65 protein-coding genes, 3 tRNA genes and 1 riboswitch (2 of these 69 only partly in view) are annotated in these 56,038 nt (G+C 29.3%); of the genes, 35 read left to right on the top strand and 33 right to left on the bottom strand.

Annotation, left to right across the window (positions count from 1 at the left end):
• A protein-coding gene (gene argJ, locus AC5YGC_RS00585) for a bifunctional glutamate N-acetyltransferase/amino-acid acetyltransferase ArgJ (protein ID WP_496139729.1) crosses the window boundary here: on the bottom strand, positions 1-868 show its 5' portion. It extends 434 nt beyond the left edge of the window; the window shows 868 of its 1,302 coding nt (coding positions 1-868); its start codon is at positions 866-868; the stop codon falls past the left edge of the window.
• Positions 869-933: 65 nt separating this feature from the next.
• On the opposite strand from argJ, the gene secA reads away from it, so the two are divergent.
• On the top strand, positions 934-3,480 hold the full coding sequence (secA, locus tag AC5YGC_RS00580) for a preprotein translocase subunit SecA (RefSeq protein ID WP_496139728.1): 2,547 nt from the start codon (positions 934-936) through the stop codon (positions 3,478-3,480).
• On the opposite strand, the gene AC5YGC_RS00575 is transcribed toward secA, so the two are convergent.
• Complete coding sequence (locus AC5YGC_RS00575) at positions 3,475-4,581, bottom strand: acetyl-CoA carboxylase carboxyltransferase subunit alpha (RefSeq protein ID WP_496139727.1); 1,107 nt, start codon at positions 4,579-4,581, stop codon at positions 3,475-3,477. The two genes, secA and AC5YGC_RS00575, sit on opposite strands and share 6 nt — an antisense overlap.
• Before the next feature lie 91 nt (positions 4,582-4,672).
• Positions 4,673-4,761, top strand: a riboswitch (glycine riboswitch).
• A gap of 70 nt (positions 4,762-4,831) precedes the next feature.
• Here AC5YGC_RS00575 and AC5YGC_RS00570 point away from each other — a divergent pair.
• The gene (locus AC5YGC_RS00570) at positions 4,832-7,027 is read left to right on the top strand and encodes a malate synthase G (protein WP_496139725.1); all 2,196 of its coding nucleotides are present in this window, start codon (positions 4,832-4,834) and stop codon (positions 7,025-7,027) included.
• On the opposite strand, the gene recR is transcribed toward AC5YGC_RS00570, so the two are convergent.
• The 5 genes from recR to kdsB all read right to left on the bottom strand — a co-directional run bounded on the left by recR (position 7,014) and on the right by kdsB (position 11,343).
• Positions 7,014-7,625, bottom strand: a complete 612-nt coding sequence (gene recR / locus AC5YGC_RS00565; protein WP_496139724.1) for a recombination mediator RecR — start codon at positions 7,623-7,625, stop codon at positions 7,014-7,016. The genes AC5YGC_RS00570 and recR overlap by 14 nt on opposite strands.
• Before the next feature lie 4 nt (positions 7,626-7,629).
• The gene (locus AC5YGC_RS00560) at positions 7,630-7,947 is read right to left on the bottom strand and encodes a YbaB/EbfC family nucleoid-associated protein (RefSeq protein WP_271519748.1); all 318 of its coding nucleotides are present in this window, start codon (positions 7,945-7,947) and stop codon (positions 7,630-7,632) included.
• 3 nt (positions 7,948-7,950) lie between these two features.
• Positions 7,951-9,624, bottom strand: a complete 1,674-nt coding sequence (gene dnaX / locus AC5YGC_RS00555; RefSeq protein WP_496139723.1) for a DNA polymerase III subunit gamma/tau — start codon at positions 9,622-9,624, stop codon at positions 7,951-7,953.
• A 145-nt stretch (positions 9,625-9,769) separates the two neighbouring features.
• Positions 9,770-10,600 (bottom strand): prephenate dehydratase domain-containing protein, encoded by an 831-nt coding sequence (locus tag AC5YGC_RS00550; RefSeq protein ID WP_496139722.1) that lies wholly within the window; start codon positions 10,598-10,600, stop codon positions 9,770-9,772.
• A 2-nt stretch (positions 10,601-10,602) separates the two neighbouring features.
• Complete coding sequence (gene kdsB / locus AC5YGC_RS00545; protein WP_496139721.1) at positions 10,603-11,343, bottom strand: 3-deoxy-manno-octulosonate cytidylyltransferase; 741 nt, start codon at positions 11,341-11,343, stop codon at positions 10,603-10,605.
• A gap of 103 nt (positions 11,344-11,446) precedes the next feature.
• Between kdsB and AC5YGC_RS00540 the strand changes: the two genes are divergently transcribed.
• Positions 11,447-11,986: a c-type cytochrome gene (locus AC5YGC_RS00540; RefSeq protein WP_496139720.1), complete on the top strand. Its 540-nt coding sequence runs from the start codon at positions 11,447-11,449 to the stop codon at positions 11,984-11,986.
• Here AC5YGC_RS00540 and argF read toward each other — a convergent pair.
• Genes argF through AC5YGC_RS00525 form a run of 3 tightly spaced genes read right to left on the bottom strand, consistent with a single transcriptional unit; the run spans position 11,978 to position 14,892 of the window.
• Positions 11,978-12,907 carry an ornithine carbamoyltransferase gene (gene argF / locus AC5YGC_RS00535; RefSeq protein WP_496139719.1) on the bottom strand — a complete coding sequence of 310 codons (930 nt, stop codon included), beginning with the start codon at positions 12,905-12,907 and terminating at the stop codon, positions 11,978-11,980. The genes AC5YGC_RS00540 and argF overlap by 9 nt on opposite strands.
• A gap of 2 nt (positions 12,908-12,909) precedes the next feature.
• Complete coding sequence (locus tag AC5YGC_RS00530; RefSeq protein WP_496139718.1) at positions 12,910-14,076, bottom strand: acetylornithine transaminase; 1,167 nt, start codon at positions 14,074-14,076, stop codon at positions 12,910-12,912.
• Between the two features lie 3 nt (positions 14,077-14,079).
• Positions 14,080-14,892 (bottom strand): ABC transporter permease, encoded by an 813-nt coding sequence (locus AC5YGC_RS00525; RefSeq protein ID WP_496139717.1) that lies wholly within the window; start codon positions 14,890-14,892, stop codon positions 14,080-14,082.
• Positions 14,893-15,015: 123 nt separating this feature from the next.
• Between AC5YGC_RS00525 and AC5YGC_RS00520 the strand changes: the two genes are divergently transcribed.
• Positions 15,016-15,516 carry a GcrA family cell cycle regulator gene (locus tag AC5YGC_RS00520; protein ID WP_496139716.1) on the top strand — a complete coding sequence of 167 codons (501 nt, stop codon included), beginning with the start codon at positions 15,016-15,018 and terminating at the stop codon, positions 15,514-15,516.
• Between the two features lie 171 nt (positions 15,517-15,687).
• On the opposite strand, the gene AC5YGC_RS00515 is transcribed toward AC5YGC_RS00520, so the two are convergent.
• Positions 15,688-16,656 carry an NAD-dependent epimerase/dehydratase family protein gene (locus tag AC5YGC_RS00515; protein ID WP_496139715.1) on the bottom strand — a complete coding sequence of 323 codons (969 nt, stop codon included), beginning with the start codon at positions 16,654-16,656 and terminating at the stop codon, positions 15,688-15,690.
• Between the two features lie 16 nt (positions 16,657-16,672).
• Here AC5YGC_RS00515 and AC5YGC_RS00510 point away from each other — a divergent pair, with 16 nt between their 5' ends.
• The 14 genes from AC5YGC_RS00510 to AC5YGC_RS00445 are packed head-to-tail and all read left to right on the top strand — an operon-like array spanning position 16,673 to position 29,102.
• On the top strand, positions 16,673-17,284 hold the full coding sequence (locus AC5YGC_RS00510; RefSeq protein WP_496139714.1) for a ribonuclease D: 612 nt from the start codon (positions 16,673-16,675) through the stop codon (positions 17,282-17,284).
• Entirely contained in the window at positions 17,285-18,256 is a 972-nt protein-coding gene (locus AC5YGC_RS00505; protein WP_496139712.1) for a KpsF/GutQ family sugar-phosphate isomerase, read from the top strand.
• Positions 18,257-18,841, top strand: coding sequence for an LPS export ABC transporter periplasmic protein LptC (lptC, locus tag AC5YGC_RS00500; RefSeq protein WP_496139711.1), 585 nt, complete (start codon positions 18,257-18,259; stop codon positions 18,839-18,841). It abuts the gene before it with no gap.
• The gene (locus AC5YGC_RS00495) at positions 18,828-19,619 is read left to right on the top strand and encodes an ATP-binding cassette domain-containing protein (RefSeq protein WP_496139710.1); all 792 of its coding nucleotides are present in this window, start codon (positions 18,828-18,830) and stop codon (positions 19,617-19,619) included. Before lptC ends, AC5YGC_RS00495 begins: the two co-directional genes overlap by 14 nt.
• Positions 19,620-19,622: 3 nt before the next feature.
• On the top strand, positions 19,623-20,951 hold the full coding sequence (gene aroA, locus AC5YGC_RS00490) for a 3-phosphoshikimate 1-carboxyvinyltransferase (protein WP_496139709.1): 1,329 nt from the start codon (positions 19,623-19,625) through the stop codon (positions 20,949-20,951).
• Positions 20,948-21,601 carry a (d)CMP kinase gene (locus tag AC5YGC_RS00485; protein WP_496139708.1) on the top strand — a complete coding sequence of 218 codons (654 nt, stop codon included), beginning with the start codon at positions 20,948-20,950 and terminating at the stop codon, positions 21,599-21,601. Before aroA ends, AC5YGC_RS00485 begins: the two co-directional genes overlap by 4 nt.
• A complete protein-coding gene (locus tag AC5YGC_RS00480) occupies positions 21,601-23,331 on the top strand; it encodes a S1 RNA-binding domain-containing protein (RefSeq protein WP_496139707.1) in 1,731 nt (576 codons plus the stop codon). The genes AC5YGC_RS00485 and AC5YGC_RS00480 overlap by 1 nt, the downstream gene beginning before the upstream one ends.
• Before the next feature lie 3 nt (positions 23,332-23,334).
• Positions 23,335-23,625 (top strand): HU family DNA-binding protein, encoded by a 291-nt coding sequence (locus tag AC5YGC_RS00475; RefSeq protein WP_271521505.1) that lies wholly within the window; start codon positions 23,335-23,337, stop codon positions 23,623-23,625.
• The gene (gene pyrF / locus AC5YGC_RS00470) at positions 23,615-24,307 is read left to right on the top strand and encodes an orotidine-5'-phosphate decarboxylase (protein WP_496139704.1); all 693 of its coding nucleotides are present in this window, start codon (positions 23,615-23,617) and stop codon (positions 24,305-24,307) included. The genes AC5YGC_RS00475 and pyrF overlap by 11 nt, the downstream gene beginning before the upstream one ends.
• Complete coding sequence (locus AC5YGC_RS00465; RefSeq protein WP_496139703.1) at positions 24,304-24,933, top strand: phosphoribosylanthranilate isomerase; 630 nt, start codon at positions 24,304-24,306, stop codon at positions 24,931-24,933. Before pyrF ends, AC5YGC_RS00465 begins: the two co-directional genes overlap by 4 nt.
• On the top strand, positions 24,923-26,155 hold the full coding sequence (gene trpB / locus AC5YGC_RS00460) for a tryptophan synthase subunit beta (RefSeq protein ID WP_496139702.1): 1,233 nt from the start codon (positions 24,923-24,925) through the stop codon (positions 26,153-26,155). Before AC5YGC_RS00465 ends, trpB begins: the two co-directional genes overlap by 11 nt.
• 1 nt (position 26,156) lies before the next feature.
• Positions 26,157-26,954 (top strand): tryptophan synthase subunit alpha, encoded by a 798-nt coding sequence (gene trpA, locus AC5YGC_RS00455; protein WP_496139701.1) that lies wholly within the window; start codon positions 26,157-26,159, stop codon positions 26,952-26,954.
• Positions 26,951-27,880 (top strand): carboxyl transferase domain-containing protein, encoded by a 930-nt coding sequence (locus AC5YGC_RS00450; RefSeq protein ID WP_496139700.1) that lies wholly within the window; start codon positions 26,951-26,953, stop codon positions 27,878-27,880. The genes trpA and AC5YGC_RS00450 overlap by 4 nt, the downstream gene beginning before the upstream one ends.
• Positions 27,834-29,102, top strand: a complete 1,269-nt coding sequence (locus tag AC5YGC_RS00445) for a glutamate ligase domain-containing protein (protein ID WP_496139699.1) — start codon at positions 27,834-27,836, stop codon at positions 29,100-29,102. Before AC5YGC_RS00450 ends, AC5YGC_RS00445 begins: the two co-directional genes overlap by 47 nt.
• On the opposite strand, the gene AC5YGC_RS00440 is transcribed toward AC5YGC_RS00445, so the two are convergent.
• The 4 genes from AC5YGC_RS00440 to AC5YGC_RS00425 all read right to left on the bottom strand — a co-directional run bounded on the left by AC5YGC_RS00440 (position 29,099) and on the right by AC5YGC_RS00425 (position 32,744).
• Entirely contained in the window at positions 29,099-29,416 is a 318-nt protein-coding gene (locus tag AC5YGC_RS00440; RefSeq protein WP_271482804.1) for a thioredoxin family protein, read from the bottom strand. The genes AC5YGC_RS00445 and AC5YGC_RS00440 overlap by 4 nt on opposite strands.
• A gap of 75 nt (positions 29,417-29,491) precedes the next feature.
• Positions 29,492-30,919, bottom strand: coding sequence for an exonuclease domain-containing protein (locus AC5YGC_RS00435; protein ID WP_496139698.1), 1,428 nt, complete (start codon positions 30,917-30,919; stop codon positions 29,492-29,494).
• Between the two features lies 1 nt (position 30,920).
• On the bottom strand, positions 30,921-31,607 hold the full coding sequence (locus AC5YGC_RS00430) for a hypothetical protein (protein WP_496139697.1): 687 nt from the start codon (positions 31,605-31,607) through the stop codon (positions 30,921-30,923).
• A gap of 36 nt (positions 31,608-31,643) precedes the next feature.
• The gene (locus tag AC5YGC_RS00425) at positions 31,644-32,744 is read right to left on the bottom strand and encodes a DNA recombination protein RmuC (RefSeq protein WP_496139696.1); all 1,101 of its coding nucleotides are present in this window, start codon (positions 32,742-32,744) and stop codon (positions 31,644-31,646) included.
• Positions 32,745-32,808: 64 nt separating this feature from the next.
• On the opposite strand from AC5YGC_RS00425, the gene AC5YGC_RS00420 reads away from it, so the two are divergent.
• Positions 32,809-32,940, top strand: a complete 132-nt coding sequence (locus AC5YGC_RS00420) for a hypothetical protein (protein ID WP_496139695.1) — start codon at positions 32,809-32,811, stop codon at positions 32,938-32,940.
• Here AC5YGC_RS00420 and hisG read toward each other — a convergent pair.
• The 11 genes from hisG to AC5YGC_RS00365 all read right to left on the bottom strand — a co-directional run bounded on the left by hisG (position 32,926) and on the right by AC5YGC_RS00365 (position 40,438).
• Positions 32,926-33,615, bottom strand: coding sequence for an ATP phosphoribosyltransferase (hisG, locus tag AC5YGC_RS00415; RefSeq protein WP_496139694.1), 690 nt, complete (start codon positions 33,613-33,615; stop codon positions 32,926-32,928). The genes AC5YGC_RS00420 and hisG overlap by 15 nt on opposite strands.
• A complete protein-coding gene (locus tag AC5YGC_RS00410; RefSeq protein WP_496139693.1) occupies positions 33,615-34,667 on the bottom strand; it encodes an ATP phosphoribosyltransferase regulatory subunit in 1,053 nt (350 codons plus the stop codon). The genes hisG and AC5YGC_RS00410 overlap by 1 nt, the downstream gene beginning before the upstream one ends.
• Positions 34,645-36,042 (bottom strand): histidine--tRNA ligase, encoded by a 1,398-nt coding sequence (gene hisS / locus AC5YGC_RS00405; protein ID WP_496139691.1) that lies wholly within the window; start codon positions 36,040-36,042, stop codon positions 34,645-34,647. The genes AC5YGC_RS00410 and hisS overlap by 23 nt, the downstream gene beginning before the upstream one ends.
• 6 nt (positions 36,043-36,048) lie before the next feature.
• A tRNA-His gene (locus tag AC5YGC_RS00400) sits at positions 36,049-36,123 on the bottom strand.
• A gap of 215 nt (positions 36,124-36,338) precedes the next feature.
• Positions 36,339-36,414 (bottom strand) — tRNA-Phe (locus AC5YGC_RS00395).
• Positions 36,415-36,419: 5 nt separating this feature from the next.
• Positions 36,420-36,635, bottom strand: a complete 216-nt coding sequence (gene infA, locus AC5YGC_RS00390) for a translation initiation factor IF-1 (RefSeq protein WP_006997427.1) — start codon at positions 36,633-36,635, stop codon at positions 36,420-36,422.
• A gap of 2 nt (positions 36,636-36,637) precedes the next feature.
• Positions 36,638-37,924, bottom strand: coding sequence for a histidinol dehydrogenase (gene hisD, locus AC5YGC_RS00385; protein WP_496139690.1), 1,287 nt, complete (start codon positions 37,922-37,924; stop codon positions 36,638-36,640).
• A complete protein-coding gene (locus AC5YGC_RS00380) occupies positions 37,924-38,319 on the bottom strand; it encodes a DUF2948 family protein (RefSeq protein WP_496139689.1) in 396 nt (131 codons plus the stop codon). Before AC5YGC_RS00380 ends, hisD begins: the two co-directional genes overlap by 1 nt.
• Entirely contained in the window at positions 38,319-39,572 is a 1,254-nt protein-coding gene (murA, locus tag AC5YGC_RS00375; RefSeq protein ID WP_496139687.1) for a UDP-N-acetylglucosamine 1-carboxyvinyltransferase, read from the bottom strand. The genes AC5YGC_RS00380 and murA overlap by 1 nt, the downstream gene beginning before the upstream one ends.
• Positions 39,573-39,574: 2 nt before the next feature.
• Complete coding sequence (dcd, locus tag AC5YGC_RS00370) at positions 39,575-40,132, bottom strand: dCTP deaminase (RefSeq protein WP_496139685.1); 558 nt, start codon at positions 40,130-40,132, stop codon at positions 39,575-39,577.
• A gap of 99 nt (positions 40,133-40,231) precedes the next feature.
• Positions 40,232-40,438 (bottom strand): hypothetical protein, encoded by a 207-nt coding sequence (locus AC5YGC_RS00365; protein WP_496140323.1) that lies wholly within the window; start codon positions 40,436-40,438, stop codon positions 40,232-40,234.
• A 168-nt stretch (positions 40,439-40,606) separates the two neighbouring features.
• Here AC5YGC_RS00365 and AC5YGC_RS00360 point away from each other — a divergent pair.
• A tRNA-Thr gene (locus tag AC5YGC_RS00360) sits at positions 40,607-40,681 on the top strand.
• A 2-nt stretch (positions 40,682-40,683) separates the two neighbouring features.
• Here AC5YGC_RS00360 and AC5YGC_RS00355 read toward each other — a convergent pair.
• Positions 40,684-41,403 carry a VTT domain-containing protein gene (locus tag AC5YGC_RS00355; protein WP_496139684.1) on the bottom strand — a complete coding sequence of 240 codons (720 nt, stop codon included), beginning with the start codon at positions 41,401-41,403 and terminating at the stop codon, positions 40,684-40,686.
• Positions 41,404-41,495: 92 nt separating this feature from the next.
• Here AC5YGC_RS00355 and rpmH point away from each other — a divergent pair, with 92 nt between their 5' ends.
• Genes rpmH through AC5YGC_RS00300 form a run of 11 tightly spaced genes read left to right on the top strand, consistent with a single transcriptional unit; the run spans position 41,496 to position 49,117 of the window.
• Positions 41,496-41,660, top strand: a complete 165-nt coding sequence (gene rpmH / locus AC5YGC_RS00350) for a 50S ribosomal protein L34 (protein WP_006997435.1) — start codon at positions 41,496-41,498, stop codon at positions 41,658-41,660.
• A 10-nt stretch (positions 41,661-41,670) separates the two neighbouring features.
• A complete protein-coding gene (gene rnpA, locus AC5YGC_RS00345; RefSeq protein WP_496139683.1) occupies positions 41,671-42,015 on the top strand; it encodes a ribonuclease P protein component in 345 nt (114 codons plus the stop codon).
• Positions 42,015-42,266, top strand: a complete 252-nt coding sequence (gene yidD, locus AC5YGC_RS00340; protein ID WP_496139682.1) for a membrane protein insertion efficiency factor YidD — start codon at positions 42,015-42,017, stop codon at positions 42,264-42,266. The genes rnpA and yidD overlap by 1 nt, the downstream gene beginning before the upstream one ends.
• Complete coding sequence (yidC, locus tag AC5YGC_RS00335) at positions 42,266-43,942, top strand: membrane protein insertase YidC (protein WP_496139681.1); 1,677 nt, start codon at positions 42,266-42,268, stop codon at positions 43,940-43,942. The genes yidD and yidC overlap by 1 nt, the downstream gene beginning before the upstream one ends.
• Complete coding sequence (gene argB, locus AC5YGC_RS00330; RefSeq protein WP_496139680.1) at positions 43,943-44,809, top strand: acetylglutamate kinase; 867 nt, start codon at positions 43,943-43,945, stop codon at positions 44,807-44,809. It abuts the gene before it with no gap.
• The gene (locus tag AC5YGC_RS00325) at positions 44,806-45,477 is read left to right on the top strand and encodes a pyrimidine 5'-nucleotidase (protein WP_496139679.1); all 672 of its coding nucleotides are present in this window, start codon (positions 44,806-44,808) and stop codon (positions 45,475-45,477) included. Before argB ends, AC5YGC_RS00325 begins: the two co-directional genes overlap by 4 nt.
• A gap of 29 nt (positions 45,478-45,506) precedes the next feature.
• Positions 45,507-46,325, top strand: coding sequence for a 2,3,4,5-tetrahydropyridine-2,6-dicarboxylate N-succinyltransferase (dapD, locus tag AC5YGC_RS00320; RefSeq protein WP_496139678.1), 819 nt, complete (start codon positions 45,507-45,509; stop codon positions 46,323-46,325).
• A gap of 2 nt (positions 46,326-46,327) precedes the next feature.
• Positions 46,328-47,482, top strand: a complete 1,155-nt coding sequence (gene dapE, locus AC5YGC_RS00315; protein ID WP_496139677.1) for a succinyl-diaminopimelate desuccinylase — start codon at positions 46,328-46,330, stop codon at positions 47,480-47,482.
• Positions 47,482-47,676 carry a hypothetical protein gene (locus AC5YGC_RS00310; RefSeq protein WP_011281728.1) on the top strand — a complete coding sequence of 65 codons (195 nt, stop codon included), beginning with the start codon at positions 47,482-47,484 and terminating at the stop codon, positions 47,674-47,676. The genes dapE and AC5YGC_RS00310 overlap by 1 nt, the downstream gene beginning before the upstream one ends.
• Complete coding sequence (locus AC5YGC_RS00305) at positions 47,677-48,606, top strand: histone deacetylase family protein (RefSeq protein ID WP_496139676.1); 930 nt, start codon at positions 47,677-47,679, stop codon at positions 48,604-48,606.
• 31 nt (positions 48,607-48,637) lie between these two features.
• Positions 48,638-49,117 (top strand): SET domain-containing protein-lysine N-methyltransferase, encoded by a 480-nt coding sequence (locus AC5YGC_RS00300; protein WP_496139675.1) that lies wholly within the window; start codon positions 48,638-48,640, stop codon positions 49,115-49,117.
• On the opposite strand, the gene truA is transcribed toward AC5YGC_RS00300, so the two are convergent.
• The 5 genes from truA to AC5YGC_RS00275 are packed head-to-tail and all read right to left on the bottom strand — an operon-like array spanning position 49,107 to position 53,230.
• Positions 49,107-49,847 (bottom strand): tRNA pseudouridine(38-40) synthase TruA, encoded by a 741-nt coding sequence (gene truA, locus AC5YGC_RS00295; RefSeq protein WP_496139674.1) that lies wholly within the window; start codon positions 49,845-49,847, stop codon positions 49,107-49,109. The two genes, AC5YGC_RS00300 and truA, sit on opposite strands and share 11 nt — an antisense overlap.
• Positions 49,840-50,772, bottom strand: a complete 933-nt coding sequence (gene fmt, locus AC5YGC_RS00290; RefSeq protein ID WP_496139673.1) for a methionyl-tRNA formyltransferase — start codon at positions 50,770-50,772, stop codon at positions 49,840-49,842. Before fmt ends, truA begins: the two co-directional genes overlap by 8 nt.
• Before the next feature lies 1 nt (position 50,773).
• A complete protein-coding gene (def, locus tag AC5YGC_RS00285; RefSeq protein ID WP_496139672.1) occupies positions 50,774-51,292 on the bottom strand; it encodes a peptide deformylase in 519 nt (172 codons plus the stop codon).
• Positions 51,293-51,318: 26 nt separating this feature from the next.
• Positions 51,319-53,079, bottom strand: coding sequence for a hypothetical protein (locus AC5YGC_RS00280; protein WP_496139670.1), 1,761 nt, complete (start codon positions 53,077-53,079; stop codon positions 51,319-51,321).
• Positions 53,054-53,230: a hypothetical protein gene (locus AC5YGC_RS00275; RefSeq protein ID WP_496139669.1), complete on the bottom strand. Its 177-nt coding sequence runs from the start codon at positions 53,228-53,230 to the stop codon at positions 53,054-53,056. Before AC5YGC_RS00275 ends, AC5YGC_RS00280 begins: the two co-directional genes overlap by 26 nt.
• A gap of 58 nt (positions 53,231-53,288) precedes the next feature.
• On the opposite strand from AC5YGC_RS00275, the gene AC5YGC_RS00270 reads away from it, so the two are divergent.
• Together AC5YGC_RS00270 and aroB are read left to right on the top strand one after the other, a co-directional pair.
• Positions 53,289-53,801, top strand: coding sequence for a shikimate kinase (locus AC5YGC_RS00270; protein WP_496139668.1), 513 nt, complete (start codon positions 53,289-53,291; stop codon positions 53,799-53,801).
• Positions 53,788-54,894, top strand: a complete 1,107-nt coding sequence (gene aroB, locus AC5YGC_RS00265; RefSeq protein ID WP_496139667.1) for a 3-dehydroquinate synthase — start codon at positions 53,788-53,790, stop codon at positions 54,892-54,894. The genes AC5YGC_RS00270 and aroB overlap by 14 nt, the downstream gene beginning before the upstream one ends.
• On the opposite strand, the gene AC5YGC_RS00260 is transcribed toward aroB, so the two are convergent.
• Complete coding sequence (locus tag AC5YGC_RS00260; protein WP_496139666.1) at positions 54,883-55,143, bottom strand: BolA/IbaG family iron-sulfur metabolism protein; 261 nt, start codon at positions 55,141-55,143, stop codon at positions 54,883-54,885. The two genes, aroB and AC5YGC_RS00260, sit on opposite strands and share 12 nt — an antisense overlap.
• 25 nt (positions 55,144-55,168) lie before the next feature.
• On the opposite strand from AC5YGC_RS00260, the gene AC5YGC_RS00255 reads away from it, so the two are divergent.
• Positions 55,169-55,696, top strand: coding sequence for a DnaJ domain-containing protein (locus AC5YGC_RS00255; protein ID WP_496139665.1), 528 nt, complete (start codon positions 55,169-55,171; stop codon positions 55,694-55,696).
• Positions 55,686-56,038, top strand: the start of a protein-coding gene (gene cobS / locus AC5YGC_RS00250; protein ID WP_496139664.1) for a cobaltochelatase subunit CobS. It continues 622 nt past the right edge of the window; 353 of the gene's 975 nt are visible here — the first part of the coding sequence; it begins with the start codon at positions 55,686-55,688; its stop codon lies beyond the right edge, outside the window. Before AC5YGC_RS00255 ends, cobS begins: the two co-directional genes overlap by 11 nt.

Here is a 56,038-nt window from a genome sequence, read left to right as displayed (position 1 = left end):
GCAAAGCTTTATCAAAACTAAATATATTTTTATCATTAATATTATTAATGATTGGATTTTTTACTTTTCCTGTTGAAAAAATAGAAACCATATCATTTGTACTAGTGTCGCCATCGCAAGTAATTGCATTGAAGGTTGTATTGATATTTTTTTTTAATAGTTTGCTTAAAATATCGTTTGAAAGATCTGCATCTGTGAAAACATAACCTAATGTTGTTGCCATGTTTGGAAAAATCATTCCTGACCCTTTAGCAATTCCATAAATATTAACATTTTTATTTCCTATTTGGCATTCCTCCATGGCAATTTTTGGCTGGAGGTCAGTTGTCATTATACCTAATGCAGCTTTCATCCAGATAAATTTATTTTGCGTATATTTAATTTTTTTGATTAGCTCTGGAATATTTCTTTTAATTTTTTCAGTTGGGTATTTTTCTCCTATTGTCCCCGTGCATCCAAAAAGAACTTCATTTGATGATATCTTTTTTGGAGAGTCCTCATCTTCAGTTTGTTTTTTTGTTAACTGTAATGCTGCTTCTTCTGCTATCTCTTTTAAACCCTTGTACCCATCTAGTCCCGTAAATGCGTTGGCATTTCGAGTGTTAACAATTAGAGAGCTTATTTTTTTACTTTTTATATTTAAATTCCATTTAATATTCTCTGAAACTATTTTTGATTGTGTATAAACAGAGGCATAGTTTGCTCCATCTCTAAAATAAAACATAACTAAGTCATCTCTAGGTTTATTGTATAAATTTGCACAAATAGTGGATATTGAAACTCCATCTAAATGTTCTAAATCTTGAAAGTCACTATTTTTTGACTTTAAATTTAGAGAGTTTATAAAGTTTTTAACGTTTATTGGCATGTATTTAAAATATTTATTTAATACTTATATTAAAAGTTATAATTAATTATATACCAGAAAATTAGATGCTTAATCCCTTAAATTTTATCACAAAGTTCATTAAATCTAGTAATCAAAAAGAGCTCGATAGAATTAACAAAATAGTTGTAAAAGTTAACTCCTTCGAGGCTACTGTTAAAAACCTTCATGATAAAGACTTTCCTAAAAAAACTATAGAATTGAAAGATAGACTCAATAAGGGTGAAAATCTAGACGCCCTATTACCTGAGGCTTTTGCACTTGTAAGAGAGGCTTCTAAGAGAACAAGAAATGAAAGGCATCATGATGTTCAAATACTTGGGGGCGTTGTTCTTCACGAAGGAAAAATTGCTGAAATGAGAACTGGTGAAGGTAAAACTTTAACAATAAGTCTTGCGGCCTATTTAAATGCTTTGTCTGAAAAAGGCATTCATATAGTTACTGTAAATGACTATCTTGCAAAAAGAGATTCACAGGAAATGGGGGAGATATATAAATTTTTAGGATTAAGTTTTGGTTTTATAAACAATGACCAAGATGATCTTGAAAGAAAAAGAAATTATAATTTTGATATTACATATGCAACTAATAGTGAACTAGGGTTTGATTATCTTAGAGATAATATGAAATTTTCAAAGGAACAAATGGTTCAAAGAGGGCACATTTATACTATTGTTGATGAAATAGACTCTTGTTTAATTGATGAAGCCAGAACTCCACTTGTAATTTCAGGAGCCGCTGAAGACAAAACAGAACAATATCTTGCGATTGACAAACTTATAAAAAGACTACTACCAGAACATTATGAGATCGATGAAAAAGATAAAAATATATTACTTACTAATGAAGGAATAAATAAAGTAGAAAAAATATTCTCTGATGTGGGAATCCTAAAAAATAATAACTTTTATGACCCTGAAAACTTAAGTTTAGTTCATCATGTAAATCAATCTTTAAGAGCTCATCACCTATTTGAAAAAGGAAGGGATTATATTGTAAAAGATGGAGCATTAAAAATTATTGATGAACTTACAGGCAGAATATTAGAAGGAAGAAGATTTGGAGATGGCTTACATCAAGCGCTCGAAGCTAAAGAAAGAATAGATGTTCAAGCTGAAAATCAAACTCTAGCATCAATAACTTATCAAAATTATTTTAAACTCTATAATAAAATTTCTGGATGTACTGGGACTGCAGCGACTGAATCTCAGGAGTTTTATGAAATATACAGCTTAATTGTAGTCATCATTCCTACTAATAAAGAAATGATTAGAAAAGATTGGAATGATCAAATTTTCAGAACCGAAGAAGAAAAAAATAAAGCTATCATTGAAAAAGTTCTTGAATGCCATAATCAAAGTCAGCCAATATTAATTTTTACTTCTAGCATCAATAAATCAGAAATTTATTCAAAACTATTAAATGATGGAAAAATTAAACATGTAGTTTTAAATGCAAAAAATCATGAAAATGAGGCTGAAATCATTGCAAATGCTGGAAAAATGAATTCAGTTATAATCACAACAAGTATCTCAGGAAGAGGTGTTGATATTCAATTAGGTGGGAAAAAAGGAAGTCAACCTGATGATGAGCTTTTAACAAATAAAAACAAAATAAAATCACTTGGTGGGCTATTTGTTATTGGTACTGAAAGAATGGAATCCAGAAGAGTTGATAACCAAGCGAGAGGAAGAGCTGGCAGACAGGGTGACGAAGGAAGTTCAATTTTTTATGTTAGTTTAGAAGATGATCTAATGAGAATTTTTGGTTCCGAGTCTATGAATAATATTCTTCAAAAACTAGGTCTAAAAGATGGGGAAAGTATTGATCACCCCTGGATCAATAAAGCACTTGAGAGAGCACAACAGAAAGTTGAGGCCAGAAACTTTGATATAAGAAAAAATTTATTAAAATTTGATGACGTTTTAAATGACCAAAGACATGTAATATTCTCTCAAAGAAATGGCGTAATGAATAGTGAAAAAGTTTTTGATTATTCGGATGAATTCCTATCTGAAATTATTAGTCATTTGATCACTTTAAAAACACAAAAACTATCAACAGCTAAAAATAATGAATTTAACAATCAACTAAAAACTTTACTAGGAAAAAGTGTTGATGATAATGAATTCAAAAGTGTCACTGAATTAAGAGATGAAAAGTTCAAAAATAAAATTAATTCTAAATTTTTAGAAGCAAGAAGTGAAAGAATTAAAATGTTGGATGAAGAAAAAGCAAAAGAAATTGAAAAAAGAATTTTTCTTCAGTGCATAGATTTAAATTGGAAGTCACATATTCAATATCTCGAACAACTGAGACAAGTTATTGGCTTAAGATCTTATGGTCAAAGAGATCCATTAGTTGAGTATAAAAAAGAAGCTTTTTTTCTTTTTGAAAACCTATTGAATAAATTAAAAATGGATTTTGTTACGATTTTAATCAATTTAAAAATGGTTCAAGAACCTACTCTAGAAAAAGAGTCTCCTGAAACAACCAAAATTGATCCAAAATATATTGGGAAAAAAATAAGTAGAAATGAACCCTGTCCATGTGGCTCTGGGAAAAAATATAAAAAATGCTGTGGTGCTTTATAAAGAAAATACTAAATAGCCCAATAAAACTATTAATCCAATTGCAGCTACTAAATTTAACTTAGAGAGAAAGAAATTTTTAACAAACATATTAACCTTGTTTTCTTTCATGCTAAGTGTGCTTAAATCATCTAATTGATTTACGAATCCTTTAGATCTTCCAATAGTCAAAAATTTATTTTTTCTATGATTAAAAATTTCTTCTCCACTCATATTAAAAAATTCACTCAAATTTTTTTCAATTGATTTTCTTACGTTATCTAATATTAGGTCTCTATCCCTATGAGCGCCACCAATTGGCTCTGGAATAATTTCATCAATTACTTTTAGTTCTAAGAGGTCTTTTGAAGATAATTTCATGGCTTTTGCTGCCTCTAAAGTTCTTTTGGGGTCTCTCCATAAAATAGTGGCACAGCCCTCTGGAGATATTACTGAGTAAATTGCATTTTCTAACATAATTACTTTGTTAGACGAAGCAAGTGCTATTGCACCTCCTGATCCACCTTCTCCAATAACAATTGCAAGAGTTGGGACATTTAACGACATGCAGCACTCAATTGATTTAGCAATTGCCTCTGCTTGGCCTCTCTCTTCTGCGCCTACGCCAGGATATGCTCCGGGTGTATCTATAAAAGAAATTATTGGAATATTAAATTTGTTGGCTAATTTCATTAATCTAATTGTTTTTCTATAACCCTCAGGCCTCATCATTCCAAAATTTCTTTCAATTCTACTTTCAAGGCTATCTCCTTTTTCTTGGCCAATAACTAAAACCGATTTCTCATTAAATTTTGCAAATCCTGCTAATACTGACTTATCTTCTCCATAAAATCTGTCTCCTGACAATGGAATAAAATCCTTAAATAAATTATCTATAAAAAATTTTGCTTTAGGCCTATCTTCATGCCTTGCAACTAGGGTGGTTTGCCAAGGATCTAAGTTGGAATAAATTTCTTGCAGCTTATTATCTATTTCTTTTTGAGACTCAGAAATTTTTTTTGTGTCTACTTCCGAAAGACCGTCTTGATTATAAGGGTCTTTAAGTTTGTCTATTTCTATCTCTAAATTTTTAATATCTGTTTCAAAATTTAAATAATTTTTCATATAATTTTTTAATTATTAATTAATTATGAAAAAAGGCAATAAAATGTTTTAAATAAATTATATTTGACATAATTCTATTAAGAGATATTCTTAATAAATATCGGGAGAGACTATTAAAATAATAGCGCCGAAGGAGCAACCACCCCGGAAACTCTCAGGCAAAAGGACCGATAATAAACATAACACTCTGGAAAGAGATTTATCTCGCCGATGGAGCAAAACTCTCAGGCAAAAATACAGATGGGGTAAAATGGGTGCTATGAAAGAACAATATACAAAAATACACAATCTGTCAGTTTCTAATAAATTACTTAACTTCGTTAATGAAGAGTTACTTAAAGACACGAATATTTCTTCAGAAAAATTCTGGGTAGGCTTTGATAGGATGGTTCATGAATTAGCTCCAAAAAATAAAGACCTATTAAAAATAAGAGAAGATTTACAAAAAAAAATAGACGATTGGCACATTGCAAATAAGGGCAATGAAATAAACCTAGGGGAATATAAAAAATTTTTAAAAGAAATTGATTATTTAAAAGAAGTAGGTCCTGATTTTAAAATCAAAACAAATAATGTTGATGAAGAAATAACTAGTATTGCTGGACCACAATTAGTAGTTCCAATCATGAATGAAAGATATGCACTGAATGCTGCTAATGCTAGATGGATGAGTTTATATGACAGTTTGTATGGCACAGATATAATTGAGCAATCTGAAGATAGTACTTCTCAAAGATATGATCCTTTAAGAGGGGAAATGGTTATAAAATATGGAAGAGACTTTTTAAAAAAATATTTTTCTCTAGAAGATTTTGAATGGCATAATATTACAGGGTTTAAAATTAATAATGGTTCTTTAACAGTATTAAAAGATAGTGCTGAAACATCTTTAAAAAATAAAGATAAATTTATTGGTCATAGAGGAGAGGCCAATGATCCTTCAGCAATAATTTTAAAAAATAATAATCTTCATATAGAAATAATTATAGATCCAAATGCTTTTAGCGCTCAACAAGATCCTGCTAAAATTAGCGATATTATTGTTGAAGCTGCAGTTTCAACTATTTGTGATAATGAAGATAGTGTTGCTGCAGTTGATGCTGATGACAAAGTTATTTGTTATCGTAATTGGCTTGGACTTATGAAAGGTGATTTGAAATCAACTTTTGAAAAAAATGGAAAGACTTATGAGCGTAAATTAAATCCTGACAGAAGTTATATTTCTAAAGATGGAAAAGGATTAAAACTACATGGAAGAAGTTTGTTATTGGTAAGAAATGTTGGACACCTTATGACTAACTCAGCAATCACTTTAAAAGATGGCTCTGAAATACCAGAAGGTATTATGGATGCCTTTATAACTTCAGCAGCTTGCCTTCATGATATTAAAAAAAAGGGTAATTCTAGAAGTGGTTCCATTTATATTGTTAAACCAAAAATGCATGGTCCTGATGAAACTACATTTACAGATTTAATTTTTACTAAAGTTGAAGAAGTTTTAGGATTGGAAAAATACACATGTAAAATTGGAATTATGGATGAAGAGAGAAGAACCTCTTCTAATTTAAAAGAGTGTATTAGAACACTTCAAAATAGAGTATTTTTTATTAACACTGGTTTTTTAGATCGTACTGGTGATGAAATGCATACTTCAATGGAAGCTGGTCCTATGATTAAAAAAGGAGATATGAAATCTTCTAAATGGATTGGAGCATATGAAAATAATAACGTAGACATAGGTCTTCAATGTGGTCTTTCTGGTAAGGCTCAAATTGGTAAAGGGATGTGGGCTATGCCTGACAAAATGAAAGAGATGATGGAACAAAAAACTGGTCATCTAAATGCTGGTGCAAATTGTGCTTGGGTTCCCTCGCCTACAGCGGCAGCTCTTCACGCCCTTCATTATCATGAAATAAATATTTTTGAGAAACAAAAAGAAATTCAAAAAAGAGAATCTGCAAAACTGGATGACCTGTTAACAATTCCTGTGGCAGATAGGCCAAACTGGTCAATGGAAGAAATTAACTCTGAAATTTCCAATTCTGCACAAACTCTTTTAGGGTATGTCGTAAGATGGATAGATCATGGAGTTGGCTGTTCAAAAGTACCTGACATTAATAATGTTGGTTTGATGGAGGATAGAGCCACTTTAAGAATTTCTTCTCAACATATAGCTAATTGGATACATCACGATATTTGTACAAAATCACAAGTTATGGAACTGATGAAAAAAATGGCAAAAATTGTTGATGATCAAAATAAAAATGATAGTGCATATACTCGCTCTGGAAGAGGAAGCTACGAAATGATGTCTGAAAATTTTGAACAATCAATTGCTTTTAAGACAGCTTGTGATTTAATCTTTAAAGGTAAAGAGCAACCTTCTGGTTACACAGAACCGTTATTACATCTAAATCGATTATTAAAGAAATCTAATCAGAATTAGTTTTAATTCCAGTTCTGTTTTTAAAAGCTGAATATAAAGTTCCATCATCGAGACTTTCTATTTCGCCACCAACAGGTAGTCCTTGAGCAAGTTTTGTAACCTTAGTAGAAGTTTTTTTTAAACTATCCTCTATATAATAAGCTGTAGTTTGACCTTCTACTGTTGCGCTTGTTGCAAGTATAACTTCTTCAATATTTTCTCTTAAAACTCTTTCTACTAATGAATTAATCAAAAGATCTTCTTTTCTCTGACCAGCAGAAGAAATAGTTCCACCAAGAATATGAAAGTAGCCCTTATAAATATTTGAATTTTCAATTGACCACTGATCTGCAATGTCTTCAACTACACAAATTTTATTATATTTTTCTTTTGAATTTTCACAGTTATCACAACCTAAGGAATTAGATTTTAAAGTACCACAAGATTGGCATCTAATGACATTTTTATAAACTTGCGCTAGAGTGTTTGCCATTGGTTTTACAAGTTCATCCCTATTATTAATAAGTTTTAATACAATTCTTTTTGCAGATTTAGGACCTAAGCCAGGGAGTTTAGAAATTAATTTGATTAATTCTTCTATCTCATTAATATTTTGCATATTTTTAAAGTGGCCATTTAAAACCGGGAATACCAAATCCACTTGTAGACTTAGAAATTTCCTCAGATGTCTTGGATTTTAATTCTGATTTTGCGTTGTTATGGGCAGCCACTATCAAATCTTCGATTATAATCTTATTTTCCTTTAATATTTCGTCTGAAAGATCAATTTTGATCATTTCATTTTCACCATTTAAAGTAACCTTTACAGAATTTGAACCTGAGGTTCCTTCTACTTGAATATTTTTTATTTTTTCTTGGCTCTCTTTCATTTTAGCCTCTAATTCTTTTGCTTTATCTAAAATTTTTGTAAAATCAGTCATTCTTTAATCTTCTTTTCTAGGTTTAACGTCAATAAGTTCTGCGTCAGGGAAACTTTTTAAAATATCTTTATAAATTGAAGAATTTTTTACACTTTCTAACAGTTCTTTTTTTTGGTTAATTTCTTCTTCTTTTTTAGATGGCTGTCCTTTGGTTTTGCTTAGACTTATAATCCATCTTTCATTAGTCCATTCAAAAAGTTTTGTTGAAAGATCTTTAATAAAATCTTTATCTAAATCTTCATTAAATGAAATTTCAATTCTTTTATTTTCAAAACTTACAAGATTAACGTTTTTTTCTAATTCATATTTTAATTTAATCTCTTTTTTAGAAAAGCATGTTTTTAATAGATCATCAAATGAATTTATAAGATTAGGGTTTGTTTCAATACTGCTAATTTCTTTTTCTTTGATGTCTTTCTCTTGAACAATATTTTTTATTTGACCTATTGTTTCTGCTTTATCTTTTATCCCAAATATATCTTCGTTTATTTTTTTTTGTGAAAAAGATGTTTGGTTTTCACTTTCAGCTAATGGTTTACTGTCTTTATTATATTCGTCACTGTCTTGTTTAATACCTTTTAAATGAATTAATCTAATTAAGAACATTTCCATTGATAAATGTTGATTAGAAACAATATCAAGTTCCTCAAGTGTTTTAATAGTAAATTGCCAAAATAATATTAAAGTTTCATCGTTAACTTTTTCTGCAAGATCTTTAATTTTATTAAATTCTTCATCATTCAATAAAAAGTTATTACCATCTAGATTTAGTGAATCAATATTTTTAAAATAATACAAGAGTTCTAAAAAATCATTAATAAAAATTTTTGGTTCAACACCTTGGTTATATATTTCTCTATAAGTGTTGAGTACTTCAGTTTCTTTACCTTCAAATATCAATTCAAATAAATCAATTAATTGAGACTTATCAAAATAACCAAATATTTTTTGCGCTGCTGCAAGATCTAATTCTTTATCTTTATCTAAAGTAAGTAGAGCTCTATCAAGTAACGATAGTGCATCCCTAACTGAACCTTCAGAGATTTTAACAATTAATTTAAGAGCATCATCTGATGCATTACCATTTTCTTTTTCTTTAATTTTCTTGATAAAATCAAACAATTCTAAAGATTTAATTCTAGATAAATCAAATCTTTGACAACGTGAAACCACTGTAATGGGGATTTTTTTTATTTCTGTTGTTGCAAAGATAAATTTTAAATATTCTGGTGGCTCCTCTAAAGTTTTTAACAATGCATTGAATGCTTGTTTGCTAAGCATGTGCACTTCATCAATTATAAATATCTTATATTTAGCAGTAGTTGGGCCATATCTAGAAAATTCAATAAGGTCTCTTACATCGTCTACTCCTGTTTTACTTGCTGCATCCATTTCCAATACATCAATATGATTTGAGTTAGAAATGGCATTACAATTTTCACAAAGTTCCTCTTTACACAAATTATCTATTCCATTTGAACAATTTAGAGATTTTGCAACAATCCTTGCTGTAGTAGTTTTTCCTATTCCTCTAATTCCAGTAAAAAGATAGGCATTAGGCACTTTATTAGCCTTAATAGAATTAGAAATTGTTTCCGCAACAACATCTTGCCCTATAAGATCATTAAATGTCTGAGGTCTGTACTTTAAAGCTAAAACTTTTGTATTTTTATTCATTTTATATAAAGGAGACTAGAACCTGAATAACTGTCTCTACGATTGCTTCCGTTAAGATCTGGTCGGGTTCAAGCAGCATTCACCTCTAGCCTCCAAAAACTATTATAACAGTAATGTTTTCTAATCTACAAGAAAAGTTTCTGGATTATTTTTCTCTAAATTTATCAGCCTCAAAAACACCTAGTACATGAAAATCTTGACAATGAAGTCCTAATTCTTCCAAAGATTTTTGAACTTTTGGATCATCTATGTGACCATCTAAATCACATAAGAAAAAGTATGACTCGAATGAATTTTGTTCTGGGTAGCTTTGAAGCTTTGTAAGATTAACTCCATTAATAGCAAAACCACCTAATGATTGATACAGAGCTGCAGGCTTACTTTTCAGTTTAAATAGAAAAGAAGTTATATATTTCTTTTCACCAAAATCAGGCTGTAAAACTTCATTGCCCATTACCAAAAACCTTGTAGCATTACCTTCTTCATTCTCAATATTTTTTGAAAGTATTTTTAGATCATAAATTTCTGCACTCAAAGAAGATGCAATTGCTGCTTCAGTTTTAATTTTAGTTTTTGAAATTGTCTCAGCTGAACCAGCAGTATCAGCGCGAATATGCTCAACTAAATTATTTTTTTTAATAAATTTAGAGCACTGAGATAAGCCTTGAGAGTGAGAGTAAACATCTTTTATATCACTTAAATTACTATCTAGTTGTCCTAATAAATTATGTTCAATTTTATGAAAATGTTCAGCATAAATATTCAGCCTATACTTAAAAATAAGATATTCGATTCCAATATTTCCTGTAATTCGATTTGATTCAGGAATTACCATTTTCGAGTTTTTATCTTGAGATGTTTTTAAAAAACATTCATCAAATGTTTTACATGGAATTACCTCTGCCTTAGGATCTATTTCTAACGCTGCTAGATGTGAATATGCGCCAAATGTACCTTGAAAATAAATTTTGCTCATTTCTATGATTTATATTCCATAATTTTTTTTATAGCCAGATAATCTTCTTTTGTATCTACGCCTATAGGAGAAAAATTTGCCAAAGCAACACTGATTTTCAAATTATTATCTAATGCTCTTAGCTGCTCTAATCTACTTTGCTTTTCACTTAATGTTTGATCCAAACTAACAAATTTTTTCAATATACTTGTTTTGTATGAATAGATTCCAATATGATGATAAATATTTTGATTATTTTTTGAAAAACTATCTCTAGTAAAATTTAATGCTTTTGGAAAATTATTTTTTTCTAGTTTTGACTCTGTAATAACCTTAACTACATTTTGATCACTTAACATTTTATCAGTTTTAATCTTAGCTGCTAGCGTTCCAATTTCAGAACTACTATTAATCATAAAGTTATTTAAATTTATAATATCATTTTTGTCGATATTTGGCTCATCTCCTTGTAGGTTTAATATAAAATCAATGTCCTTGATGTTGAGTTTTTCATAAGCCTCAAAAATTCTATCTGTTCCAGTCTTGTGAGTGCTACCAGTTAAAATGGCTCTGCCTCCATTTTTTTCAACATCTTCAAGTATTTCTATATCTTCTGTTGCTACTACGACTTCACCAATTTTTGCTTCCTCTGCTTTTTTAAAAACATGAGAAATCATTGATAAATTATTAATTTTTAAAAGTGGTTTACCTGGCAATCTATTTGCCGACATTCTTGATGGAATTAATATTAATGTTTTAGCCATTATAAATTTACCATTTTGTGCGTCTAACAGACGCAAAATTAAAAATTAAAAATTAAGTATTTTTTTAATTATCATGTTATATCTGCAAAATAATAATAATTATATGGATTCGTTCGAGCTTAATAAAATTATTGCAGCAATTTTAATGGTTGCATTACTTGTAATCGGTTTAGGAAAGATTGCAGATGGCGTTTTTCATGTAAATAAACCAAAAAATCCTGGGTATAAAGTTGAGGTAGAAGGACAACTAGCCTCTACAACATCTCAAGTTGCTGAAGTTGAACAAAAAGTAGATATTGTAGCTATAATGGCTCTAGGCGATGTTGCTTCTGGTGAAAAAATTTTTAAAAAATGTGCAGCATGCCACTCAATAAATAAAGGTGGAAAAAATAAGATTGGCCCAGCATTATACAATGTTGTTGGTAGAGCAGTTGGCGGAGTAGATGATTATAAATACTCTAAAGCTTTAGCTTCATATGGTAAAGAATGGTCATTTGAAGAATTAAATGGATTTTTAAAAAAACCTGCTTCTTATTTAAAGGGAACTAAAATGTCCTATGCTGGTTTAAGAAAAGAGAAAGACAGAGCTTCTGTAATTAAATATCTAAATCAAAGCAGTGACAGCCCTAAACAGCTACCTTAATTTCCCAAAACAATATAATAAAATACTTTTTTGAACATGCACTCTATTCAGGGCCTGTAACCATACTTCAGAATTTTTTCCCAAAAAAACATCTCCTGTGACCTCATCTCCTCTTGGAAGACAGTGTAAAAAAGTTGTGTCTTTTTTGGCAAAACTCATCAATTTTGAATTAATTTGGAAGTTTTTAAAATCTTTAATTTTTTTATTTTTATTAACTTTATCATTCAATGAAATCACCTTGTCTGAAAAAATTACATCAGCATTTTTAACTGCTTTTTTAGCATCATTAAAGATATTAATTTTTCTTTTATTTTTTCTAACCCAATCTAATACAAATTTTTTAGGCTCATAGCTCTTAGGACAGCCAATGTTTAAGTTGAAAGAAAATTTAACTGAAGCAGCAATCAGGCTATTCAGAACATTATTTGAATCTCCAATCCAACAAATATTTAATTTAGAAATAGATTTTTTTTTAATTTCTTCAACTGTAAAAATATCTGATAGCACTTGAGTTGGATGAGATGATGGGCTTAAACCATTTATTAATGGTATCTTTAAATATTTACTAAATTCTGCTATTTTTTCATCACTATCAGTTCTCAGCATAAAACCGTCTCCATAAGTTGATAAGATTTTTGCTGTATCTGCTAGACTTTCTCCACCTTTTCCTAAATGCAATTCGTTAGCTCTAAGAGTTATAGTTCCTCCACCTAATTGTTTTATTGCAAGATAAAAACTCAATCGCGTTCTCAAACTTGCCTTTTCAAACATTTGAATAAGTAATTTACCTTTTAAAGGTTTATCTTTATCGACTTCTAGAGTGTTATAATTTTTTCTTTTTTGTTTTCTTTTTTTTGCATCAGTGACGATCTTTTTTAAGTCTGCTGAAGATATGTCTTTAAGGTTGATGAAATGTTTCATTTTTATTTATAAGTAGAACACACTTTTTTAATGGTATTTATTGCTATATTTATTTCTTCTTTTTTGACATTTAGAGGAGGTAATATTCTAACAACATTCTCAGCTGCTCTAATCGTTAATAATTTATTATTCATTAATTTCTGTATAAATTTTGTTTGATCATTATGAAGTTGTAGTCCTATTAGTAAACCAACACCTCTTACTTCTTTGATTACTTTAGGAAAATCTTTTCTCAATTTATTTAATTCTGAGTGAAAGTATTTTGATAATTTTTTAACATTTGAAAGAAACCCTTTTTTTAATATTTGATCTAAAACAGCATTTCCAACAGACATAGCCAGTGGGTTACCACCAAATGTTGACCCATGAGTTCCAGCTGTCATTCCTGATGCTACTTTTTTATTCATTAAGACCGCACCCAATGGAAACCCACCTCCAATACCTTTTGCAATTGGGACAATATCAGGCTTAATCTTTGAATTTTCAAATGCAAAAAAATTTCCACTTCTACCAATTCCACACTGCACCTCATCTAAAATCAATAAAATTTTTTTCTTATCACAAATTTTTCTTAATTCTTTTAAACACCAATTGGGAATAGTTTTAATTCCACCTTCTCCCATCACGGTTTCAACCATAATTGCAGCTGTTCTTTTTGTTATTTTTTTTTTAAAATCCTTATGGTTTCCAAATTCAAAGTGATCAAACCCATCCACTTTTGGTCCAAAACCTTCTGTCATCTTCTTAGATCCACTAGCATAAATTGTAGCTAACGTTCTTCCATGAAATGAATTTTTAACACAAAGAATTCTATTCTTTGAAGGTTGTCCTATCGAATAAAAATATCTTCTAGCAACTTTAATTGCAGCTTCTGTAGCTTCTGCTCCACTATTTTGGAAAATAATAAAATCTGCAAAAGTTTTTTTGGCTAATCTTTTAGCTAATTTTTCTCCCTCCGGAATGATAAACGCATTAGAAACATGCCAAAGTTTTTTTGATTGTTTATTAACTGCTTTTATTAAATATGGGTTTGCATGCCCTAAGGAATTAACTGCTATTCCCTGAACAAAGTCTAAATATTTTTTTCCATTAGTAGAATATAAAAAACTTCCCTTTCCATACTTAAAGGAAATTGGTCTTCTATTATAATTTTTTGCTAAAGCGCTCATTAACTAAGATTTAATTTTATAACCCTTTTTGTAAAGAAAAAAAGCTACATACCAAATTAAAACACTTAGTATTGATAAATATATCAATCCTATATTTATTGAACCATCTGACTTACCTAAAAAGCCGTATCTAAAACCATCAATCATATAAAAAAATGGATTAATATGACTTATCGTTTGAAAAAATTGTGGAAGTTTATCTATTGAATAAAATACTCCAGATAAAAAACTTAGGGGTGTAATAACAAAATTAGTGACTGTTGCCGTATGATCAAACTTTTCAGCCCAAAGACCGGTAATAAAACCTAAGCTTCCCAAAATAAATGCTCCTAAAAAACCAAAGACAAAAATATATAAAATATTATATATTGGTATTTCAACTATTAGAGAAAAAACACCTATTGAAATTGTAGCTATTAAAAAACTTCTTGTTAAGGCTGCTAGTATTATTGCCATTGAAACTTCAAGTGCTGATAATGGTGCATAAAGCATATCAACAATATTCCCTTGAATTTTTCCAATCATCAATGAAGAAACTGAATGACTGAATGATTGGCCCAAAATACTCATTGCAACTAGTCCTGGCGCTAAAAAACTCATAAAAGAATAACCAAGCACGTCTCCTCTGTTATTTCCTAATGCCAAAGATAAAACTGATAAAAATAATAAACTTGATACAAGTGGAGATAGCAATGTTTGTTGCCAAACTACCATGAACCTATTGCACTCTTTAAGCCATAGGCTCTTAAAGCCAATCCAATTTACAAAGCCAAACTTTTTAACTCCGATATGATATTTTTTATTCAATTCAACCATAAGTAATCATATATAAATTTTAAAAAAAGATGTGTATAAAACAGAAAAATCCATTGTCTTTTTTTTGATCCTGTGTGATCTGTATATAGTTGTAAAAATTAATTAACATACTAAATATAGATTATGAGCTGGAATGAAGAAAAAGTAGAAAAGTTAAAAAAACTTTGGGGCAAAGGAAGCACCGCAAGTCAAATCGCTGAAATAATTGGTGGTATTAGTAGAAATGCAGTAATTGGCAAAGCTCATAGATTAAATTTATCATCAAAAATTAAAACTAGAAATGCATCTTCAAGTCAAAATTTTGATAATAGTTCAGAAGAAAATTCTTCTAAACAAAGAAGAGGCAAAAAAAGTAAGTTTCAATCCTTAATTATTGAAAAAGATTTTGAACCAGAAAATCCAAAGAAATTAGAGGAACTAGATGAGAGCTCTTGTAAATGGCCTGTAGGACATCCGGAAGAACAGTCATTTTATTTTTGTGGACGATTATCTCTGAAAGATTTTTCATATTGCAAACTTCATTTGCTATATGCCTATCAGCCAAAAGGAAGAAAAGAAGATCCTGTAGCTGACAAAGATGAAGAGGCACCTCAGTATATTGATAAGAAAATTAATATTGCTTAATAATTCTTAAATTTAATTAATCTTATTTTTTATTTCTTATTCTTTCCATTAAACCCTCTGATCAGAGATTTTATGATTAGATAAATTAAGAAAGATAAAATTGAGAATATTAAAAAATAAATAATATTAATTATCATAAGTAATCATACAATTTTAGTATAGGGAATTCTATTAAGAATTAGTAGGGTTGTATTTTTTTGTAGAAAATTGCCCACCTTCTCTCCACATATAGCTATATTTTTCTACCTCATTATCAAATACTCTGGTACTTGGAACTCCAATATCAGCATTAGTTTGATATTTGCCCAAAGGAACATTGTCATATTTTAAAAGTGTAAGCTGATCTATTGTTAGAAGTGGTTTTGGAAATAATTGAAATACTTTAGCAGACATTGTTGCCGCAAAAAGAGGTAATGGAACTAATAATCTTTTTTTACCTATTAAATATAATAATTTTTTCAAAATTTCTTTTAAAGATAAGACGTCAGGCCCAACACACTCTAAAATTTTAGAGTAAATATTTTTAGAGACAACGTGATAAATAGTATCTGTTAAATCCGAACAATGTATTGGAGCAAATTTAGTTGATCCATTATAATAAAGTGGAAAGAACGGAAGCCTACTTAGTAAAGTCATAAAAGACGTAGTAAAATTATCATCAACTGAATAAACCACAGAGGGTCTCAATATTGTTGCTAAAGGAAAATTTTTTTGAATACTAAGTTCGCCATCTAATTTACTTTTTGCGTACTCTGAATCTATTGCATTGTTTATCCCTAATGCTGACAAATGAATAAATTGCTGAACTTTATATTCTTTACATAGTTTAGCTAAAATAGACGGAAAAATAGAGTGAATATTTTTGAAAGTATTACCCTTGCCACTTTCATACAAAATACCAATTAAATTAATACAAATATCAGTTTGAGAGAAAAGCTTTCTAATTTTTTTTTCGTCAAAGATATTGGCTTCAACAATATCTATGTAGCCTGCATTAGCTTGTGTCTTTATTGCATACCCTTTTTGATGAAGGTTTCTAGTAACCACAGTTACTTTGTAATTATTTTTAGTAAGCTTTCTTATTAAATGACGACCTATTTGACCGCTACCGCCAAAGATTAGACAATTTTTTGCTTTCATATATATATAATTAAAAATGAATATTGATATTAAACTTCACAAGAGTGATCTACCAGAAGATTTAAATTTAGGCAATATTATAGCGGTTGATGGAGAATTTATGGGCCTCAATGTAAAGCGTGATCCTTTATGTCTCATTCAAATATCGACTGGTAATTCTGATGCTCATATTATCCAGCTTGATAGGGAAAAATATGATGCTCCTAACTTAAATAAAGTTCTTTCTGACGGGTCGATCACCAAAATATTTCATTATGGTAGGGCGGACATGGCTCACATAAAACATTACCTGAAGACAGAAACTAACAATATTCTTGATACAAAAATTGCCTCAAAGTTAGCCAGATCCTATTCAGATAGCCACTCCCTAAAAACGTTAATTAAAGAATTTATGAACATAGATGTAAGTAAACAATTTCAAAGTTCAGATTTTGGAGGGGAACTATCTCCAGCACAATTAAAATATTGTGCCAATGATGTTATTTATTTACATAAAATTCATGAAGAATTAAATAAAATTCTTGTAAGAGAAAAAAGAGTTGGTTTATACAGGAGCTGTTTATCATTTTTAAAAACTAGGGTTGATCTTGATTTGGCTTTATTTAAAGACGATATATGGTCTCATTAAATGGAAAAAAGAAATTATAAAAAAATTGCAAAAAGTGTAATTGATCTTGAAATCAAAGCTCTAAAAAAATTAAAAAATTCAATTAATAATTCCTTTAATGAAGCGGTAGAATCATTAGCAAACTGTCAATCTAAAGTGATATTATGTGGAGTTGGCAAAAGTGGATTAATAGCAGCAAAAATTTCAGCAACACTTTCTTCTGTTGGAACACCTTCATTTTCATTATCTGCAAACGACTGTTCTCATGGTGATCTTGGTAGCATTTCAAAAAAAGATATTTTAATTTTGATAAGTTATTCTGGTTCCACGGAAGAGCTAAAAAATATTATAAAATATGCAAATCGAAATAAAATCACTCTAATAGGAATAATGTCTAAAAAAAATTCGATATTGTACAAAGCTTCTGATATCAAACTCCTTATTCCAGAGGTAACTGAGGCAGGCCTTGGTATCGTTCCAACTTCAAGCACAATTAATCAATTGAGCATAGGTGATGCGTTGGCAGTTGCAGTTTTGAATAAAAAAAATATTAATAAAAAAGATTTTAAAAAGTTTCATCCCTCTGGAAATCTTGGTGCACAACTCAGAACTGTTGAAGAATTAATGATTACAGGAAGTAAAATTCCATTCGTAAATGAAAACTTAAATATGAAAAAAGCTTTAAAAATTATTTCAAACAAAAAACTTGGTACTTTAATTGTTCAAAATAATAAGAAAATCACTACAGGAATAATTACTGATGGCCAAATTAGAAGGTTTAATGGAATGAACCATAATCTCCAAGATCTATCTGTCACAAAGGTTATGACTAAAAATCCTGTCAGCATCCGTCAAGACACTCTTGCCGAAAAAGCTTTATCTATAATGAATGCAAAAAAAATCACCTCTCTATGTGTTCACAAAGATAAGAACAAAAAAAAAACTGTTGGAATTTTACATATTCACAACATACTTCAGTCAAACATTCATTAAATGAATAAAAAAACAGGTCTACAAGTTCTAATGGTTCTTGTCATTGTTATCATTTCATTATGGTTTTATTTAAAATACTTCGCTAAGAATTTTGAAGATGTAAAAGAAGCTTCAGCTATAGAGAAAATTGATAAAAATCAAAATAGCACCTCAACCTATATTGATGAGATTAATTATGTTTCTACCGATGCTAAAGGCAATAAATATGAAATCACTGCAAAACAGGCTGAGATTAAAATTGATAATGCTGATTTAATGTTTTTAAGAGATGTTGTTGCTTTTATTTTTATAAAAGACTCAGACACTGTTAAAATTACTTCTAATTTTGGTAAATATAATTCAAAAAATTATGATACTATTTTTTCTGAAAATGTAATAGTTATTTATCCAGGACATAAAATAACTGGGGAATACTTAGATTTTTCTTTTTTAAACAATCTTGGAATATTTACTACAAACGTTGTTTATACTGGAGAGAAAACAAATTTATTTGCTGATAAAATTGAAATAAATCTTACAACAAAAGATACCAAAATTTTTATGAATAATACTAAAAAAAAAGTTTTAATCAATGGGACTAAATAATATGGGTGTGATTAAAAAATTTAGAATTAAATCCTTTAAAAACCCTCAGCCCCTGATCTCTCTAGAAAATATAACATTATCATTCGGCAAGAGAAAAATTTTAGACAACGTAAGTTTTAAGATTAATCATGGACAAATTTTGGGAATGTTGGGACCTAACGGAGTTGGAAAATCAACAATTTTTAATTTGATCACAGGTCTAATTAAACCTGACTATGGCAAAATAAAGTTTGAAGGAATGGATGTTGTTAATTACCCAATATATTTGAGAACAACAAAATTTAAAATTGGGTATGTTCCTCAATATGGAGGTTATTTTAGTGATCTTACTTTATTAGAAAACTTAAAAGCAATAGCAGAAATTGTAATTAAGAATAAAAATTTAATTTACCATAAAATTGATCAGCTTATAGCTAAATTTGAATTAGATGCTATCAGAGATATAAAAGCAAAGTTTCTATCTGGTGGACAAAAAAAAAAGCTAGTAATTGCTCTTGCTTTATTAAGTGAGCCAAAAGTACTTTTACTTGATGAGTGTTTCGCGGCGCTAGATGTTCTAACTATTAAAATGCTACAAGAAATTATTGTTAATTTACAAACAGAAAGCAATATAACTATTTGTATTTGTGATCACCAAGCACGTGATCTACTTTCTTGCGTGGATGTTGCTGTAATTTTATCAAACTGCAAGATTGTAGCACAAGGGTCTCCCAATGAATTGGTTAATAATACTGAAGCTAAAAATGCTTATTTCGGTGACTCTTTTAAATTCAATTAAAGTATGTCGAAAACACTCATAATTAAAAATAAAATAAAAAAATTTAATAAACAGATACAAGTTAGTGGAGACAAGAGTTTAAGCATAAGATGGGTTCTTTTAGCATCTCAAGCAATTGGAAAATCGAAAGGTTACAACCTTTTAATGTCAGAAGATGTATTGGCTGCAATTGATAGCGTCAAAAAATTTGGTATAAAAGTGAGGATGCAAAAAAATTACTGTGAAATAGTTGGTAATGGAATTAATGGCTTTAAATATAAAAAAAACTTAACAATAGATGCTAAAAATTCTGGAACACTTGGTAGATTGATTCTAGGTCTTTTAATTAAATCTCCTAAAAAAATAAAAATAGTTGGCGACAAAAGTTTGTCTAAAAGAGACTTTTCAAGAGTAACCGTACCTTTGGAGAAATTTGGGGTAAAATTTTTTTATAAGATAAAGAATAAACTACCTTTAACAATTCTTGGCACACAATCAGCAAAAGGTATTAAGTACTTGGAGAACAAGGGCTCAGCTCAATGTAAAAGTAGCGTAATGCTTGCAGCGTTAAATGCATCAGGAACAACTTCTATTAAGGCAAAGAAATCAAGAAATCACACAGAATTACTTTTTAAATATTTAAAAATTCCAATCAAAGTAAGAAAGACTAAAAAATTTGACTTTATATATATTAAAAAACCAAAAAAAATTAATGCCTTCAATTATCAAATTCCAGGAGACATTAGTTCAAGTGCTTTTTTTATGGTACTAACAACGCTTGCCGATAATTCAAAACTTTTAATTAAGAACGTAAACATCAATCCTTCTAGAGTAGGGGTTATTACAATCTTAAAAAAAATGGGAGCCCAGGTAACACTTGAAAACCAAAAAAATTACAGGGGAGAAAAAATTTCTGATATTTTAATAAAAAGTTCAAAAAAACTTAAAGCTATTAATTGTCCAACAGAATTAAATAGTAGTGCCATAGATGAATTTTTAGTTATTTTTTTAGTTGCAGCAAAAGCAAAAGGTATTTCTTATTTTAAAGATCTTTCAGAACTAAACCAAAAAGAAAGCCCAAGGTTAATTTGGGGCTCCAAAATTTTAAATATGATGGGCATAAAAACAGATTTAACAAAAGATTCTATTAAGATTTATGGGCAACCTAATTTAGAAATAAAAAAATCAATAACTGTTAAAAACTATCTAAAAGATCATAGAGTTTTTATGATGAGTACAATTGCTGCCTTAACCCTTGGTGGAAAATGGAAAATTCACGATAAAGATTCTATAAATACTTCCTTTCCATCCTTTTTGAAAATAGTTAAAGATCTAAACCATTCATCTTTATGAAGTTAAAAAAAAGAATTAAAATTGCAATAGATTCTCCTGCTGCTGCTGGTGCTGGCACTCAAGCAAAATTAATTTCTAAACATTTTAACTTATTTTATTTAGATACAGGAAAAATTTATAGATTAATTGCAAATACTAAACTTACTCAACCAAACAAATATAGTCATAGCTTGATAAAAAAAAAGATGCTCAAATTAACTATGAAAGATTTGCAAAATAAAAAATTATTATCAGATGAAGTTGGAACAATGGCATCAATTATATCAAAAGATAAAAAAATAAGAAAACTTGTTCATGCATTTCAAATTAAAAGCGCTTATCACCCTCCCAAAAAGTATAATGGATCTTGTTTAGATGGAAGAGACATAACTTATAAGATAATTCCTGATGCTGATTTTAAATTTTTTATAACAGCAAATACTAAGACTAGAGCTTTAAGAAGATATAAAGAGTTAAAAGGACTAAATAAGAAAATATCTTTTAATGAAGTCCTAAAAAGTATCAAAAACCGTGACAAAAGTGACTATAATAGAAAAGTTTCACCCCTTATTAGAACTCGAGATTCGATCTTGATTAATACTACAAATTTAACTAAAAGATCATGCTTTTTAAAAATTAAACAAATTATAGATAGGAAACTAAAAGCTTAATGGAAATTTATAAAGACCTTTTAAACCCCGCCTCTAAAGAGTTCGAGCAACTACTAAATTCACAATTTACTAAAACAGCAAATCTTGAAGAAGGAAAAATCATTACTGGTGTAGTAAATAAAGTTACTAATAACTTTGTATTTCTTGAAGTACCTGGATTAAAATCAGAGCCTATCTTAGATATCAATGAATTAAAAAGCATGGGCATGCTTGATAAAGCAAAAGTAGGTGAAAAAATTTCTGTTCTTCTTGAAAGATTAGAAGATAAAAAAGGTGAAGTGTTAGTGTCAGCTTCAAAAGCTCAAAAAATTCAAGGTTGGGATAAGCTTGTTGAGGCTTATGAAAAAAATGAACCTATCATGGGTAAAATTACTGGACGTGTTAAAGGTGGATGTATAGTTGAACACATCGATACTGGTTCTTTAATGTTTTTACCTGGATCTCAAATTTCTGACAAACCATTAAAGGACATAAGTCATTTAATGAATGAACCTCAAAAATTTGCGCTAATAAAATTAGATAAAGTTAGAGGAAACGCATGTGTTTCTAGAAGAGAAATAATTTCTTCATTTAAAAAAGAAGATAAAATTAAAATTGTTGAAAAATTCAAAGTTGGAGATTTAATTAAAGATGCTGAAGTAAAAGGCTACAGTTCATTTGGTTGTTTCTTTAGTGTTAACGGTGAGCTTGATGTTTTAGTTCACTTGCAAGAGATTTCTTATTCAAGAGTTAATCACCCTGATGAAGTTTTTACAATCGGTGAGAAACATGACCTTAAAGTAATCAGTGTTGATCTTGAAAAGCTTCAAGTTGGCTGTTCTGTAAAACAGCTTACACCAGACCCTTTTGAAAATATTAAAAATTACGAACTAAATAAAATCTACAAAGTAAAAGTTGTTAAGCTTATGGACTTTGGAGCTTTTTGTGAGCTTGAAAAAGGATTATCAACTTTATTGCACTCAAGTGAATTAAGCTGGACTAAAAAAAATATTTCTGCAAAAAAAATGTTTAAAGTTGGTGATGAAATTGATTGTGTAATCACTGAAATTGATAAAGAAAAAAGAAGAGTGGCAATATCTCACCGTTTAACAACTGATAACCCTTTTGAAACGTTTGAAAAAACTTACCCAATTGGATCTGAAGTTGAAGGAGAAGTTGCAAGTAAAAATGAATATTCTATTTTCTTAAAAGTTGATGGTTTAGATATTGATGCTTTCTTACATTGTAATGATTTAACTTACTTAAATAATGGTGAAGAAGAATTAGCTAAATACAAAATTGGCGATAAATTAAAAGTTAAAGTTTTAGAAGTAAAAGCTGCAGAACAAAAAGTTAGAGTTGGCTTACGTCAAACTCAACCAGACCCTTTTGATTGGTTTAATGATAAAAAAGTTAAACAAACTATTACAGTTAAAATTATTTCAACAGACAATAAAGGCCTTATTGTAAGACCAGAAGGTTGTGAAATGGATTTCATTATTAAAAAATCTGCAATAGCTATTAATGCAGCTGATGCAAGACCTGCTAGATTTACTGGTGGAGAAAGAATTGACTGTGCTATTCAAGAGTTAGATTTAGATAAGAGAAAAGCAACACTAAGTATTAAACTTTTAGAAGAAATTGAGCGTAAAGTTGCACTAGATACTTATGGTTCTGAAGCAAGTGGTAAAAACTTACCTTTTTCATCATTATCTGATGACTTAGAGAAAAAGAAAAAAAAAGACGAATAAAAATTGGCTATTGTAAAATCAAAGCTTCTAAAACAACTCGCTAATAACTACCCAAATTTTTTAAAAAAAGACCTAGAAAAGTTTACTGATATTATTCTTACTGAAATAAAACAGGCCCTTAAACGAGGAGATCGTGTTGAATTAAGAGGTTTTGGTATGTTCTCTACCAATATTCAAAAAGCAAGAATATCAAGAAATCCGAAAACAGGAGAGAAAGTAAATACACCTCAAAAAAAAACAATTCACTTTAAAATGTCTAAGGAAATGTTTAAAAAATTAAACAATGATGAATAAAAATATCTTTGTTGCTTGCGATACTTCAAGCTTAAAAGAAATAAAAAAAATAATTAACGACACAAAAACTAATAAACTTCAAATAATTCCAAAATTTGGCTTACAATTTTTTTATTCAAAAAATGGGAGAGCTTTTCTTCAAAATTTTAAAGGAGATTATTGGTTAGATTTAAAAATAAATGATATTCCACAAACTGCTTTATCTGCAATGGATAGTTTAAAAGATTTAAAAAAATGTAGATATATTACAGTTCACGCAAATGGTGGCCTTACAATGCTTAAGGCTATTACAAAAAAAGCTAAAACAATTAACAGAAATTTAAAAGTGTTAGGAGTTACAATCTTAACAAGCCTTAACAATAAATCTCTTAAAGAAATTGGTTATACCAAAACAGTAGAGCAATTAGTATTAAAACAAGCTGGTCTTATAAAAAAATCAGGCGCAGCTGGAATTGTGTGTTCTGCGCAAGAGGCAAAAATAGTTAGGAAAAAATATAAAAACTTATTTATTGTTACACCAGGAATAAGACTACCTGGAGATGATGCAAATGATCAGTCTAGAGTAATGACTCCTAATGATGCTTTTAAAAATAAAGTTTCTGGCATTGTAATGGGAAGATCATTGGTAAAAGGTAATATCAAAAATAACATTAAAAGATTAATTAATCATTTAAATCAATGATCCTATCCTGCAAAATTTGTGGGATCTCCGACTCTAAAACTTTAAAATTTTTAACTTCCCATCCTGACCCACCTAAGATGATAGGGTTTATTTGTAATTGGCCTAAATCAATAAGGTTTGTTGAACACGATAAGCTTAAAGAGCTACTAAAAGTCGATAAAAAAAAATCAAAATATGTTGCTGTATTGGTTAAACCGAATGAAGATATATTAGAAAGAATAAAGGATCTACCATTCGATTATTATCAACTTTATGATTGCGACCCATCTGATGTTAAATCTATTAAGGAAAAATATAATAAAAAAATTATTGTTGCAATAACAGTAAAGGATCAAAATGATACTGTTAAGTACTTAGAGTACAACGAGCTTGCCAATATAATATTATTTGATAGCAAAGGTTATGAAAAAAGTATGTCCTTCGATCATCAATTAATTAAAAACATTAAAATTAATAAAGAATTAATGTTAGCTGGGAATATTCAAATTGAAGATAACCTTAAAAATTACAAAGAAATAGCAGATATTATAGATATTTCTGGAGGTCTAGAAACATCTGGATTAAAAGATATTTCAAAAATAAATATTTTTTTAAACAAAATTAAACTAATTAATAATGAAACTTAAAAAGAAAATTCCTTTAATTGATCAGCATAATAAAAGTGGCTTTTGGGGTGGTAAATTTGGTGGTAATTTTATACCTGAAACTTTAAAAAAGCCTGTTGAGGATTTAACTGAACTTTTTGAAAAACTTAGATACGATAAGAAATTCCTTAAAAAAAGAGACTATTACTTTAAAAACTACATAGGTTCTCCTACTTCATTTATTAAACTTCAAAACCTATCGGATCACCTAGGTGGAGCCCAAATATATGCCAAAATGGTGTCAGAGGCGAACGGAGGAGCTCATAAAATTTATAATGCAACGGTTCATTGCCTTATTGCTAAAAAGGCAGGAAAAAAATATGTTGTTGGCGATACGGGTGCTGGCTATGCTGGAAAGATGTTGAGTATGGCTGCTAAAAAGTTTGGCCTTAAATGTAAAATATTCATGGGTGCAAAAGATATAAAGAGGCAAAAGCCTAATGTAGACGCAATGAGAGAGAATGGCGCTGAAGTTGTGCCCGTTTATTCAGGAAGCCAAACATTGGTAGATGCTGTTAGTGAATGCATGCGCTTCTGGGTTTCAAATTGTGATAATACTCATATGTGTGTTGGATCAACAGTTGGTCCTAACATATTTGTTAAAATTTGTGGCTGGAGTACAGCTCAAATTTCAAGAGAGTTAAAAATTCAAATACAATCTGAGTTTAAAAAGATGCCTAAAAAAATTAAACTCTTGAATTGTATAGGAGGTGGTTCTTCGGCATACGGATTCTGGAGTGAGTTTATTGATTATGATAAAAAACAAATTGAATTAATCGGTGTTGAAGCTGGAGGACCAAAAAATTCAAAACTACATGCGGCACCTCTAACTAATGATGCTAAACTTGGAATATTACATGGAGCTGCAGCTTATGTTTGTCAAAATAATGAAGGACAAATTAACGATACCGCTTCTATTTCTGCTGGATTGGATTATCCTGGCGTGTCACCTATCCACTGTTTCTTAAAGGATACTAAAAGAGCAAGATATACATCTGCAACTGATGAGGCAGCTTTAAATGCATACAAACTAGTTACAAAACTTGAAAAAATAAACCCAAGTCTTGAGCCATGTCATGCTTTTGCAGAAGCTACAAAAATTGCCCCAAAATTAAGTAAAGATACTATCATTATTGTTAACTCTTGTGGTGATGCTAAAAAAGATCGAGATATTTTAAAAGAAAAATTGGGAAAAATTAACTAAGATGTCTTTAATTAATTTAGCGTTTAAAAAAGTAAAAATTGAAAAGAGACCTGCATTACTAACTTACACTGTAGCTGGAGATAATACTAAAAAGAAATCTCTTGAGATATTAAAATCAATTGCAAAATATGCTGATATTTGTGAGATAGGATTTCCTCATAACACTCCAATTGCAGATGGTGGCCAGATTCAATCAAGTGCTTATAGAGCTTTAAAAAATGGTATTAAAATTAAAGATGTTTTTTCAATAGTTAAAGATTTTAAAAAATCAAAACAATCAAAGCCTGTAATATTGATGGGTTATTATAATATGATTTATCAATATGGAGATAATAACTTTATAAATATTTGCAAAAAAGTAGGTGTAGATGGATTAATTGTTGTTGATCTTCCTTATCCAGAAAATAAAGAATTTGCAAAAAAATGTAAGAAAAAAGGTATTAGTTTTATTCAATTGGTATCTCCTACCACCTCTCCAAGTAGAATGAAAAAAATTATAAAAGATTCACACGATATGGTTTATTATATCAGTATGCTCTCAACAACTGGCGGCAAGCTAAAAGTTTCACCTAAAAAAATATTAGAGCGTTACAGTAAAATTAAAAACCTTAATAAGAATAAGAATATTGTAATAGGCTTTGGGATCACTGAAAAAACTATAGCATCCTTAAGAAAGGCTGACGGGTTAGTAGTTGGTAGTGCTTTATGTAAAGAAATATCAAATTCTATTAAAAAACGCCAAAATCCTGTCACAAATGTAACTAATATTGTGTTAAAGTTAAGAAAAAAAATAGCATGAATTGGATTAAAAAAACTTTAAGATTTGGTGAGAAGATAAAAACCATCATTAAAGCACGTGCAACTAAAACTGAAATAGCTAATAGTGATTGGACCTCATGTTGTAAGGGGCCTATCTTAAAAAAAGATTTAGAAGAAAACTTATGGGTTTGCCCATCTTGTAACAAACACCACAGAATAAACCCACGTCAAAGATTTGATATTATATTTGGCAAAAACAATTATGAAGTTTTAAAAACTCCCATTCCTCAAGATGACCCTTTAAATTGGAATGATGCAAAACCTTATAAAGATAGACTAAAAGCTGCTAGAAAAAAAACTGGCATGGATTGTGGAATGATGGTTGTTAATACCAATATTCTAAATTTAAAAATTACAGCAATTGCATCTGATTTTGATTTTGTAGGTGGCTCAATTGGTGCTGCAGAAGGTGAGGCTTTTTTATACGGAGTTCAACATGCGATAGAAAATGAACAACCTTTTGTAGTGTTTACTTCTGGAGGTGGAATGAGGATGATGGAAAGTCTTATATCATTAAGCCAAATGACAAGAACGACACTGGCAATTAACGAACTAAAGAAAAATAATTTACCCTACATTGTTGTGCTAACTGATCCTACAGCAGGTGGTATTACAGCCTCATATGCAATGTTGGGTGATCTACACTTAGCAGAACCAGGGGCTCTTATAGCTTTTGCAGGAGCTAGAGTAATTCAAGGAACTGTAAGAGAAGAGTTACCAGAAGGCTTTCAAAAAAGTGAGTACGTTCAGAAATCAGGATTTATCGATATGATTGTCGAGAGAAAAGACTTAAGAGAAAAAATTGGTTCATTATTATCAATATTGTTAAAGAAAAATTCTGCTATAAATTCATTAGAAAATGAAACTTCAGAAGATAGTAGAGCGCTTACAAAAGCTGCATCCTAAAGAGATTGATCTAAGCCTAGATCGAACTAGAAATCTTTTAGAAAAATTAGGTAATCCTCAAGATCAAGTTAATTGTATTTCAGTTGTTGGAACGAACGGAAAATTTTCAACTATCCAGGCACTTTATGCAATTTTAAAAGAAGCAAATTATAAATGTAATATTTATACCAGTCCTCACATTCAAAAAATTAATGAGAGATTTGTCTTTAACAATAAGCCTCTAACAGATGATGAATTAGCAAATCTTTTTTCTGAAATAGAAGAAGCTAATAATCAAACACAAATTACTTTCTTTGAAATTTTAACTGTTGCTTACCTTCATTATGCAAAGAAATACCCTAAAAACATTAACTTAATTGAGTCAGGTCTATTTCATAGATTTGATGCTACCAATATTTTAAAGAAAAACTTAGCTAGCATTGTGACAGCTATTGGTCTTGATCACTTAGACTGGCTTCCAAAAGAAGAGCAAACAGTTATCAAAATAATATTTGAAAAAACATCTACTTTATTAAACTCTAAAATCATTGTTGCAAAGCAAAGTACAAATGAAATTAGCAAAAGTATTGAAGATACAATTAAAGATAATTCTTCTAAAAAGATAATCTTTAATAAAAACTATAATTTTACATTAAAAGAAAATGATTTTTTTTATTTTGAAGATGAATTTGGTGCTCTTAAACTTCCAAAACCTAATCTACCTGGAGAATTTCAATTGGAAAATGTCTCTACTGCAATTGCAACTGCTAGACAATTAACAGATTATAAAATAACTGATGAGCATATTAAGAGTGGTATTACCAAAATAGAAAGTATCGCACGACTTCAAGAGTTAAAATCTGGAAAATTAAAAGATTTAACTACTAATAACTTGTTATTTGTAGATGGGTCTCACAACCCACTTGGTGCAAAAGTATTAAATGAATATCTTCAAAGTCTAAATTGTAACAAACATATTATTTTAGGAATGATGGCCAACAAAGACCACAATGAATATATGAATTACTTTAAAAATATTAAATCATTAACAACAATTGATATTCCCAATCAACCCAATGCTATTAGGGGAAATGAACTTAAAGAGAAAATTAAAAATTTTGAAAATATTAATTATAAAAATTCTGTTGAGGAAGCAATTAGATCAATTGATCTTCAGGAAAATGATATTATTTTAATTACAGGGTCTTTGTATCTTGCAGGAGAAGTTTTAAACTTAAACTAGATATTCTTATCTAGAAACTCTTTCATTTGGCTCTCAGCAACTCCACCAACTTTTCTATCTACTTCGACACCTTTTTTGTAAACAATAACAGTTGGTACACCTCTTACACCGGCAGCTGAACCAGTATTAATTCCACCATTTTCAATGTCAGCATAATAAAAGCTAGCTTTATCTTTGTAGCTATCTGAAAACTTATCCATAATGGGTTTAAGGCTCTTACATGGAGCACACCATTCTGCAGAAAATTGAACTACAGAGATATCTTCATTCTTAATTTTTGTTTCAAATTCTTCGTCTTTAAAATCTATAAGCATACTTCTTATATAAATTTTTATTCTATTTATTCAATATGTAAAAAGGGATTTTTTTAGTTAATTAACAAAAGCCAATTATGCCTGCTCATATTTTTTCTGAATACCTTCAACAAACTCGTTAATTTCGTCTAAAAACTTGAGCTTTTTCTCATCTTTTTCGTTGGTATATCTATCTCTTAAATTATCACACTCAAAATAAAATTCTTTGCATGTCCACCATTTTTCCTTCTCATCGCTCAATATTCTTTCAGCTATTCCACGTTTAATAGTTTTAAACATATCAGCAGGCAGTGTGTCAGGTGATTCTTGGTATATTATTTTTTTTCCAAAGCTTACCATTCTCTCATCTTCAAATTTATCTAATAATATTAATTTATCCTTCCAAGAAGCTGCATGCCATTTTGGAAATAAAGCCGTGTCTTTTTGAGGAGTAAATTTTTTATAAATTGTCTCTTCTGCTAGTAAATCAACCTGTGAATCAAATTGTGCTTTTTCTTCAGCAGTCTCTCTTAATGCTGTTAAAACATTTTGAGAAAATTTTTCATTACTATTTACTAGCCTTGCGCGCTCTTTAATTAAATCAGGATCAAGTTTGCTATATGGTTCAACTTGTAATCCATAACTTGCATCTAAAATTATAGGAGCTTTGTTTGATCGTATAGTTCTTAGAAACTTTAATTTTTTAATAGCACTTTTAAGTTCAGAAATTGACATATCAAATAATGGGATTGGATCAATTTTAAGATCAAAAGCTTGGCCCCATTGATAGATTGGGTGAATACAATGTTTTGGATGAAGTGGTGCAACTACAAATCTATAATTTTTACCAAAATGATATTCAGCCAATGTAAACATTTTTTCTGTTTTAAATATTGTCTCGGTATCACTCTTGTTTGCTGTTCTTAAAAATGTATCCCAAGTTTGAGGTTGATTTTTTTTAATTAAACCTAAAACCTTAACAGTTAACTCTGCATCAAATAAAGCACTATGGGCACCACTAGATTCAAATCCATTCATTCTTGCTAACGATTCTAGTTTCATAACTGCATTACCTTTTGCATTTATTTCTGTTTTTACAACACTTTCATCGACTGCATGAGCACCTCTTGCAATGTTTAAACCATCATGTCTTTTGTTGGGAGTTGCATTTGTAATATATGGATATCTAATTCCTCTAAAGAATTCGTTTCTTATCATCTCGTCATCAAAGCCAATGTTTGACCAGCCCATGAACATCGCTGGGCTCCATTTTTTAAATGTTGCTTCTAGCTGAGATAACATTTGGTAGTGACTTAAATTTCCTTTAGTTAATAAATCAACACTAGTTTTGTTAACTATTAAAGCCATTGCTTGAGGAACCTCTCCTTCTGGTAATCTACATCTAAAATTAAAACGATCTAATTCTTTAAAATTTGGGTCAACTAAAATACCACCTACTTCGATAATACTTCCCCATGAAGTATTGGCGCTACTAGATTCAATATCCCATATTGCTAAATTCATATTAGTTCATATTCCTTTGGTGATAGTACTGTTCAACTTTTTCTAAAAATTTATTTTGATATTCTTCTAGTTTAACACCTTGAATTCTAAAATCTTGAAATAAATTATCAACCGTACATAACAGGACAATTCCTTGGGTGATATTCGAGTTATAAACAACGTTATGAGCTAATGAATATGCCCCTAATTGAAGATAATAGTCTTCAATCCACTCTTCTTTTTTTGGTTTATTGGACTGTTTAAAATCAATGATAGTTTCTTGTCCCTCATACACTCCACAAGCATCACACGTTCCAGCATATTTCCCTGGATAGTACAATGTGGCTTCAGTTCCCCAAATCTCTGACAATTTATTTTTAATTCCTTGTTCAATAATTTCATCTGCCATTTTTTTAGATTTATTTTCTTCTTCTAATAATTCTAAATTTAATTGACCTAATAGATATTTTTCTAAATGAGAGTGCATTGATGTGCCTCTACTTGAAGCATCATTTTTAATTCTATTTGCTTCAGCAGCTCCCACTCTTGCTTTCCAATTTGCAAGAGATGCTTTTTTTTCTTCACTTTGTGTTGCTTGTAATATGGAAGTTACTGATGGAAGTTTTTGTTGATTTACAGAATACATTCTTGAGCCACTCACCATTGATCTCATAGATTTTGGATAAGTAAATTTATTATTCCACTGCATATGGTTTTTATAAACGTTATTTAACAAAAAAAGAAATTAATTTTTTGCTTGTTTTGAATGGTCAACAAATTTTTCTACGTTTTCTGTTTGAACAGCTTTATCAACTTGTTCAGGATCTTTAATATTCTCTAGGCTTCGGCTTATTGATCTTGCATCTGTTCCAAACTTATCAACAACAATCATTGCTTCTTCTAATTTTTTTCTAAGAGAAACTATATTATCAAAGTGTTTTCCAAATCTTGAGCTAATTGTTTTTAAGTGATCATAAATTTCAGTTGCGCCTTTTTGAACTTTTAAAGATTGAAAGCCCATGTGTAATGATTGCAAATAAGCAGAAAGAGTATTTGGACCACAAATTACAACTTTATGTTTTTTCATTAATTCTTGAGTTAATAATTCTTTAGTAGTTGGATCTTGGTATTCAGTTAATTCTTTATATAAACTTTCAGTTGGTGCATAAACTATTGCAAAATCTGTAGTTTTTGGTGGAACAATATATTTTTCATTAACGCTTTTAGCTTTAGTTTTAAATGCTGTAGCTAATTTTGCTCTTGCGTCTGCAACAGCTCTTTTATCATCTGCATCATGTCCATCAGTAATTGCTTTAAATTTTTCTACTGGAAAATGTGAGTCTACAGGCACCATTACATCACCCTGAAGTTTGATTGCAAATTCCACATTTTCACCTGTATCTTCTTTCATCTTAACGTTAGTCATGAATTGAGAAGCAGGTAATAAGTCTTTGATTAGAGCATCTAATGAAAATTCTGCAAGAGTTCCGTATTTTTTAACTCCAGCTAAAATTTTTGTTATTCCTTCTTGGCTTTTATTTAATAATTCAACCTGACTATTAAAGTTTCCTACTTTTTCATCAACTTTTGTTAAAGCTTCAGTCATGTCTTTAGTCACCCCAGTTGATAGAGCGGTAAATGAAGTCGACATAGAACCTAATGAAGTATTAATAGTAGTATTTAAAGTATCTTTTAATGAAGTAATTTCTGTCTTTAAATTAGCCATCTCTTCAGCTTCTTTATTTTCACCTATCTCATCTTTAGGCTTAGATCTTAAGTTTAGATAAAGAATGCCCAAAGTAGCTCCAAGCAATAAAACTAATAAAGTTAATAAAATACTATCCATGATTCTACTAGATATTTTATAGTAAAAATTTGATTTATATATGTAATTATTTAAAACTGTTCCTATGGAATTAATCTTAATATTAAAAATACTACTTGTTATAGGGGCTATTGTTGCAACTTATGCTGTGCTTAGAAATCTTGATATTATTAAGATTATTTTAATTTATGTTAAGGATACTTTACTTAGAAAGTAACTTAACTAATTTTTTATCCAGACTATTTTTTAGAAAAGATTTTGAAGCCATCATACAGGCCTCAGACTTTAAAATTTCACCATCTTTAAGAATTCGGAGGTTATTTGCTCTTAGTGTTTCACCAGATGAAGTAATATCAGTTATAATCTCAGATGAACCAGTAAAAGGATATGCTTCAGTTGCACCTAAACTACTAACTAATTTAAATTGTGTAACACCTTTTGAAAACAAAAACTCTCTTGTTAAATTGGGATATTTTGTTGCCACTCTTAATCTTTTTTTCTTTTTATCTTTAAATTCAAAAGCAATTTCTTCTAAATCAGCAACTGTTTGAACATCAATCCAAGGGTCTGGGATAGCAACAACCAACGTTGCTTTACCAAATCCATAATTCTTAACAACACTTATCTTTTTTTGAATATTAACTTCACTCTCTTTTAATAAATCATATCCAGAAAAGCCAAGGTCTAAAGAGCCATCTCCAAGTCTTTCAACTATTTCCCTTGCATGAAGATATAACACTTTAACATTATTTAAGTTTTTAATGGATCCTAATAAATCTCTTTCGCCTCTTTCTGAGACTAAATTTAATTTATTTTTTTTAAATATTTTTAAAATATCTTTTCTAAGACGACCTTTGCTTGGAATTCCAATATTAATAATATTTTTTGTCATTAGTAGTTTAAATTTAAAGCAGCTCCTACTGCTGGAACTTGTTTTTTTGATCCAAGGTCTGAAATTAGTTTGTCGTAACGTCCACCGTTAATGACGTTAATATTTTTAGATTTAGATTTAATATCAATTTTAAATACCATGCCTGTATAATATTCTAATTGACGCCCAAAAGACGCTGAGAACTCTATATTTAATTTTTGAATTTTGTTTAATGAGGTTGGGAAATATTTTTGATCCACAGCTAAGTTAATTTTATTTTTTTTAAAAAAGATATTAAGTTTTTCAGCTGCTTGTCCTATTGGACAATTAATTTTTAAAAACTCTTTAATAATTTTTGAAACGTTTTTACCTCTACTGGCTCTTCTTGGATCTTTGATCTTATTATCAAATCTCTTTAAGATTTCCTCAATTGATCTACCAGCAACTACTGTTTGCTGATTATCTTTTAACATTTTTTGATATCTCTTTTTATCAACTTCAACAATTGTTGGGTCTACATCAGAGTTTGTCTCTAACCTTTTTAATAAATCATTGAAGTATTCTTCTCTCCAAAAATGTCTTGAAAGTCTTAACTCCCATCTTTTTGGAATATCTAGTTTTGAAATTAATAAATTGAAAATTTCAACGTTACCAATTTTTAGAGTTCCTGATGAATATTGTAAATTAGATAGAGATTTTAAGGCTGTATTAATAATTTCCATATCATCTTTTTTTTCATCTTTTGAACCAATAATCTCAAAGCCAACTTGATCTCTAATAATAGAATCTTTTTTATTATTTGATTTTCTATAAGCCTGACCACTATAAAATATTTTCTCTTTTCCTTTAAGATTATTTTCTAAATATCTCAAGCAAGATGCAATAGTTAGATCGGGTCTTAGACAAAGCTCACTACCATTTTGATCGGTGAATGAAAAAATAAATTTTCTAAAATTCTCTCCAGATCGTTGAACAATATGATTAGCTTCAATTACTGAAGGTAAATCAATATATCTAAACCCTTTAGACTTAACTGATCTAAGGATTCTTTCAGATAAATTTTTTGATTTCATCAATTAAGTTTTCTTTTGGGAACGTTACTTGATTGTTTTCACCTTTAACTCCTAAAAGGTTTTTTAAAGTAATCGTATTATCTTTAAATTCATTTTCACCACAAATAACAGCTACCGGGCATTGTTTTTTATTCGCGTACGTTAATTGTTTACCTAGATTTTTCTTACTGTCTAAAAATATTTCAGAGTTAATATTATTGTCTCTCAAAACTTTTAAAATCTCATAATAATTTTTTAAATACTTTTCATCCATTACACAAATAATGGCCGGTTTTTTCTCATCAACTTCAATTTGATCAAGTTGCATCATTGCAAATAATAATCGGTCAACTCCAATACTCATTCCAGTTCCAGGAATATCGACTCCCTTAAATCTTGAAATCAATTTATTATATTGTCCACCTGAGCAAATACTTCCTATATCAACTTCTTTACCTTTGTTATTTGTTATTTTGAAATTTAAATTTGTTTCAACACAAAACCCATCATAATAAGCAAGTCCTCTAACAATTGTAAAGTTTGTTTTTATTTGATCTAAATAATCTCCATAACTAGCTATTTCCAATAAGTCTTCTAATTCTTTAATTCCTTCTTGAGATAAAGGGTTTTTTAAATTTTCTTTTAATTCTTTTAAATCTTTTACTTTTAAGAAGTTGATTATTTGTGAAGCTTGATCATCAGATAAGTCGGCACCTTTTGTAACAGCTCCACTTACATCTACTCTTTCTTTTTTTAATAAATCTTCAACTCCTCTTAAACCAAAGCCAGTCTTATCCAGTTTATCTATTGCTCTCATAACCTTTATCTTTTTGTCTTCAGATATTTTAAGGTCTTCAATTAAACCTTGAACAATTTTTCTATTACTAATGTTAACAACAAACTGATCTTTTTTTAAACCACAGGCAAGAAGTGTGCTTGCAATTAAATTACAAAGTTCAGCATTTGCTTGGGCTGGGTTAACGTTACCAACTATATCAGCGTCACATTGTAAAAAGCTTCTATAACGAGCATTACCCGCTTTTTCATTTCTCCAGACATCGCCCATTTGATATCTCTTGTAAGGTAAGGGTAATTCCTGATTGTTTTGAGCAACAAATCTAGCTAACGGACTTGATAAATCATATCTAAGAGTAATATTTTTTTCACCATCTTTAAATGAGAATACGTCAGACATAGAATTACTATCATCATCTGCAAGAAATGATCCGATATTTTCTGAAATTTCAAATGAAGGAGTTTCAAGAGCAGCAAAACCAAATTTTATAAAATTAGTTTCAATAATATTAATTAACTTTTTCTTTAAAGTTAATTTCTTGCCCCATCGGTCTTCAAATCCTGAGGGTAACCCAGGAATTAATTTATTTTCTTTATTCATTTTTTTTGGTACCCGCGCTTGGAATCGAACCAAATCCTATAGTTCCACAAACTATCGTACTAACCGTTATACTACGCAGGCATTCCTTGTTTTTATATTATTTTTGTGTGGATTTAAAATTATATTATAAATAAATAGCCTAAAGGCTATGGAAACAAAGTCTATGAGTACTTCTTGAAGTCTCTCTATATGTAATATTTATAATCATGACCAGTCTTTTAGACAATTAAGAATAATTTTCAATACCTAAATATAAAAAGACGTTGACCTTATTTTTAAATTTTTAAGAGAGGTGGTGGTGGCCCCAACTGGACTCGAACCAGTGACACACGGATTTTCAATCCGATGCTCTACCAACTGAGCTACAGGGCCCCATATTAACCTCTAAAAGTGATACGACCTTTGGTCAAATCGTAAGGTGTCATTTCGACTTGAACCTTATCACCTTGAAGTACTCTAATTCTGTTCTTACGTAATTTGCCTGCAGCATGCGCTGTAACAATATGGCCGTTTTCTAATTTAACTCTGAACATTGCATTCGGTAATAAATCCTCAACAATTCCTGAGAACGACAGCATTTCTTGTTTTGACAAATTTATTTTCTCCTAATTCTTTTTTCTACCGACTTAGCGTGTCCCGCTAAACCCTCGTAGTTTGCAAGTGTTATAACTGATGGACCAAGGGTTTCAATCCCTTTTTTTGATAGATTTATATATGAAATTCTTTTGTAAAATTCATTAACACTAACTCCACTTGAGTATCTTGCTGAAGAATTAGTTGGTAATACGTGATTAGAGCCAACATTATAATCTGTCATTGCCATTACGGCATATTTTCCTAAACAGATAGATCCTGCATTTTTAATCTTACCCACTACTTTTTTAAAGTTCTTAGTGTTAAGTTCTAAGTGCTCGGGAGCAATTTTATTTACTGTATTAATAATTTTTTGGTCAGACTGCATATGAATTATAATTCCATTATTAAGTAGACTATTTTTTGCAATTGCGGCTCTAGGTATTTCTTTTAATTGATTAATAATTTCATCATTAACTTTTTTAATAATTAATTTATCTTTTGAAATTAAAATACATTGAGCAAGATTGTCGTGTTCTGCTTGACCTATTAGATCACTTGCTATCCATTCAGGATTTGAAAATTTATCACAAACAATTGTTACTTCAGAAGGGCCTGCAATCATTCCTTCAATTCCAACATCTCCAAAAACTTCTTTTTTTGCTGCAGCTACGTAAGAATTTCCAGGGCCAACAATTTTATCAACTTTTTTAATTTTCTTAGTACCATATGCAGCAGCTGCAATAGCGGATGGTCCTCCAATTGAATAAATTTCTTTAATCTTACATTTTTTTGCAGCATATAATACAGCAGGATTTTGTTTACCTTTTTGACCTGGATTAACCATAACTAGTCTTTTCACTCCAGCAACAATTGCAGGTATTGCATTCATTAAAACGCTAGAAGGATACGAGGCTGTTGAACCAGGCACATAAATTGCAACCGATTCGATAGGTACGTACTTATACTCTAATTTATTTTTTAGTTTATCCGTATAAGAAATGTTTTTGAATTTTTGTAACGAGTGGAATTTATAAATTCTATCATAAGCAAGATCGATTGCTTTTTTAACTTTTGGATCTAAAGATTGAATAGTTCTATTTATTTGTTTTATACTTGGAGCAATAACACTATTTTTATTAAATCTCTTTTCATACTTTAAGATGGCTTTATCACCATTTTTCTTAACATCTTTAATAATTTTAATAACTGAAACTGAGTTAAGTTGGACTTTATTTTTTCGTTTAGACAGTAATGCGTCTAAAGTTTTGTCAAAGTTTTTATTTTTACTATCTAATATCTTAATCATTAATTAGCTTTGTTTTGGTCATCTAAAGTTACTTCAATTATTTCTGTTGATAATGTAATGTATGCGTTGTTTGTAAACATTAAGTTTATCTCATAGTTGTCATTATTCTTTAAATAATCCATCCCAATTAACTCTAATTTTTCCTCAGGATCATTTTGTTTAATATTTTTAGATTTAACTCTATCTACAAATTCGAATTTGCAAATACTAGTAACTTTTTTATCTTTCTCATCTGTTTCTACTTTAGATCTATTTAATGATAATAAAAAAACTTTATTTGATTGAAGATATTTAATTTCATCAACTTTAACTTCAGCTCCAGAGCAACATGCTGAGATTACTTGCAATCCCTCATTGTCTGTAGCTATAATTTTTGATAAATATTTTTTATTCATTAGTTAGTTCTCTTAATTTTAGCCCCTACTTTTTTTAATTTCTTCTCTATATCTTCATAACCTCTATCAAGATGATATATCCTATTAATTACTGATTTTCCTTTAGCTGCAAGTGCCGCAAGAATTAAAGATACAGAAGCTCTTAAATCTGTGGCCATTAATTCTGCTGCTTCAAATTTGATATTTCCTTCTATGGTTGCTTTATTTCCATTAATAGAAATCTTAGCTCCCATTCTATTTAACTCCGCAACGTGCATAAATCTATTTTCAAATATTTCTTCTTTAATATGAGATTTTTTATTAGCCTTACACAATAATACCATCATTTGTGCCTGTAAATCTGTTGGAAATCCGGGATAAGGAGATGTTTTAATATTTATGCTTTTAATCTTTTTATTTCCTTGAATAAGGATTTCATTTTTTCTTAAAATAATTTTTGATCCTATTTTTTTTAAGATATTAATTTCTGTACTTATTATCTTGGGATCAATTCCAGTAATCTTCAAATTTCCTTCTGTTAATGCTGCAGCTATTAAATAAGTTCCCGCCTCTATTCTATCTGGCATTACTGAATAATTTAATTCTTTAAGGTTATTCACTCCTTCAATCCTAACCGTTCTCTTTGCAGTCCACTTAATATTACAGCCCATATTAATTAAAAACTTAACTAGATCTTTAATTTCGGGTTCAATGGCACAATTTGATAAAGTTGTTTTTCCTTTAGCTAAACATGAGGCTATAATTAAATTTTCTGTAGCACCAACTGAAACTTTAGGAAATTTTATATTCGCCCCTATCAATCCTTTAGGTGCATCAGCGTGAACATAACCTTGGATAATTTTATATTTAACTCCAAGTTTTGATAGCGCTTGCAAATGAATATCGACGGGTCTTGTCCCTATTGCACAACCACCAGGTAATGAAACTTTTGCTTTACCAAATTTAGCAAGTAGTGGTCCTAAAACTAATATTCCTGCTCTCATTGTTTTAACCAAACTATAAGCTGCAAAAGTTTTTGTTTGCTTAGGATTTTTGATAATTAATTCTTTTTTATCATCATCAATAATTGAACCTAATGACTTTAATAAAAGTATCATTGTTTCTATATCTTTTACTCTTGGAAGGTTTGCTAAAGATATCTTTTTATTTGATAACAATGTTGCAGCTAAAATAGGAAGAGATGCATTCTTAGATCCTGAAATTCTAATGTGTCCCTTGAGCTTTGCTGCCCCAAAGACTTCCAATTTTTTCATGATTATACTTTTGGTAAAGTTACTCCAGTTTGACCCATATATTTTCCTTTACGGTCAGCGTATGAAGTTTCAGGAGACTGATCTCCTTTTAGAAATAAAAATTGAGCAACTCCTTCATTTGCATAAATTTTTGCAGGTAGCGGTGTGGTATTAGAAAATTCAAGAGTAACTGTTCCAAAAAATTCAGATTCGATTGGAGTTACGTTTACTATAATCCCTGTTCTTGCATATGTGCTCTTACCAACAACGATACACATAATATCTCTTGGTATTTTAAAGACCTCTATAGTGGTTCCAAGTGCAAAAGAATTTGGAGGAATAATAATATATTCAGAACTTTTTTTAGTTACAAAATTATCTGAACTAAACTCCTTAGGGTCAACGATAGAAGAATTAACATTATGAAATATCTTAAATTCATCCCCCACTCTTGCATCATAACCAAATGAGCTAAGTCCATAAGAAATTTTACCATCTCTGACTTGCTTATCTATAAAAGGAGAAATCATTGACTCCTCAACTGCTAACTTCCTTATAGATTTATCGGAAAGTATTGACATTATTTACTTTTCTTCTTATTTTTTTTTGAAAAATCTTTCTTTTTTTTAAATTTTTTTTTAGAGCCAGACTTAACTTCTCATTTTTTTCTTTGTCATTCATTATTTATCTGGATTAGTCAAAAAATCTAAAGTGATAGGCTTTGATGCATCTAAAATTTTTTCTGGTTCCTCTTGTGCCTTTGGACCTTCTTTAGCTTCACGTTTTGCTTTTCTTTCAGCAAGTTTCTTTTCACGCTTTGCTTGTTTTTCCATTAGCTTATTACCTTTGGTGCTCTTGAAATCATAGTGTATTCCAGTGAACGCCATAGGACCCATATAATAATAATATTCCTCTTCAATTAAATTATTGTCGATATCTAAAACAATTTTTGTATAAATTTTCATAATTTTTTAATATTGAAATTTGATAATTCAATATAATCTACATTTATATTATGGCAATAGTTGGAAGAACAATTATTACTATTACTAAATGCCCTTGTAGTTTTAATGATAAAACAGGCCCTTGGTAAGGGTCAGTTTCGGGTTTGATTCCCGATGAGGGCACCAGATTATTTTTTATAGAATATTTTTCTAGCAATAATTGCAGCTATTAATAAAGCTGCAAAAGCAATCATTGGGATGTAAATATCTGGTGAATATATCAAATCAATGATTCTGGGAGCTTCTAAATTTTGTTCTATGATTTTTTCAAGTCCACTTCCAATTGATACAACTAAAAACAATTGTAGTGTAAGTCCTATTAATGTAGCCCAAAAAAAATTACTTACTTTAACATTAAAAATACAAGGTAATACATTCGATAATGCAAAAGGTATACCTCCTATAAATCTATAAGCTAACAGATAAACAAATTCTGATTTTTTAAATTTTATTTCTAAATTTTTGAATCTATTTAAAAACTTTTCTTTAATTACTTCTTTAAAAAAATAATTTCCAATGATGTATAGAATTGTTGCTCCAATAGTCATTCCAATTACTAAAATGAAGGTTCCAAGCCACTTACCAAAAATAAATCCTGCTAGGAGTGCAACCGGTAAACCAAATCCAGCCATAACAACCCAGACAATTGTAGCTATTAAAAATATTAGAGAAATTAAAAATAAATTAGTTTGCTTTAATCCAAAAAAATAATCTCTATTATTTTTAATAAATTCATAGCTGGTTAATTCTTCGAGGGTGAATTTTGATAAAAAAAAGTATAAAAATGATGAAACAACTAGAAGATAAAATAAACCTAAAGTTATCTTAACTTTTTTTGATTTTTCCATAATTTACTGGTCGTATTATAAAATCTTCTATTTGCTATTTATACATATAATTACTATAAAGAGCGAAATTTAAAAAAACTTAAATAAATCCTATGAAAAGAACATATCAACCCAAAGTTGGAAAACGTCTTAAGAAGCATGGCTTCAGATCAAAGATGGCAACTAAAGGTGGAAAAAAACTTATTAAAAGAAGACGTGATAAGGGACGTAAAAACCTTACGGTGTCATCCACTCAAAAAAAGCCTCAGGGTAAATAAACCAAACTAAATGAAAAGCAAAATTGTTGCTCTTTCTAAAAACGAAGATTTCAAAAATTTACTTAAGAAGAAAAAAATCTCAAATAAATATATCACTCTTTTTTTTGGCTCTCTTGCAGATAAAGATAATAAAAAACTAAATATTAGCTTTGTAGCTAAAAAAAAACTAATCCGTGGTGCCGTAAAGAGAAATAAAGTTAAAAGAAGATTAAGAAATATAATGAACGAAGCTGTAAAAAAATTGTCAATAAACTTTAATTATTCTTACCTTGTGATTGCGAAAATAACTATGCTAAACAATGAATATGCGATAATAAAAGATACTTTATTCCAAGACATAGAAAAGATTAAGTAATGAATATTATATCAAACATTTTAATTGGCCTGATCAAATTTTATAAAATGGTTATTAGCCCCTACTTAACTCCTTCGTGTAGATATCTTCCAACTTGCTCAGAATATACAATTGAATGTTTAAGAACATATGGACTAATTAAAGGGATCTCAAAAAGCACTAAAAGAATATTTTCATGTCATCCTATTAAGATATTGGGTGGCAGTGAAGGATTTGATCCCGTAAACAAAGAATTAAAGGCTAAGAAATAATGGATACTAGAAACGTAATTGCAGCAATATCCTTATCAGCAGCTGTTATTATTTTATATTCTCTTTTTTTTCAGCCAGATCCTGTAACTATTAAAAAAAATCTAGCTGAACAAAATAAAATTGAAAATAATGAAGACACTCCTAGCTTGGATAAAAATGAAAACCTTGCAAAGCTTTCAAGAACGGATGCTTTAAAAGAAAATGATAGAATTCAATTTGAAAATGGAAGTGTTGTTGGGTCAATTTCTTTAAAAGGTGCAGCGATAGACGATCTAACTTTCAAAGAATATAATGTTGAACTTAATGGAAGTGATAAAATAACGTTATTAAGCCCAAGAAATGTTGAGGATGGTTATTTGATTGAAAGTGGCTTTGTAAGTACTAATAAAAATATAGATGTACCTGATGCTTCTACCATCTGGGAAGTTTCTGGAAATAAAAAATTAACTAATAACAATCCCGTAAAACTAACATGGAGTAATACTCAAGGTATTACATTTGAGAAATATATAAGCTTAGATGATCAATTTTTGTTTACTGTAAAAGAAAAAATAATTAATAGATCAGATAAATCTTATAATTTTTACTCGTATGGACAAATAATTAGAAACAAATTACCAGAAATATCTGGCTTTTATATTTTGCATGAAGGGTTTTTATCTGTACTTGATGATCAATTAATTGAGGAAGATTACGACGATATCCAGGAAAAGAAGTTTACTCAAATTGCACAAGAAGGATTTGTTGCTATTTCAGATAAGTTTTGGGTTACATCAGTTATACCACCTAAGGATAAAGAATTTAAAACAACTTTTGACTATAAAAATAAATTCAGAGCGAACTACATATCAACTAAAGGTATTGAGGTTAAAGCAAACAGTTCTGTTGAAGAAAAAATTCAGATTATAGTTGCCGCTAAAAGAGTAAATGTCATTGATGGTTATGCTGAAAATTTAAATATCAATAAATTTGATCTAGCGATTGATTGGGGCTTTATGTATTTCATCACAAAACCTTTGTTCTTTGTATTAGATTACTTCTTTAAATTACTTGGTAATTACGGTTTAGCAATTATTGCTGTTACTATTTGTATTAGATTGGCTTTCTTTCCTCTTGCCAACTTCAGTTTTAAGTCCATGGGAAAAATGAAGTTACTAGCGCCCGAAATGGCTCGTCTGAAAGAATTGCACAAGGATGATAAAATGAAATTGCAACAAGCGATGATGGCTCTTTATAAGAAAGAAAAAGTTAATCCTATGAGTGGTTGTTTGCCTATCCTGGTTCAAATTCCAGTTTTCTTTGCATTATATAAAGTATTATTTGTAACCATTGAAATGAGACATATGCCATTTTATGGATGGATACATGACTTAAGTGATAGAGATCCAACATCTTTATTTAATGTTTTTGGTTTACTGCCTTGGGATCCACCTTCTTTCTTATTAATAGGTGCGTGGCCTATCATTATGGGTATCACAATGTTTATACAACAAAAGCTTAACCCTACTCCACCAGATCCTATACAGGCTAAAATATTTATGTTCTTTCCAGTATTTTTAACTGTAATTCTTGCACCATTTCCTGCAGGTCTTGTTATCTACTGGAGTTTCAACAACATCTTCACAATGATTCAGCAATATATTGTTCAAAGAAAAATGACTATTAAAACAACATAAATGTCATCGTTAAAAGAAGAAGAATTAATAAACATCCTACCTAAAGACGGCCCAACAGTTGAAGAAGTAAAAAAATACTTAGAAAAATATAATGATGAATTTATTATCATTAAGTGTGGTGGCAGTGTTTTAGTTGATCCAAAATTATTTAAAATTTTTATTGAAGATGTGGTCGTTTTAAACAAACTTGGTTTTAATCCTATAATTGTTCATGGAGGTGGAAAAAGAATTAACAGTAAACTTTCTGAAGTTAATATTAAAAGTAATTTTATTAATGGACTAAGAGTTACTGATAAAGATACCATCAGCATAGTTGAGGATGTATTAATCGAATTTAATAAAGAGATTGTTGAAGCTTTAAATGAGTTAGCTTGCAAAGCAAAAAGGATTACTTCAAAAGAAAATAATGTAATTACTGTCGTACAAGAAAACAAAGACCTTGGATTTGTGGGAACACCTACTGAAATTAATAAAGATCTATTAACTGAAACAATAAAAGCAAACGAAGTACCTGTTGTTGCACCCTTAGGTTCAGATAAAGATAATCAGATTTTTAATATAAATGCCGATACTGCTGCAGGATCGATCGCAATTGAGCTAAAAGCAAGAAGATTAATGATTATTAGTGATGTTGAGGGCGTATTAGATGGTGAAAAAAAACTAATCCCTGAAATTAATTCTAAAAAAGCTAATGAATTAATTGATCAAGAGGTAATTTCTGGTGGAATGATACCTAAAATTAAGAATTGTCTAAATGTTGCAAGTAATGGAGTCAAGGCAGTTGTGATAATTGATGGAAGAAAAAATCACTCACTCCTTTTTGAACTATTATCTGATAAAGGTTCAGGAACTTTAATTAGAAAATGAAAAACTTAATTAATACTAAATACTGGCTATTCGACCTAGATAATACTTTATATTCTGGACAAACAAAGGTTTTTTCTGAAGTTGATAAAAAGATGTCTTCTTTCATTTCAAAGAAATTTAACGTGGATTTAATTAAAGCAAGAGAAATTCAAAAAGAATATTTCTATGAGTATGGAACAACATTATCAGGATTAATGAATCACGATAAAATTGATCCACACGAATTTTTAGAATTTGTTCATGATATTGATATTAGCTGGCTTCCTAAAGACGAGCTGTTGCGAGAAGAATTAATTAAAATTAAAGAAAAAAAATATATCTTTACTAATGGTTCTCATGCGCATGTGGAAAACGTAACCAAACAACTAGGTATAGATGGTTTGTTTGATGGAGCGTTTGATATTGTTGATGCTAATTTTATTCCAAAACCAAAAATTGAACCTTATAAAAAGATAGTAGAAAAATTTGATCTTGATCCAACAAAATCAATATTGATCGAAGATATTGCTCATAATTTAGAACAAGCTAAAAACTTAGGAATGAAAACTTGCTGGCTTGAGAATGATGAAATATTTGCAAAAAAAGATGCAGATAAACCATATATTGATTATAAGATTAAGAACTTGCCTTCTTTTCTTCAAGAAATTAATATATTAAAAGCACAATAAAACTAACCTACTAACAATAAAGCAAAACTATGAAAGAATTTGAAAACATTATCAATACAGCTTGGGACAATAAAGATTCAATTAATGGTCAATCAGACCAATCAATATTAAATACAATTAAAGAAACAATTGAACTTGTTGATAAAGGTGTTTTAAGAGTTGCTGAAAAAAAAGATAATGAGTGGGTAGTTCATCAGTGGATTAAAAAAGCAATCCTTTTAAGTTTTAAAACTAACGAAATGCAAACTCTTGCAGGCCCTTACGCTACATGGTGGGATAAGGTTAGAGGAAAAACTGCAGGATGGGGAAGAGAAGAGCATAAAAAAGCTGGCTTTAGAATGGTGCCTAATGGAGTGGTTAGACATGGATCATTCATTGGAAAAAATGTTGTCTTAATGCCTTCATTTGTAAACATTGGAGCTTATGTAGATGAAGGAACTATGGTGGATACTTGGGCTTCTGTAGGATCTTGTGCTCAAATAGGAAAGAACTGCCACATATCAGGTGGTGCTGGAATTGGAGGTGTATTAGAGCCAATGCAAGCTAACCCTACTATCATCGAGGATAGCTGTTTTATTGGAGCTCGTTCAGAAATAGTTGAAGGGGTAATTGTTGGAGAAGGATCTGTATTATCTATGGGTGTATTTATTGGTCAATCTACAAAAATTGTTTACCGAGAAACTGGTGAAGTAATCTATGGAAAAATTCCACCGTACTCAGTAATAGTTCCAGGCAGTCTTCCAAGTAAAGATGGCAAAGGTCCTGCTTTATATTGTGCGGTAATTATTAAACAAGTTGATGAAAAAACTAGATCTAAAACTTCTATTAACGACCTATTAAGAGACTAAAAATGTCAACTTACAATGAAATCACATTAGCTAAAGAGCTAATAAGATTTCCAAGCATTACACCAGTTGATGCTGGAGTAATGAAATTCTTAGCTAAAAAATTAACTGCTATTGGTTTTAAATGCAAGATTTTAGAGTTTAAAGATAAAAACTCTAAACCAGTTAAAAACCTATATGCAAGATTGGGTAATTCTCAACCAAACTTTATGTTTGCTGGTCATTTGGATGTGGTACCTCCAGGAAATATAAAAGATTGGACGATTAAACCTTTTAGTCCAGCTATTAAAAAAAATCATCTTATTGGTAGAGGTGCTAATGACATGAAAAGTGCAATTGCAAGCTGGGTTGTTGCTGTAAATAACTTTGTATCAAATAATAAGAAAATTAATGGATCGATTAGTTTATTAATTACTGGCGATGAAGAAGGTGTTGCAATTAATGGCACTAAAAAAGTAGTTGATTACTTAAAAAAGAAAAAAGAAAAAATAGATTTTTGCTTAATTGGTGAGCCAACAAACCCCAATAAACTTGGTGAAATGATTAAAATTGGTAGAAGAGGAAGTATCAATGCTGAATTAACTATAATTGGAACTCAAGGTCATGTTGCATATCCTCATCGTGCTAAAAATCCATCGACTTCATTGATCAAAATACTAAATGAAATAAAAGAAATAAAATTTGATAAAGGAACAAAAGACTTTCAGCCAACAAATTTAGAAGTAACTAAAATTAATATAAATAACACAGCTGATAATGTTATTCCAGGACTTGCAAGAGCTACCTTTAACATAAGATTTAATAATAAACATACATCTTCTAGCTTAAAGAATAGATTAAATAAAATTTTCAAAAAAATTACTAAAAAGGATAAATCTAATTTTAAAGTAGAATATCGTGTATCAGGTGAGGCTTTTTTAACTAAGCCCAATAAAACAACTTACATGATTCAAGATGTAATAAAAAAAATTACAAAAATTAAACCTCAATTGTCTACAACAGGTGGAACTTCAGATGCAAGATTTATTAGAAAAATTGCTCCATGTTTAGAATTTGGTTTAGTAGGTAAAACAATGCACAAAGTAGATGAGGCAGTATCTATTTCAGACTTAAAAAAGTTAACAAAGATATATTCTGAAATTCTTAAAAATTACTTTTAATGATTTGCATTAAAACAGATATTCCTAAAGAACTGAATGATATTGATGATGAATTAAAAGCTATTTATCACTCTAAAGATACAGTTTGTTTTTTTGTTTTTAAGAATAGAGAGCAGCGTAATGAGTTTGTAGAAAGAACCAAAGGAATGCCAAAAGTAGAACGAGAAACTATTTACCAAGAATATCTATCTTAAATGAAAACTGGTTTAATAACCTCTGATACTTATCAAAATCATAATACAGGCGACGGTCATCCAGAGAAAATTGATAGAGTTGCAGTAGTCATCGATAATTTCAAAAAATTAGATAATAAAGATTTAGTTTGGAAAAAACCTTCAAGATTTGACCGGTCACTTTTAGAAATAACTCACAATTCTGATTATATAAATTTTGTAGAAAAATCTTTTCCTGAAAAAGGATCATTTTTTTTAGATGGAGATACAATTGTCTCTCCAGGAAGTAAGGATGCCGCGTCTGATGCCGTAGGTTCAATTATTACAGCTATTGATGGTGTTCAAAATAAAGATTTTAAAAACGCTTTTTGTGCCGTTAGACCTCCAGGGCATCATGCAGAGAAAAATAAAGCTATGGGTTTTTGCATCTATAACAATGTGGCTGTTGGAGCCAATTATCTTATAAATAAGTACAAACTTAAAAAAGTAGCAATTATTGATTTTGATGTTCATCATGGAAATGGTACTCAAGATATTTTTTACGATAATGAAAAAGTTCTATATATTTCTACTCATCAATACCCTTATTACCCCGGGTCAGGCACTAATGATGAAAAAGGAAAACATAACAATATATTAAATATTCCTTTGCCAGCAGGAACAACCTCAGAAGAATATTTAAATGCATATGAATTTGTACTTAAGAAAATTAAAGAATTTAAACCTGAATTTATCTTACTTTCTGCTGGGTTTGATGCTCACAAAAATGATCCATTGGCACAACTTCAATTAGAGTCAAAAGACTTTTATAATATTACCAAAAGAACGCTAGAGCTATCAAAACAATATTGTGATGGAAAAGTAGTATCAATTTTAGAAGGCGGATACGATCTATTAGCACTTCAAGAAAGCACTGAGATGCATGTAAAAGCTTTACTAGAATTTAATTGATAATTTCTCAATACACATTAAAGAACTCACAATGAAACTTTATAAAATTCGAAAATCTAACATCGACAAAAAGGGACGTGGCCTTTATGCTGCAAAAGATATTAAAGAAGGTACTAGAATTGTTGATTATGTTGGAAAAATTATTACTAAAAAACAAACTGAAGCGACTGAAAGGTTTGATAACGCAAAACCTATCTACTTATTTAACTTAAATAAGAAATATGACATGGATGGAGACGTGTCTTGGAACCCTGCACGTTTAATAAATCACTCTTGTTCTAATAACTGTGATTATAATGGAACTGGCTTAAAATTATGGTTGATTGCTATAAAAGATATTAAAAAAGGTGAAGAGATAACAGCCGATTATGGATTTGGTTATGATGAAGATTATAAACAATTCAAATGCAAGTGTAAATCAAAAAACTGTTGTGGCTATATTGTTAGAGCAGAGTCTAGATGGAGAATTAATAAAAAATTTAGTATCGGCAGACAAAAGGCTAGTAAATAACTTTTTCTAAAAATAATCCCTCAGCAGGTGCTGGTGGTGCACAAAGAATTCTTTTTTTTGCTTTAATAACAAATTCAAATTTTTTTAAACTCCATTTATTTTCAGCCAAATATTTTAAACTACCTACCATTGATCGTACTTGTTGTTGTAAAAATGATTGAGATTTAAATTGTATTTCAATTCTTCCGCCATTTGATTTAATCAAAACAGATTTCATAGTTTTAATTGGACTATTTGCATTACAGCTTGATGCCCTAAAAGTAGAAAAATCTTTAGTACCTAAAAGTTTTTTTGCCCCTTTTTTCATTAACTCAATATCTAATTTTTTAATTATGTGCCAACCTCTTTCTTTTTCAAGAGAAGGCTTACTTAATCTATTAAAAATTATATATTTATAAATTCTTTGTTTAGCTGAATATCTTGCGTGAAATTTTAGACTTCTTTTTTTAATTGCTAAAATAGAAATACCTTTATCATTTATAAAATGATTAATTGATCTTAATAATTTATCTAAATTTTGAATTTTTTTTTTACTGTCAAAATGAGCTGACTGCTCTATTGCATGGACACCAGTGTCTGTTCTTCCAGATCCTATCAATACCACTTTTTCTTTTAAAAGTTTTGATAATTTAGCTTGTATTTCTTTTTGAATTGATTTTCCTTTAGATTGTATTTGCCAACCTACAAAACTAGTTCCTATATATTCTATTAAAACTTGATATCTAAACATTTGTTAATCTTGATCCTTTTGTTATTTGAGAACCAGGAACAAATTCATTAATATTTTGAGGCTTTTTTCCTTGTCTTTGAATTTCAATAACTTTTATGGATTTGTGATCCCCACAGCTAATTTCTAAATCACTAGTCATTACTTCACCTATCTCACCACTTTTAGTGCCTAATTCTGCTTTTAAAATTTTGTATCTTTCTTTTTTAAAAATAAAAAAGGCCCCAGGACTTGGGTATAATCCATTTATTTTTCCAATAATACTTTCTGCATTATCATTCCACTGAATTTCACCCTCTAACTTTTCAATCTTAGAGGCGTAAGTTGCTTTTGTGTCATCTTGTTCTTTAAATGTTAATTTATCTTCAAATATACTATGTATATTTTCTATAATTTTTTCTGAAGCTAAAATTGAGAGTTTATTTGATATAATTTCTGCATTATCACTATCTTTAATTTCTACTCTATAGCTATTGCAAACTGGACCAGTATCAAGTTTTTCTCCTATTCTCATAATACTAATTCCCGTTTCTTTTTCTAAATTCATAATAGATCTTTGAATGGGTGCTGCTCCTCTCCACTTCGGTAGAAGGGAGGCGTGAATATTTATAAAACCTTTTTTGGCAAGATTCAAAAATTCTTTGGGTATTATTTGACCGTAAGCCACAACAATTATCAAATCTAGATCTAGTTGTTTTAAATATTCATACTCTTCTTTATTTTCTTTTAATGTATCTGGTGTTCTGCAATTTATATTGCGGTCTTCAGCTACAGTTTGTATTAGTGACTTATTTATTTTTTGACCTCTTTGAGATTTTTTTGGTGGCTGTGTATATACGGCAGATATTATATAATTTTTTGAATACAAAGATTTTAAGATCGGTACAGCAAATAATGGAGTACCCATGAAGACAATTTTTTTTGTCATTTTAAACGATTATTCTATTCAACTTAATTTTAGAAAGTTTTTTAATTATCATGGATTTTTTTAATTTAGACAAATAATCTATAAATAAAATTCCTTCTAAATGATCCATTTCATGTTGGACACAAGTTGCTAATAATCCATCTGCTTTTAATAATTGTTTTTTTCCATTGTAATCTAAATACTCAACTTCACATTCATTTGGTCTTTCTATTTCAGCAAACTGGTCTGGGACAGATAAACATCCCTCTTCATATTTTGATGTTTCATTATTTTTATTTTTAATTACTGGATTAACAAAGTATCTTGGTTCTTTTTTATCTTCATCTCTACTTATATCCATCACTATAATTCTTTTTGGTACACCTATTTGAATTGCTGCAAGACCTATTCCAGGTGCTGCATACATAGTATCCAACATATCATCCATAAGCCTTCTTTCTTCATCACCAACACTTTCAATTGGTTTAGAAATCTGTCTTAATAGTTTATTTGGTTCTGTTAAAATTGGTTTAACTGACATAATGACTGATTATTTTAGTATAAATTTTAAACTTTTAAAGGAAGAACTTTAAAGAGTATCCTATTTCTTAGTGGATCCGCATTTAACTGATTAAGTGCACTTATAATAAAATATAATGTATCCTCATCAATACTCTTTAAGTTGTCCTGCCCAATAACCTCAACAATTCTAAGCAATGCTGCAGCCATATCACTACTGTTAATAAATATTTGAATATCAGATGGTATTTCTGAATCATTTATTTGGTATAAATCATTATACTTCTCTAAAATCTTGATGCCATCAGACTTAAAAGCCTCAACTAAAATTACGTCTTTTTTAGAAAAAAAATATTTTTTGTCTTTCTTAATTTTTTTTAAGAAATTATTTAGTTCTTTTGTAGGATCATTTTTAGATTTTTCTAGTTTTAAATAATTTATCAATTTTGATTGATGTAAAATTTTATTATTTATTTTAATATTTGCTTGTTCGGTCTCCTCATTATCTAAATTATTTTGATAAAATGTTGTAAAGTTTGAAGGGATCTTATCTTCTTCTATATTATTTAAAAAAGCTTTTAATTCTAAGTTAAATGCATTCTCAATACCTTCATTTCTAAAAGAATTTTTAAGAGCATTCATTAATTGTAATTTATTCTCAATTTCAGTAGTAATTAAAATTCCTTGGTAAATTAATGCTCTCATTTCTATTTTTGAAAGTACTTTAGTGGATTCTTTAATATTTAATAATTGATTAATATTAAATTGAAATCTCTTATAAAGTTCAAATAATTCTTTTTCTTCATAATTACCTTCATGCGTTGCTTTTTCTATACTGCTAATTTTTTCTATATCTGTAAGCTCAATATCACTAATATCGTCTAACAGATTTGAAGTTGATAAATATTTCCATATTTGTCTAGATGTAGTATTTTTTGGTTCAAATTTAAAATCTGGATTTGTTCTGTGTGATAAATGAAAATCTAAAATTGTTTTTTCTGAAATCTCTATTGCTGGTTCTGTATTATACCCCATTAAATAATCAATTTTTTGATTAAAAAACTTATCAGTAATACCTAATTCTGACTGAAGATCGATAAGCAATTGAGCCTCTTCTCTTTTATTATTATTAATTAAGCAGTAAATATTAAATTTAGATAAATATAGGTCTTGTACTGGTTCTTTAATTTCAGAAAAAATCTCACAAGCTTTTTTAACATCTGATTGTGACAGATAATAATCTACTAAATGTTTAGTAAGTTTTGGGTGCTCATTGATAATCTGATTATTTAATAAATATTTTTCAATTAAATCAAAGTTTGAATGTTTGATAAGCCATTTTGATTTAATTTCTAAAAATTGCTCTTTTGAAATATTCATTTCTGGATAGTGTGCATTAGTTAATAATAAAATATCCAAAATTCCTGCAGCATCTTTTGAAAGCTCTAATTTATCTATTCTTTTAAAGATATTTAAAATTTGATCCCCGTTAGAATTGGACCACATATTAATATCTAAACCATTTTCTGCAGGGTCATAAATTCCAACTAATTTTTTTTCTTTTGAAATTAAAGTTTGTGTTTCCTCTATACTTAACTCTCCTTCTTTTTGGGACTGCATTTCATAAATACTATTTTGTGGAATATTTGTTCCAGCTTCATCTTCGATTGGGATTGTATTTTCTTCAGGTTTTTTTTCACCTACCTCCCAAATATCAACTGGTTCTTGTGAGTTGGTTGCATAACCAAAAAATAAAGAAAATAATATAACTAAAAAATAGTTCTTACTTAACAATTTTAAGTTTTTCATTAGGGATGATTTTTTCAATATCTTTATTTGGAGATGGAAATTCAATTTTCCCAAGTAACACGGTAACTCCAATAAAAATAATTATTACCAATGCTATTTTGATTAATAGACTTTTACTACTACCACTGCTTGTGTTTTTAGAAAATTGCATATATTCTTTAATAATTTCAAATTAAGACATATTTGTGTTTTTTCAATAAAGAAAGCTTATGAATTCAAATAAAAACCTCGTTTTTTTAGGCATGATGGGGTCAGGTAAATCCTCTATTGGAGCTATGGTTTCAAAAAAATTAAACATCCCATTCATTGATATAGACAATTTAATCGAAGAGCACGCTGGAATGACCGTCTCAGAAATATTTGAAGTAAATGGAGAGGACTACTTTAGAAATTTAGAGGAAAAGATAACAATTAAATCTTTAAAACAAAAAAATGTTGTTGTTTCGTTGGGTGGTGGAGGTTTTATTAATGACAAGATCAGAAAAGATGTCTTAACAAATCATTTTTCGTTTTGGCTAAATTGGGATGATTTAGTTTTAATTAAAAGAATTAAAGGTAATAAGAAAAGACCCTTAGCCTCGAAGTCAACTGAGCAAGAAATTAAAGCCATTATTAACAAAAGAAAAAAAGTATATTCAAAAGCTAATTTTAAAATAAACTGTAATAAATTAACAAAAAGTGAAATAGTTAAAACAATAATAAAAACATATGAGTTTAATTAAATTAAAAGTTAGTACTAACAGTCAAAAATATTCAATTATTATTGGAAATAATATTTTAAACAAAATAAGTAAATTTTTGAAAGAAAGTTCTATTAGCTTTAATCAATGCCTTCTTATAGTTGATAAAAATGTTCCAAAAAAATTGGTAAAAAGTGCTTTAAAATCTTTACCAAAAGGATCAGTTACAATTCATTATTTTAATGCAAGTGAAAAAAATAAGAATCAAAAAAGTTTCAATAAAATCATATCAATTCTTTTAAAAAAAAATTTTAATAGAAATGACTGTTTAATTTCTATTGGTGGGGGTATTACTGGTGATGTGTCAGGCTTTGCAGCAAGTATGTATAAGCGAGGCCTAAGGTTTGTTAATATACCAACAACACTACTTTCGCAGGTTGACTCATCTATTGGAGGAAAAACTGGTGTAAACACCAAGTATGGTAAGAACTTAATTGGTTCATTTTACCAACCTAGTCTTGTTATATCAGATATTAATTTTTTAAACTCTTTACCAAAAAGAGAAGTTGTGTGTGGATATGGTGAAATTTTAAAACATTCCCTTATTGATGGAAAAAAATTCTTTTCTTTTTTAAATAATAATGGGAAAAAAATCTTAGAATTAAAAAGTCCTTTTATACAGAAAGCTATACAACAAAGCTGCTTGATTAAAAAAAAAGTAGTTGAGGCTGACGAAAAAGAATTGGGTATAAGAAAAATACTAAATTTTGGGCATACCTTTGCCCATGCTTTTGAGGCAACACTAGGTTATTCTGCAAGGTTAAATCATGGCGAGGCAGTTATCCTTGGTATTAAAACTGCAGCAAAATTTAGTTTATTAAATAAAATTTTGAATAAAAAAGAATTTAACTTAATTAACGATCACTTAAATGATCTAAGTCTTCCAAGAGATATTAATAAATTTTTTTCAATAAAAAATTTAAATACAATTTTATCCTTTATGAAAAAAGATAAAAAAAACAATACAAAGAAAGTTAATTTAGTTTTACTTAAAAAAATAGGTTCCCCAGTTTACAAATTACAGTTTAATGAAAAAACTATTAATCTCTTTTTAAAAAAAGAATTAACTAAGTAGTATTTGAATGGAATGTATGTGTTTTTTCAACTCATGATCTAAAATATTGTAGATTTTCTTGGTTGACTCTATCTTATTTAATTTTTTTAGCTCTTCAGATTTAATAATTAATTTTAAGTGGAACATTCCTGCTTGGTTTCCTTTATGATTTTTATGTAAAAAACTTTTATCTTCAATTTTAATATCCTGTATAATAATTTCTGCTTCAATTTTACTTTTAACAATCTTAATTAATTCGTTTATATTCATAAATATTAATTTATTACTATATAGCATGAAAAATATTTGTGATTGGAATAATTGCTTTGATACTGGTGAATATAAGGCACCAATTGAGAAAGATAATAGCAAACGCTACAGGCTGCTTTGCTTGCCTCATGTTAAGGAATTTAATAAAAATTGGAATTATTTTAAGGGAATGGATGATGAACAGGTATTTGATTTTTTAAAGTCTGATATGACGTGGCACAAACCCACTCAAAGCTTTAGCTCTTCAGATAACTTTTTTAAAGTTTTATGGAATAATACTTTAAAAGATGAGTTTGATAAGACTAAACTTAGAGGTGAATATAATCATATGAATCAATTCAAATTTGATGCTAATGATATTAAAGCTTTTAGTATTCTGGGTGTTTCAGTTGGCCAAAAATGGGAGCAAATACAAGATAAGTTCAAAACTCTTGTCAAAAAATTTCACCCTGATATTAATTTGGGAAATAAAGAATACGAAGAAAAACTTAAATTAATTACTTTAGCTTATACTCAGCTAAAAAATACTTATAAGGAAAAAATTGACACCTAATTTAAACATACAGCCAGACATTAAGATGTCTTTAAAACAAAGTTTTGGAATTGACTCAGATATGGAGGTTGATGCTTTCTCTAAAAAAAGCGAATACGTTCCTGAAATAGATAAAAATTATAAATTTGATAGAGACACTACTCTTGCTATCATATCAGGCTTTGCTTTTAATAAGCGTGTCTTAGTTCAGGGTTATCATGGTACAGGAAAGTCTACTCATATTGAGCAAATTGCAGCTAGATTAAACTGGCCTTGTATTAGAGTTAACTTAGACAGTCATGTAAGCAGAATTGATCTTATTGGAAAAGATGCAATTGTTGTAAAAGATGGCAAACAAATTAC

The organism is Candidatus Pelagibacter sp. uisw_138, from assembly GCF_059512485.2.
This window is presented reverse-complemented; position numbering and strand designations above follow the sequence as displayed.

Bases quoted from the DNA above. Each gene is read 5' to 3' on its own strand.
- secA (WP_496139728.1), top strand. From the start codon at position 934: ATGCTTAATCCCTTAAATTTTATCACAAAGTTCATTAAATCTAGTAAT.
- AC5YGC_RS00575 (WP_496139727.1), bottom strand. From the start codon at position 4,581: ATGAAAAATTATTTAAATTTTGAAACAGATATTAAAAATTTAGAGATA.
- AC5YGC_RS00570 (WP_496139725.1), top strand. From the start codon at position 4,832: ATGGGTGCTATGAAAGAACAATATACAAAAATACACAATCTGTCAGTT.
- recR (WP_496139724.1), bottom strand. From the start codon at position 7,625: ATGCAAAATATTAATGAGATAGAAGAATTAATCAAATTAATTTCTAAA.
- AC5YGC_RS00560 (WP_271519748.1), bottom strand. From the start codon at position 7,947: ATGACTGATTTTACAAAAATTTTAGATAAAGCAAAAGAATTAGAGGCT.
- dnaX (WP_496139723.1), bottom strand. From the start codon at position 9,624: ATGAATAAAAATACAAAAGTTTTAGCTTTAAAGTACAGACCTCAGACA.
- AC5YGC_RS00550 (WP_496139722.1), bottom strand. From the start codon at position 10,600: ATGAGCAAAATTTATTTTCAAGGTACATTTGGCGCATATTCACATCTA.
- kdsB (WP_496139721.1), bottom strand. From the start codon at position 11,343: ATGGCTAAAACATTAATATTAATTCCATCAAGAATGTCGGCAAATAGA.
- AC5YGC_RS00540 (WP_496139720.1), top strand. From the start codon at position 11,447: ATGGATTCGTTCGAGCTTAATAAAATTATTGCAGCAATTTTAATGGTT.
- argF (WP_496139719.1), bottom strand. From the start codon at position 12,907: ATGAAACATTTCATCAACCTTAAAGACATATCTTCAGCAGACTTAAAA.
- AC5YGC_RS00530 (WP_496139718.1), bottom strand. From the start codon at position 14,076: ATGAGCGCTTTAGCAAAAAATTATAATAGAAGACCAATTTCCTTTAAG.
- AC5YGC_RS00525 (WP_496139717.1), bottom strand. From the start codon at position 14,892: ATGGTTGAATTGAATAAAAAATATCATATCGGAGTTAAAAAGTTTGGC.
- AC5YGC_RS00520 (WP_496139716.1), top strand. From the start codon at position 15,016: ATGAGCTGGAATGAAGAAAAAGTAGAAAAGTTAAAAAAACTTTGGGGC.
- AC5YGC_RS00515 (WP_496139715.1), bottom strand. From the start codon at position 16,656: ATGAAAGCAAAAAATTGTCTAATCTTTGGCGGTAGCGGTCAAATAGGT.
- AC5YGC_RS00510 (WP_496139714.1), top strand. From the start codon at position 16,673: ATGAATATTGATATTAAACTTCACAAGAGTGATCTACCAGAAGATTTA.
- AC5YGC_RS00505 (WP_496139712.1), top strand. From the start codon at position 17,285: ATGGAAAAAAGAAATTATAAAAAAATTGCAAAAAGTGTAATTGATCTT.
- lptC (WP_496139711.1), top strand. From the start codon at position 18,257: ATGAATAAAAAAACAGGTCTACAAGTTCTAATGGTTCTTGTCATTGTT.
- AC5YGC_RS00495 (WP_496139710.1), top strand. From the start codon at position 18,828: ATGGGACTAAATAATATGGGTGTGATTAAAAAATTTAGAATTAAATCC.
- aroA (WP_496139709.1), top strand. From the start codon at position 19,623: ATGTCGAAAACACTCATAATTAAAAATAAAATAAAAAAATTTAATAAA.
- AC5YGC_RS00485 (WP_496139708.1), top strand. From the start codon at position 20,948: ATGAAGTTAAAAAAAAGAATTAAAATTGCAATAGATTCTCCTGCTGCT.
- AC5YGC_RS00480 (WP_496139707.1), top strand. From the start codon at position 21,601: ATGGAAATTTATAAAGACCTTTTAAACCCCGCCTCTAAAGAGTTCGAG.
- pyrF (WP_496139704.1), top strand. From the start codon at position 23,615: ATGATGAATAAAAATATCTTTGTTGCTTGCGATACTTCAAGCTTAAAA.
- AC5YGC_RS00465 (WP_496139703.1), top strand. From the start codon at position 24,304: ATGATCCTATCCTGCAAAATTTGTGGGATCTCCGACTCTAAAACTTTA.
- trpB (WP_496139702.1), top strand. From the start codon at position 24,923: ATGAAACTTAAAAAGAAAATTCCTTTAATTGATCAGCATAATAAAAGT.
- trpA (WP_496139701.1), top strand. From the start codon at position 26,157: ATGTCTTTAATTAATTTAGCGTTTAAAAAAGTAAAAATTGAAAAGAGA.
- AC5YGC_RS00450 (WP_496139700.1), top strand. From the start codon at position 26,951: ATGAATTGGATTAAAAAAACTTTAAGATTTGGTGAGAAGATAAAAACC.
- AC5YGC_RS00445 (WP_496139699.1), top strand. From the start codon at position 27,834: ATGAAACTTCAGAAGATAGTAGAGCGCTTACAAAAGCTGCATCCTAAA.
- AC5YGC_RS00440 (WP_271482804.1), bottom strand. From the start codon at position 29,416: ATGCTTATAGATTTTAAAGACGAAGAATTTGAAACAAAAATTAAGAAT.
- AC5YGC_RS00435 (WP_496139698.1), bottom strand. From the start codon at position 30,919: ATGAATTTAGCAATATGGGATATTGAATCTAGTAGCGCCAATACTTCA.
- AC5YGC_RS00430 (WP_496139697.1), bottom strand. From the start codon at position 31,607: ATGCAGTGGAATAATAAATTTACTTATCCAAAATCTATGAGATCAATG.
- AC5YGC_RS00425 (WP_496139696.1), bottom strand. From the start codon at position 32,744: ATGGATAGTATTTTATTAACTTTATTAGTTTTATTGCTTGGAGCTACT.
- AC5YGC_RS00420 (WP_496139695.1), top strand. From the start codon at position 32,809: ATGGAATTAATCTTAATATTAAAAATACTACTTGTTATAGGGGCTATT.
- hisG (WP_496139694.1), bottom strand. From the start codon at position 33,615: ATGACAAAAAATATTATTAATATTGGAATTCCAAGCAAAGGTCGTCTT.
- AC5YGC_RS00410 (WP_496139693.1), bottom strand. From the start codon at position 34,667: ATGAAATCAAAAAATTTATCTGAAAGAATCCTTAGATCAGTTAAGTCT.
- hisS (WP_496139691.1), bottom strand. From the start codon at position 36,042: ATGAATAAAGAAAATAAATTAATTCCTGGGTTACCCTCAGGATTTGAA.
- hisD (WP_496139690.1), bottom strand. From the start codon at position 37,924: ATGATTAAGATATTAGATAGTAAAAATAAAAACTTTGACAAAACTTTA.
- AC5YGC_RS00380 (WP_496139689.1), bottom strand. From the start codon at position 38,319: ATGAATAAAAAATATTTATCAAAAATTATAGCTACAGACAATGAGGGA.
- murA (WP_496139687.1), bottom strand. From the start codon at position 39,572: ATGAAAAAATTGGAAGTCTTTGGGGCAGCAAAGCTCAAGGGACACATT.
- dcd (WP_496139685.1), bottom strand. From the start codon at position 40,132: ATGTCAATACTTTCCGATAAATCTATAAGGAAGTTAGCAGTTGAGGAG.
- AC5YGC_RS00365 (WP_496140323.1), bottom strand. From the start codon at position 40,438: ATGGCGTTCACTGGAATACACTATGATTTCAAGAGCACCAAAGGTAAT.
- AC5YGC_RS00355 (WP_496139684.1), bottom strand. From the start codon at position 41,403: ATGGAAAAATCAAAAAAAGTTAAGATAACTTTAGGTTTATTTTATCTT.
- rpmH (WP_006997435.1), top strand. From the start codon at position 41,496: ATGAAAAGAACATATCAACCCAAAGTTGGAAAACGTCTTAAGAAGCAT.
- rnpA (WP_496139683.1), top strand. From the start codon at position 41,671: ATGAAAAGCAAAATTGTTGCTCTTTCTAAAAACGAAGATTTCAAAAAT.
- yidD (WP_496139682.1), top strand. From the start codon at position 42,015: ATGAATATTATATCAAACATTTTAATTGGCCTGATCAAATTTTATAAA.
- yidC (WP_496139681.1), top strand. From the start codon at position 42,266: ATGGATACTAGAAACGTAATTGCAGCAATATCCTTATCAGCAGCTGTT.
- argB (WP_496139680.1), top strand. From the start codon at position 43,943: ATGTCATCGTTAAAAGAAGAAGAATTAATAAACATCCTACCTAAAGAC.
- AC5YGC_RS00325 (WP_496139679.1), top strand. From the start codon at position 44,806: ATGAAAAACTTAATTAATACTAAATACTGGCTATTCGACCTAGATAAT.
- dapD (WP_496139678.1), top strand. From the start codon at position 45,507: ATGAAAGAATTTGAAAACATTATCAATACAGCTTGGGACAATAAAGAT.
- dapE (WP_496139677.1), top strand. From the start codon at position 46,328: ATGTCAACTTACAATGAAATCACATTAGCTAAAGAGCTAATAAGATTT.
- AC5YGC_RS00310 (WP_011281728.1), top strand. From the start codon at position 47,482: ATGATTTGCATTAAAACAGATATTCCTAAAGAACTGAATGATATTGAT.
- AC5YGC_RS00305 (WP_496139676.1), top strand. From the start codon at position 47,677: ATGAAAACTGGTTTAATAACCTCTGATACTTATCAAAATCATAATACA.
- AC5YGC_RS00300 (WP_496139675.1), top strand. From the start codon at position 48,638: ATGAAACTTTATAAAATTCGAAAATCTAACATCGACAAAAAGGGACGT.
- truA (WP_496139674.1), bottom strand. From the start codon at position 49,847: ATGTTTAGATATCAAGTTTTAATAGAATATATAGGAACTAGTTTTGTA.
- fmt (WP_496139673.1), bottom strand. From the start codon at position 50,772: ATGACAAAAAAAATTGTCTTCATGGGTACTCCATTATTTGCTGTACCG.
- def (WP_496139672.1), bottom strand. From the start codon at position 51,292: ATGTCAGTTAAACCAATTTTAACAGAACCAAATAAACTATTAAGACAG.
- AC5YGC_RS00280 (WP_496139670.1), bottom strand. From the start codon at position 53,079: ATGAAAAACTTAAAATTGTTAAGTAAGAACTATTTTTTAGTTATATTA.
- AC5YGC_RS00275 (WP_496139669.1), bottom strand. From the start codon at position 53,230: ATGCAATTTTCTAAAAACACAAGCAGTGGTAGTAGTAAAAGTCTATTA.
- AC5YGC_RS00270 (WP_496139668.1), top strand. From the start codon at position 53,289: ATGAATTCAAATAAAAACCTCGTTTTTTTAGGCATGATGGGGTCAGGT.
- aroB (WP_496139667.1), top strand. From the start codon at position 53,788: ATGAGTTTAATTAAATTAAAAGTTAGTACTAACAGTCAAAAATATTCA.
- AC5YGC_RS00260 (WP_496139666.1), bottom strand. From the start codon at position 55,143: ATGAATATAAACGAATTAATTAAGATTGTTAAAAGTAAAATTGAAGCA.
- AC5YGC_RS00255 (WP_496139665.1), top strand. From the start codon at position 55,169: ATGAAAAATATTTGTGATTGGAATAATTGCTTTGATACTGGTGAATAT.